The sequence below is a fragment of the uncultured Chloroflexus sp. genome (assembly GCF_938091255.1).
Lineage (GTDB): Bacteria > Chloroflexota > Chloroflexia > Chloroflexales > Chloroflexaceae > Chloroflexus.
This window is the reverse complement of sequence record NZ_CALLJH010000021.1, coordinates 1-57,671: the sequence shown is the minus strand read 5'-3', so window position 1 is coordinate 57,671 and position 57,671 is coordinate 1. Positions and strand designations below refer to the sequence as shown.

48 protein-coding genes and 1 pseudogene (1 of these 49 running past the window's edge) are annotated in these 57,671 nt (G+C 57.9%); 27 read left to right on the top strand and 22 right to left on the bottom strand.

Annotated elements, in window-relative coordinates; all coding sequences use genetic code 11:
* The 6 genes from Q1A00_RS08340 to Q1A00_RS08315 all read left to right on the top strand — a co-directional run.
* Positions 1-491, top strand: the final stretch of a protein-coding gene (locus tag Q1A00_RS08340; RefSeq protein WP_299756211.1) for a response regulator. 763 nt of this gene lie to the left of the window's left edge; 491 of the gene's 1,254 nt are visible here — the last part of the coding sequence; the start codon falls outside the window, past its left edge; it ends in the stop codon at positions 489-491.
* 51 nt (positions 492-542) lie between these two features.
* A complete protein-coding gene (locus tag Q1A00_RS08335; protein ID WP_298405584.1) occupies positions 543-1,937 on the top strand; it encodes a CpaF family protein in 1,395 nt (464 codons plus the stop codon).
* 42 nt (positions 1,938-1,979) lie between these two features.
* Positions 1,980-2,978, top strand: coding sequence for a type II secretion system F family protein (locus tag Q1A00_RS08330; RefSeq protein WP_299756209.1), 999 nt, complete (start codon positions 1,980-1,982; stop codon positions 2,976-2,978).
* A 9-nt stretch (positions 2,979-2,987) separates the two neighbouring features.
* Positions 2,988-3,923: a type II secretion system F family protein gene (locus Q1A00_RS08325; RefSeq protein WP_298490369.1), complete on the top strand. Its 936-nt coding sequence runs from the start codon at positions 2,988-2,990 to the stop codon at positions 3,921-3,923.
* Between the two features lie 6 nt (positions 3,924-3,929).
* A complete protein-coding gene (locus Q1A00_RS08320) occupies positions 3,930-4,283 on the top strand; it encodes a DUF192 domain-containing protein (protein ID WP_298490371.1) in 354 nt (117 codons plus the stop codon).
* 201 nt (positions 4,284-4,484) lie between these two features.
* Positions 4,485-6,467, top strand: a complete 1,983-nt coding sequence (locus Q1A00_RS08315; protein ID WP_299756206.1) for a glycosyltransferase family 39 protein — start codon at positions 4,485-4,487, stop codon at positions 6,465-6,467.
* Positions 6,468-6,504: 37 nt separating this feature from the next.
* On the opposite strand, the gene Q1A00_RS08310 is transcribed toward Q1A00_RS08315, so the two are convergent.
* From Q1A00_RS08310 to Q1A00_RS08300, 3 genes are read right to left on the bottom strand one after another with little or no spacing between them, the layout of a single operon-like run.
* On the bottom strand, positions 6,505-7,464 hold the full coding sequence (locus Q1A00_RS08310) for a stage II sporulation protein M (RefSeq protein ID WP_298405570.1): 960 nt from the start codon (positions 7,462-7,464) through the stop codon (positions 6,505-6,507).
* Positions 7,461-8,267 (bottom strand): isopentenyl phosphate kinase, encoded by an 807-nt coding sequence (locus Q1A00_RS08305; protein ID WP_298405567.1) that lies wholly within the window; start codon positions 8,265-8,267, stop codon positions 7,461-7,463. The genes Q1A00_RS08310 and Q1A00_RS08305 overlap by 4 nt, the downstream gene beginning before the upstream one ends.
* Before the next feature lie 5 nt (positions 8,268-8,272).
* Positions 8,273-9,226 carry a decaprenyl-phosphate phosphoribosyltransferase gene (locus tag Q1A00_RS08300; protein ID WP_298405563.1) on the bottom strand — a complete coding sequence of 318 codons (954 nt, stop codon included), beginning with the start codon at positions 9,224-9,226 and terminating at the stop codon, positions 8,273-8,275.
* 283 nt (positions 9,227-9,509) lie between these two features.
* Between Q1A00_RS08300 and rdgB the strand changes: the two genes are divergently transcribed.
* The 5 genes from rdgB (at position 9,510) to Q1A00_RS08275 (ending at position 13,330) form a co-directional block, all read left to right on the top strand.
* Positions 9,510-10,109, top strand: a complete 600-nt coding sequence (rdgB, locus tag Q1A00_RS08295; RefSeq protein ID WP_298405561.1) for an RdgB/HAM1 family non-canonical purine NTP pyrophosphatase — start codon at positions 9,510-9,512, stop codon at positions 10,107-10,109.
* Between the two features lie 84 nt (positions 10,110-10,193).
* Positions 10,194-11,027 carry an MBL fold metallo-hydrolase gene (locus tag Q1A00_RS08290; RefSeq protein WP_299756203.1) on the top strand — a complete coding sequence of 278 codons (834 nt, stop codon included), beginning with the start codon at positions 10,194-10,196 and terminating at the stop codon, positions 11,025-11,027.
* 31 nt (positions 11,028-11,058) lie between these two features.
* Complete coding sequence (locus Q1A00_RS08285) at positions 11,059-11,979, top strand: branched-chain amino acid transaminase (protein WP_298405556.1); 921 nt, start codon at positions 11,059-11,061, stop codon at positions 11,977-11,979.
* Positions 11,980-12,293: 314 nt separating this feature from the next.
* The gene (locus Q1A00_RS08280) at positions 12,294-13,001 is read left to right on the top strand and encodes an ABC transporter ATP-binding protein (RefSeq protein ID WP_366144856.1); all 708 of its coding nucleotides are present in this window, start codon (positions 12,294-12,296) and stop codon (positions 12,999-13,001) included.
* A gap of 131 nt (positions 13,002-13,132) precedes the next feature.
* On the top strand, positions 13,133-13,330 hold the full coding sequence (locus Q1A00_RS08275) for a hypothetical protein (protein ID WP_298405550.1): 198 nt from the start codon (positions 13,133-13,135) through the stop codon (positions 13,328-13,330).
* On the opposite strand, the gene pknB is transcribed toward Q1A00_RS08275, so the two are convergent.
* The gene (gene pknB / locus Q1A00_RS08270) at positions 13,321-15,123 is read right to left on the bottom strand and encodes a Stk1 family PASTA domain-containing Ser/Thr kinase (protein WP_299756198.1); all 1,803 of its coding nucleotides are present in this window, start codon (positions 15,121-15,123) and stop codon (positions 13,321-13,323) included. The two genes, Q1A00_RS08275 and pknB, sit on opposite strands and share 10 nt — an antisense overlap.
* Positions 15,124-15,163: 40 nt before the next feature.
* Positions 15,164-15,670: a ribonuclease H-like domain-containing protein gene (locus Q1A00_RS08265; RefSeq protein WP_298405545.1), complete on the bottom strand. Its 507-nt coding sequence runs from the start codon at positions 15,668-15,670 to the stop codon at positions 15,164-15,166.
* A gap of 129 nt (positions 15,671-15,799) precedes the next feature.
* On the opposite strand from Q1A00_RS08265, the gene Q1A00_RS08260 reads away from it, so the two are divergent.
* A complete protein-coding gene (locus Q1A00_RS08260) occupies positions 15,800-16,765 on the top strand; it encodes a nucleoside hydrolase (protein ID WP_298405542.1) in 966 nt (321 codons plus the stop codon).
* Between the two features lie 18 nt (positions 16,766-16,783).
* Here the strand turns inward: Q1A00_RS08260 and murJ are convergent, their stop codons facing one another.
* From murJ to Q1A00_RS08245, 3 genes are all read right to left on the bottom strand, one after another.
* On the bottom strand, positions 16,784-18,343 hold the full coding sequence (gene murJ, locus Q1A00_RS08255) for a murein biosynthesis integral membrane protein MurJ (RefSeq protein WP_299756193.1): 1,560 nt from the start codon (positions 18,341-18,343) through the stop codon (positions 16,784-16,786).
* 9 nt (positions 18,344-18,352) lie between these two features.
* Positions 18,353-19,474 (bottom strand): LCP family protein, encoded by a 1,122-nt coding sequence (locus tag Q1A00_RS08250; protein WP_298405536.1) that lies wholly within the window; start codon positions 19,472-19,474, stop codon positions 18,353-18,355.
* A 317-nt stretch (positions 19,475-19,791) separates the two neighbouring features.
* Positions 19,792-20,598: a biotin--[acetyl-CoA-carboxylase] ligase gene (locus Q1A00_RS08245; RefSeq protein ID WP_298405533.1), complete on the bottom strand. Its 807-nt coding sequence runs from the start codon at positions 20,596-20,598 to the stop codon at positions 19,792-19,794.
* A gap of 156 nt (positions 20,599-20,754) precedes the next feature.
* Here Q1A00_RS08245 and Q1A00_RS08240 point away from each other — a divergent pair, with 156 nt between their 5' ends.
* The 4 genes from Q1A00_RS08240 (at position 20,755) to Q1A00_RS08225 (ending at position 25,529) form a co-directional block, all read left to right on the top strand.
* Positions 20,755-20,889, top strand: coding sequence for a hypothetical protein (locus Q1A00_RS08240; protein WP_298405530.1), 135 nt, complete (start codon positions 20,755-20,757; stop codon positions 20,887-20,889).
* Positions 20,890-21,038: 149 nt separating this feature from the next.
* Positions 21,039-23,381 (top strand): hypothetical protein, encoded by a 2,343-nt coding sequence (locus Q1A00_RS08235; RefSeq protein WP_299756188.1) that lies wholly within the window; start codon positions 21,039-21,041, stop codon positions 23,379-23,381.
* Positions 23,378-24,340 (top strand): ABC transporter ATP-binding protein, encoded by a 963-nt coding sequence (locus Q1A00_RS08230; protein WP_298405524.1) that lies wholly within the window; start codon positions 23,378-23,380, stop codon positions 24,338-24,340. Before Q1A00_RS08235 ends, Q1A00_RS08230 begins: the two co-directional genes overlap by 4 nt.
* A 106-nt stretch (positions 24,341-24,446) precedes the next feature.
* Positions 24,447-25,529, top strand: a complete 1,083-nt coding sequence (locus Q1A00_RS08225; protein ID WP_298405521.1) for an ABC transporter permease subunit — start codon at positions 24,447-24,449, stop codon at positions 25,527-25,529.
* A 273-nt stretch (positions 25,530-25,802) separates the two neighbouring features.
* Here the strand turns inward: Q1A00_RS08225 and lexA are convergent, their stop codons facing one another.
* Positions 25,803-26,453, bottom strand: coding sequence for a transcriptional repressor LexA (lexA, locus tag Q1A00_RS08220; protein WP_366144857.1), 651 nt, complete (start codon positions 26,451-26,453; stop codon positions 25,803-25,805).
* Between the two features lie 195 nt (positions 26,454-26,648).
* Here lexA and Q1A00_RS08215 point away from each other — a divergent pair, with 195 nt between their 5' ends.
* The 8 genes from Q1A00_RS08215 to Q1A00_RS08180 all read left to right on the top strand — a co-directional run bounded on the left by Q1A00_RS08215 (position 26,649) and on the right by Q1A00_RS08180 (position 35,114).
* On the top strand, positions 26,649-28,046 hold the full coding sequence (locus Q1A00_RS08215; protein ID WP_298405516.1) for a hypothetical protein: 1,398 nt from the start codon (positions 26,649-26,651) through the stop codon (positions 28,044-28,046).
* 10 nt (positions 28,047-28,056) lie between these two features.
* Positions 28,057-28,470, top strand: a complete 414-nt coding sequence (gene acpS, locus Q1A00_RS08210) for a holo-ACP synthase (RefSeq protein WP_298405590.1) — start codon at positions 28,057-28,059, stop codon at positions 28,468-28,470.
* Positions 28,471-28,505: 35 nt separating this feature from the next.
* Complete coding sequence (locus Q1A00_RS08205) at positions 28,506-30,134, top strand: NAD(P)H-hydrate dehydratase (protein WP_298405513.1); 1,629 nt, start codon at positions 28,506-28,508, stop codon at positions 30,132-30,134.
* A gap of 33 nt (positions 30,135-30,167) precedes the next feature.
* Positions 30,168-31,472: a pyrimidine-nucleoside phosphorylase gene (locus tag Q1A00_RS08200; RefSeq protein WP_366917419.1), complete on the top strand. Its 1,305-nt coding sequence runs from the start codon at positions 30,168-30,170 to the stop codon at positions 31,470-31,472.
* 270 nt (positions 31,473-31,742) lie between these two features.
* Complete coding sequence (locus Q1A00_RS08195) at positions 31,743-32,126, top strand: zinc ribbon domain-containing protein (protein ID WP_298405508.1); 384 nt, start codon at positions 31,743-31,745, stop codon at positions 32,124-32,126.
* 71 nt (positions 32,127-32,197) lie between these two features.
* Positions 32,198-33,370 carry an ArsA family ATPase gene (locus tag Q1A00_RS08190; RefSeq protein ID WP_298405506.1) on the top strand — a complete coding sequence of 391 codons (1,173 nt, stop codon included), beginning with the start codon at positions 32,198-32,200 and terminating at the stop codon, positions 33,368-33,370.
* Between the two features lie 135 nt (positions 33,371-33,505).
* Positions 33,506-33,670, top strand: a complete 165-nt coding sequence (gene rpmG, locus Q1A00_RS08185) for a 50S ribosomal protein L33 (RefSeq protein WP_066788233.1) — start codon at positions 33,506-33,508, stop codon at positions 33,668-33,670.
* Positions 33,671-33,770: 100 nt separating this feature from the next.
* Entirely contained in the window at positions 33,771-35,114 is a 1,344-nt protein-coding gene (locus tag Q1A00_RS08180) for a DUF4129 domain-containing protein (protein ID WP_299756177.1), read from the top strand.
* A 34-nt stretch (positions 35,115-35,148) separates the two neighbouring features.
* Here Q1A00_RS08180 and glmS read toward each other — a convergent pair whose 3' ends face one another.
* On the bottom strand, positions 35,149-37,011 hold the full coding sequence (gene glmS / locus Q1A00_RS08175; RefSeq protein ID WP_298405498.1) for a glutamine--fructose-6-phosphate transaminase (isomerizing): 1,863 nt from the start codon (positions 37,009-37,011) through the stop codon (positions 35,149-35,151).
* A gap of 481 nt (positions 37,012-37,492) precedes the next feature.
* Positions 37,493-38,053, bottom strand: a complete 561-nt coding sequence (locus tag Q1A00_RS08170; RefSeq protein ID WP_298490378.1) for a disulfide oxidoreductase — start codon at positions 38,051-38,053, stop codon at positions 37,493-37,495.
* 148 nt (positions 38,054-38,201) lie between these two features.
* Here Q1A00_RS08170 and Q1A00_RS08165 point away from each other — a divergent pair, with 148 nt between their 5' ends.
* Positions 38,202-40,769 (top strand): GAF domain-containing protein, encoded by a 2,568-nt coding sequence (locus tag Q1A00_RS08165; RefSeq protein ID WP_299756173.1) that lies wholly within the window; start codon positions 38,202-38,204, stop codon positions 40,767-40,769.
* Positions 40,770-40,871: 102 nt separating this feature from the next.
* Positions 40,872-42,908 (top strand): peptidoglycan binding domain-containing protein, encoded by a 2,037-nt coding sequence (locus Q1A00_RS08160; RefSeq protein ID WP_299756170.1) that lies wholly within the window; start codon positions 40,872-40,874, stop codon positions 42,906-42,908.
* Between the two features lie 25 nt (positions 42,909-42,933).
* Here Q1A00_RS08160 and murI read toward each other — a convergent pair whose 3' ends face one another.
* The 9 genes from murI to radA all read right to left on the bottom strand — a co-directional run bounded on the left by murI (position 42,934) and on the right by radA (position 52,186).
* Complete coding sequence (gene murI / locus Q1A00_RS08155) at positions 42,934-43,704, bottom strand: glutamate racemase (protein WP_298407259.1); 771 nt, start codon at positions 43,702-43,704, stop codon at positions 42,934-42,936.
* Between the two features lie 139 nt (positions 43,705-43,843).
* The gene (locus tag Q1A00_RS08150) at positions 43,844-44,584 is read right to left on the bottom strand and encodes a gamma-glutamyl-gamma-aminobutyrate hydrolase family protein (protein ID WP_299756165.1); all 741 of its coding nucleotides are present in this window, start codon (positions 44,582-44,584) and stop codon (positions 43,844-43,846) included.
* A 23-nt stretch (positions 44,585-44,607) separates the two neighbouring features.
* Positions 44,608-45,360, bottom strand: coding sequence for a gamma-glutamyl-gamma-aminobutyrate hydrolase family protein (locus Q1A00_RS08145; protein ID WP_298407265.1), 753 nt, complete (start codon positions 45,358-45,360; stop codon positions 44,608-44,610).
* 142 nt (positions 45,361-45,502) lie between these two features.
* Positions 45,503-48,160, bottom strand: coding sequence for a GAF domain-containing protein (locus Q1A00_RS08140; RefSeq protein ID WP_298407268.1), 2,658 nt, complete (start codon positions 48,158-48,160; stop codon positions 45,503-45,505).
* Positions 48,161-48,181: 21 nt separating this feature from the next.
* Positions 48,182-48,760: a SpoIIE family protein phosphatase gene (locus tag Q1A00_RS08135; protein ID WP_298407271.1), complete on the bottom strand. Its 579-nt coding sequence runs from the start codon at positions 48,758-48,760 to the stop codon at positions 48,182-48,184.
* A gap of 9 nt (positions 48,761-48,769) precedes the next feature.
* Positions 48,770-49,180, bottom strand: a complete 411-nt coding sequence (locus Q1A00_RS08130; RefSeq protein WP_298407274.1) for an anti-sigma regulatory factor — start codon at positions 49,178-49,180, stop codon at positions 48,770-48,772.
* Between the two features lie 46 nt (positions 49,181-49,226).
* Entirely contained in the window at positions 49,227-49,694 is a 468-nt protein-coding gene (gene dtd, locus Q1A00_RS08125) for a D-aminoacyl-tRNA deacylase (RefSeq protein WP_298407276.1), read from the bottom strand.
* Positions 49,694-50,785: a PIN domain-containing protein gene (locus Q1A00_RS08120; RefSeq protein ID WP_298407280.1), complete on the bottom strand. Its 1,092-nt coding sequence runs from the start codon at positions 50,783-50,785 to the stop codon at positions 49,694-49,696. The genes dtd and Q1A00_RS08120 overlap by 1 nt, the downstream gene beginning before the upstream one ends.
* 9 nt (positions 50,786-50,794) lie before the next feature.
* Positions 50,795-52,186 carry a DNA repair protein RadA gene (gene radA, locus Q1A00_RS08115; RefSeq protein ID WP_298407283.1) on the bottom strand — a complete coding sequence of 464 codons (1,392 nt, stop codon included), beginning with the start codon at positions 52,184-52,186 and terminating at the stop codon, positions 50,795-50,797.
* 232 nt (positions 52,187-52,418) lie between these two features.
* Between radA and Q1A00_RS08110 the strand changes: the two are divergent.
* A pseudogene (locus Q1A00_RS08110) lies at positions 52,419-53,111 on the top strand (winged helix-turn-helix domain-containing protein); the annotation flags it as partial.
* A 90-nt stretch (positions 53,112-53,201) separates the two neighbouring features.
* Here the strand turns inward: Q1A00_RS08110 and Q1A00_RS08105 are convergent.
* Positions 53,202-56,249 (bottom strand): O-antigen ligase family protein, encoded by a 3,048-nt coding sequence (locus tag Q1A00_RS08105; protein ID WP_299756158.1) that lies wholly within the window; start codon positions 56,247-56,249, stop codon positions 53,202-53,204.
* Positions 56,250-56,469: 220 nt separating this feature from the next.
* On the bottom strand, positions 56,470-57,671 hold a 1,202-nt coding region (locus tag Q1A00_RS08100), incomplete at its 5' end, for an HNH endonuclease domain-containing protein (protein ID WP_299756156.1).

Here is a 57,671-nt window from a genome sequence, read left to right as displayed (position 1 = left end):
ATATCCGCGCTATTCTTGAGGTGTTGCGACAAGAGTACGATTATGTCGTAGTTGATACGCCAGCCTCGTTTCAAGACCGCTCACTGGCCGCGCTAGATTTGGCCCAACGTATCGTGACGCTGATGACGCTCGAGATGCACTGCATCCGCAATGTTAAGCTCTTCCTTGAAGTGGCTGATCTGCTGAATTATCCTGCCGAGAAGGTGATGTTGGTCTTGAACAAGGCGACCAATCGCACCGGGATTCGGGCTGATGAGGTAGAAAAACACTTGCAACGCAAGTTGGCATTGCAGATTGGCGATGCAGCGCAAGAAATGACACTGGCGATCAATCAGGGGGCGCCAATCGTGATGGCGAAACCGAACCATCAAGTGGCGAAAGATATCATGAATCTGGCGCGAGAATTGGTCGCGAAAGCGAATAAAGAGGCGACAGCCGAGAGTAGTGCGAAGTCGCGCAGTTTGTTCGGCGGTCTGATTCCCCGTCGCTAATGCGCGTGGCATTGACCGGTGTTTGCGGTACCAATAAGGGAGGTGAGCGCGATGTCGTTGCTGAAGCGAATTGGTGGGAACGTCCCTACACCGGTCGAACCGGCGGCGTCGCGTGCGCCGATCCGGCCTGAAACAACCAGCCGGTTGCCGGCGGTTGGTGCGCCAAGTACGGATGAGACGTTCCGTGAGCTGCGTTCTCGCGTGCAGGATCGCCTGATCAATGAACTGAATCCGCAGCTTGATCTGAACAATTCGGCCAAAGTGCGCAAACAGGTCGAAGAGATTTTTAACGCGATTCTCGATAGCGAGAGTATCGTATTGTCGCGTGCCGAGCGCCAGCGTCTGTTTGAGAGCATTACGGCTGATATCATCGGCTTGGGGCCGATCGAGCCGTTGCTGGCTGATGAAGATGTCAGTGAGATTATGGTCAACGGCCCAAAACAGGTCTACATCGAAAAGAAGGGCAAGTTGATCAAGACCGATATTACCTTCGCCGATGATGACCATGTGATGCGGATTATCGATCGAATCGTTGCGCCGCTGGGCCGGCGCGTTGATGAGTCATCGCCGATGGTCGATGCCCGTCTCAAAGATGGATCGCGTGTGAACGTGGTGATCCGCCCCTTGGCGTTGAATGGGCCAACGATCACAATCCGTAAGTTCCGCAAAGATAAGCTGACGGTGCAAGATTTGGTGCGCTTTGGCTCGATGTCGCAAGATATGGCCGATTTTCTGGCAGCATGCGTCAAAGCGCGTCTGAATATTGTGGTGGCTGGTGGTACCGGTTCGGGCAAGACGACATTGCTCAATGTGCTATCGTCGTTCATTCCAGAAGACGAGCGAATTATTACCGTCGAAAACGCTGCCGAGTTGCAATTGCGCCAAGATCACGTTGTGACCCTTGAATCACGTCCGCCAAATGTCGAAGGCAAAGGCGAGGTTACGATCCGTGATCTGGTGATTAACTGTCTCCGTATGCGCCCCGAACGGATTATTGTCGGTGAGTGCCGCGGCGGTGAGACGCTTGATATGTTGCAGGCGATGAATACCGGCCACGATGGTTCGATGACGACAATCCACGCCAATACGCCGCGTGATGCCATCAGTCGTATTGAAACGATGTGTTTGATGGCAGGTATGGATCTGCCCGCGCGTGCGATTCGTGAGCAAATTGCTTCCGCTATTCACGTCTTCGTCCAGCAGTCGCGGTTGAAAGACGGCTCGCGCAAAGTGACCCAAATTACCGAGGTTGCAGGAATGGAAGGCGACGTGGTTGTCTTGCAGGATATTTTCGTCTTTGAACAGACCGGTATTGATGAGAAGGGCAAGATCGTGGGCCAATTGCGCCCCACAGGGGTGCGACCGCGGTTCCTCGAGAAGTTCGAGGCGCTTAACATCTTCTTGCCGCCAACCATCTTTGGTTCGTCGGAGCGTTTCAGCTTCTAAGCATACCGCCCACCGCCGGCGCTAGAGGGAGGCGTCGATCCTATGGATGTCTTGTTATCACCGGAGATAATGCCGGTTACGTTAGGTATATTAGGTCTTTTGCTGATCGTGCTGCTGGCCGTGGTGGTGGCGTTGATGCGGCAGTCGGCCACGGTTGATGTGGCGCAGCGCCTTGAGACGTATGCCGGCGGCAAAGCGCAAGAACGGCCTAATGAGCCGGTTGCGCGCCAAGCGATCGAGCGCATTGATGCAGTTGTTTCACGCAGCAAGCGGGGCAGCTCGATCAAGAACGAGCTGGCACGCGCCGACCTGAAACTGACCGTGGCCGAGTTTATTGGTCTGAAGTTGGGTGCGGCCCTGCTCGGCGTGGTGTTTGGCTTTATTCTTGGCCGGGCTAATTTTCTCGCCCAAGTGGTGGCTGCTCTCGTGTTTGCGGTCATTTTTTCCTTTCTGCCCGACTTATATGTGAATCTTCGTGCCGCCCAGCGTGTGAAAGCCTTTAATAACCAATTGGGCGATGTGATTACAATGATGGCTAATGCGCTGCGCGGCGGTTATAGCTTCTTGCAGACGCTCGATATGGTCTCGCGTGAGGCGCCAGCTCCCGCTTCGGTCGAGTTTCGTCGGGTGGTGCAAGAAGTTGGTCTCGGTCGCTCAACCGAGGAGGCGTTGCAGAACCTGCTCCGGCGCGTTCCCTCTGATGACCTCGATCTCTTGATTACTGCCGTCAGTATTCAAATGGAGGTTGGTGGGAATCTGGCCCAAGTTCTTGATACGATCGGTCATACGATCCGTGAGCGTGTGCGGATCAAGGGTGAGATTTCCACCCTCACTGCGCAAGGCCGGATTTCGTCGTGGATTATTACCGGTCTGCCGATTGGCTTGGCGATGTTCATTACGGTCGTGAATCCTGATTATATGGCCCCCCTGTTCACGATCGGGATGCCGCCGCAGGCGTGGTGCTGTATGCCGGTGACGTCGTTGGTGATGATCGCAATGGGATATTTTGCGATCCAGAAAATTATCGATATCGAAGTGTGAGGTGCGGCCATGACCGATATATTGATTATCGGCGGAATTGTGATAGTTGGCGCTGCGCTTATCCTGATTGCAGTTCGGCAGATGAATCAGTCGCGAGCGATTAGCGAACGGCTGGATCAGTATACTGACGTGTCGTTGTCACTCGAAGAGCTTGAGTTACAGCAGCCGTTTCGCGAACGCGTACTTGTCCCGATGTTTCGTGCTCTGCTGAATACGCTTGGCCGGTTTGGCCTTAAGCAGAATCAGGAACGGTTGCGGACGAACCTGCAATTGGCCGGCAATCCCGGTAATATCTCACCCAATATGTTCATTGGCTTGCGCATGGCGCTGGCAATTGTGTTGATGGTGTTGATTGGGGTCTTGGTGATGAGCCGCCTGCCGTTGATGCAGGCTTTGATGGGGACGTTTATCGCAGCGGCGATCGGGTATATTTTACCCGGTATCTGGCTCGACCGGAAGATCAGAGAGCGCAAGAAGAATATTCTGAAGGCGCTGCCTGATGCGCTCGACCTGCTGTGCATCAGCGTCGAAGCTGGGTTGGCATTTGATTTGGCCTTGCAGCGGGTAGCGCAGAAGTGGGATAACGAATTGTCGCGCGAATTCCAGCGTGTACTGCAAGATATTCGTCTTGGTCGCACCCGCCGTGAAGCTCTGCGTGATCTGGCTGCCCGCACCGGTGTTGATGATGTGCAGACCTTCGTCTCGGCAGTGATCCAAGCCGATCAATTAGGTGTGTCGATGTCGAAGATTCTACGCATCCAGTCTGATCAGTTGCGGGTGCGCCGGCGCCAGCGTGCAGAAGAGGCAGCCCAGAAGGCACCAGTGAAGATGTTGATTCCGATGGTATTTTTGATCTTCCCCGCACTGTTCGTTGTGATCCTCGGCCCGGCCGTACCACGAATTATGTCGGCCTTGGGAGTGATGAATAGCGGGATGGGTAATTAGGCGGTGATGGTGCAGATCGTGAATCAATCTCGGCACGCTGTCCTTGCCCGCCAATGCGAAGTGGCGCGCACCTTTTTGAGCCGTGGCCGTGGTTTGCTCGGACGATCATCATTGCCAGAAGGCGGTGGATTGTTGATTGAGCCGTGCAGCAGCATTCATATGCTCTTCATGCGGTTTCCAATCGATGCCATTTTCGTTGATCGGCAAGGGCAGGTGGTCGCACTCTACCCGTCATTGCCGCCATGGCGGCTTTACGCTGGCCATCGCCGCGCGCGCTATGTGCTTGAGCTGCCGGCTGGGGTGATTGCTGCAACCCAAACCGCCATCGGTGATCAGATTGTGGTGCAGCCGGCAGAATGAAGGTTCTGCTGCTATAGCACAGGGTGGGTGTCTAGACGACCAATGCTGTGGCGGGGAACATGACCCTACTCGTTTGGACGGGCCTCTCTCGTTTATGGAGTGCGGCAGTACAACTGCCGCACTCTGCATATTCCAAATTCTGGCTTTGCTCATGATGATCGGTTGCTGGTATAGCGAAGTTAGCTCATTTGAACGTCGCCAATGAACGATTCCCAAGCCTATTCGCGCTGGCTGGCGTTGTTGCTGGGTGTCGCTTTTATTGCACTCTACCTGCTCACATTAACCAAGGTGCATACCTACGATGCCCTCTCGTACATCCTCGACGTTGATCGCAAGCCATGGCCAGAGTTGTTTCATCCCCATCACCTCCTCTACGGTCCGCTGGGGGCGTTGATCCGGTGGCTGGCAACCGGTTTGGGTTGGCAGGGTAGCGCCGAGCTGTGGCTGCAAGTAGTGAATGCTCTCGCCGGCGCGGTCGGCGTGGTGCTGATCTTTTTGCTGGGGCGCGCTGTGACTGGTTCGATGATGGCCGCTCTAGCGGCGGCGTTGAGCGTTGGCTGGAGTTATGCCTACTGGTATTACGCGGTTGAGGTAGAGGTCTACACCCTTGCTGCGGTTGCCCTGACCGTTGCGCTGTGGCTACTAGCCGCTATTGCGCGCCAGCCACGCTGGCAGACGGCCTTTTGGTTAGGGGTAGCGCATGGGGTAGCGGTGCTGGGTCACCAGACCAATGCTTTATTAGTGGTTCCGGCGCTGGTGACGCTTAGGTTGGCAGTGAGCAATGACCGTGACCGCCTACGCTTGAACATAGCCTATCTGCTGCCGCTGGGATGCGTGGTGGGTGGCGCGTATCTGGGGGTGGTGCTCGGTGTGAGCGGGATGCGCCGTTGGGATGAGGTGTGGGCGTGGTTGACCGGTTATGCCCGCACCGGGTTTTGGGGGGGCGCGATTGATGGCGCGAAATTGGTCGGTTTGGGGAAAGGTTGGAGTGAGACGCTGGCTATGAACGGCGGTGCGATCGTCGGTGTGCTAGCCTGCACGCTGCTGCTAGCTGGGTGGAGTGGGATTGCCCGGTTGCCGCGCTCGTTGCTGGCTGGATTGCTGAGCTGGCTGCTGGTGTATGGCTTGTTCTTCCTCTGGTGGGAACCGGATAATATCGAGTTCTGGATCGCTAGCCTGCCGCCGTTAGCGGTGCTGCTCAGTGCAGCGTTAGCTACCCGCCATCCGCTCGATCGTTGGCGCGCAGGGCTGGCAGGTGTAGCCGGTATTGCTCTGGCGGTGGTGTTGTTTGCGCTTAATCTGCCGGCGATCGTGGAACGGGGTGATGCCAATCGGGATTTGCAACGCCGGATTGCAGCAGCCCTAGCTGAGCTTAGCCAACCCGGTGATCTGATCATTGTGCCCGATGGCGTGCTCGAGCTTTATCTACCCCATTACTGGGGTCGTGATACCGTCTATGGCCTCAATCAGGCGATGATTGCGAGCGGCGGCGATTGGCTGGCGGCTTGTGCCCTGATCCAACAACGGATCGAGACCACCTTGGCCAGTGGTTATGCGGTGCTGATTGCCGATGAAGCACAGCGTCCGGCGCCTGCCCCACCCGGCCAACCGCCAACACCGGCTGAGCGATTTGGCTTGACCGCTGAGCATGTAGCAGCCTGCTACGACCCACTGCAGGCTAAGTTGCGACCGGTGGCGTTGGCCGCCGATCTGCCGTCGTATCGCATGATCCCGCGTGCGAATGCGTTATTGTGGGCAGATGGCTGGGATTTTCGCGCCGGACGTTGGGGTTGGCGCGCCACCGGAGTAGTGGCTGAAGCAATGACCGCTGCCGGTTGGCAATTGACGCCGGCATTCGATCCGGCGCTGATCAGTCCGCCGTTGCTGTTCTCGCTGGCTGATGTAACGGCGATAGAGGTGCGCTTAGCAACGACAACCAATGCGCGCGATGCCCAACTCTTTCTCCTTGATCCAGCCGGCCAGACCAGCGAAGCATATTCAATCCGCTTTACCATCACGCAGGGGAATACGGTAGCTACTTACCGGCTTGATGTAACCGCCCTAGCTGATCGGCTTGATCTCGTGGGTGGGTTGCGCTTCGATCCGGTCAGCGCCGGTGATGGCGGAACGGTGATCGTAGAATCAATCCGACTCGTGCGGCGACCGGTAGGAGGCGGTCAATGACGGGTACCCTCTTATCACCTTCTTGGCGCGTTGCTGCCTATTCCTTATCTTGACCGCTCAGTAGGAGATATGCGTAGAGGATGGCGCCTGAACTGATCGAGACGAACAGTTTCAGAGCAAGAGGGAAAGTAGTGGGTGAAATAAAGGCTTCGATCAGACCGGCAACGACCAAGATCAAGGCGCAACCGATCAGTAACACCACGGCGCGCCGGGCGGCCACGACTAAGGCACCACGCCGGCTCAGGGTGCCGGGCCGGAGTATTGCCCAACCCAATTGTAGACCGGCGCCGCCGGCGATAAAAATGGCGCTGAATTCGAGGGTGGCATGCGCGGCGACAAAGCCCCAGAGGTTAGCTGCAAAATCGAAGCGTTGGGCAATGCCGGCAATCGTCCCCAACAACAAACCGTTCATAAGTAACACGTAGAGGGTATACAGTCCTAATGTAACCCCGCCGGCAAACGCTCTGATCGCTACTGTGATATTGTTGGTCATTATCTCGGCTGAAGCGGCGGCGGGGCCTTCGTTGATCCGCAACCACCACTCTTCACCGTTGCGAATCTGATTGACGATGAAATCAACGCCGGGCACGAAGGCTTCGCTCAAGGCGGGATCGCGGAAAGCGGCGATAAATGAGGCGATAGCCGGTAACAGAAACACCAGCGCCGCGGTCAACGTCATCGGCCACGTGGCGCGGAAGGTGTGCGGCAAGGTGTAGCGGAAGAACGTGATCACCCGATTGGGTTCGGCGGCGCTGTAGCGGTAGATCACCCCGTGAGTGCGAGTCACGAGCTGGTTGAGATAATGGGTAAGGGTATGATCGGGATAATCGCGGCGGGCAATGGCGAGATCGGTGCAGACTTGCCGGTACAGTTGGCCCAGCTCGCGCAATTCGTCTGCCGGTAATTGGCTGATCCCGCCGTTAGCGAGTGTGATCAGCTCCTCAAGGCGTTGCCATGCCCTATGACGTTGGCGAATCTGGTGTTCAGGCGTAGTCATTGCCGAATACATGTGCCACTGGCGAGCGGTTGGCCAAGCAATGCCGCGGTCAACAAGGCGGGTTGCGGCCCGATGAGGTAGACTTCTAGGCCGGGCACGGTCTCGACCAAACGCCACATCACCTCAAGCTTGCTCCGCATACCGCCGGTAACATCGGCGGCACGCGATTCGCCGGCACCAGACAACACCTGCCCAATATTGGTACGATTGATCAACGGAATCGGCTGGGCCGACGGGTCACGGTGCGGATCGGCGGTGTAGACTGCTGCTTCGCCGACCAGCACGATCCGGCGCGGTTGCAGCGGGCTATGCAGCGCCAGAAAGCTCAGGAGTGCTTCAGTTGAGATGATAGCGGTGCCTTGAGCCGTGTCAAAGGCGACATCGCCGTGAATGACCGGTACCAACCGGCGCTTGAGCGCCTCGTTGATCGGCGTAGTTTCCCAATCGGTAATCTGGCCATTAGTGCTGAGCAGTGAAGCTGAAGGTTGCAAGCTGACTGCCGGCACGCCAGCGGCAAGCAAGGCGTCAACCACGATCCGGTTAAGACGCAGCGCCGCAGCAGCAGTAAGGGCAAAGCCGGTATGGTCAGCATCGAGCGGCGTCCCGCGATGGACGCCGTAGCGTGCCGCGTAGTGGTGACCAAACGAGCCGCTGCCATGGCCGAGCACTAACGCTAGCGCCGGATCGGCAGCGCGCGCCGCTGCCACTGCACCGGCCAGCGCCTCGATCACGGGCAAATCAGCCGCTTCACGCCCAGCCTTATCGGTAATGACCGAACCGCCAAATTTGACGAAGGTATACACGGCATTTACGACGGAAAAATGATCAAAACACCTAAAACGGTCAAACCCCACAAGATAATGCTCAGCGCCAACGGACAATCTTGCAATACTAATTCTTCGGGCGCGCCGCCGCCATCGCATTGATAGATCAGGTACAGATAGCGGAAAATGGCATAGACCACAAACGGGATCGTGATCATCAGCATTGGAAACGGCTCTTGGGGCGCAACCGGCGCCGAGAAGGCCGTCATACTGTACGCCATCACGATGCTAGCGGTAACGATCGCCTGCATCTGATCGAGCAAGGGGATCGAGTACTCTGCGAGGATGCGCCGGTGGTTGCCGGCTCCGCCTTCAAGCAGTTTCAACTCATGGCGGCGTTTGCCGATGCCAAGGAAGAGCGCCAACAACCCCATACAGACGATCAGCCACGGTGTGATCACAACATCGATCACCGCTGCGCCGGCGACGGCGCGCAAGATAAAACCAGCGGCAATAATGAGAATATCGAAGATTACGATATTCTTGAGCCAATAGCTGTAGAGGAACCCTTGCACCACTACGTAGATGGCCAGCACCAGCGCAAAGTCGAGATCACCGTCCAACCAGACTGCAAATGGAAAGACTGAAACGATCAAAATCGCTGCGGTTACGGCTGCGACAGTGGGGCTAAGTAACCCAGCAGCTAACGGACGATGCCGTTTTTTCGGATGCGCCCGATCTTTCTCAATATCAACCAGATCATTGATCAGATAGATAGCACTAGCTGCCATGCTAAATGCAACAAACGCCCCGATCACACGCAGGAGTTCGAGCGGTTCATAATACCAGAGACGACCTTCAGAAAAGGCGATTGCAGCAAAGACGAAAACATTTTTGATCCATTGCCGCGGGCGCATAGTGCGCACGAGCGCGTGCAACGAACGGGCGCTGAGTGGCGCGGCGCGTTCGATTGATTGGGTTCTGGGAAGATTGTTCATGCCTGCCTGTCAATGCCTTGGTACGATTCACTTGTCTTGATTGTACTCGACAGGGGCGACAATCGTCAACGAAAGCATGAGTAGGTTGATAGTATGCGTAATGCGGAATGATGAATGAGCATCTTAATCTTTCACTGCGAGTTTTGGCTTGGTTCAGCGGGTTATGGGTCTTCTCCCTATCTCCCTGATCCCAAATGCCTATTCCCGGTCGTGGTTGCCCGCGCCTCTACATTCGTGTACAATGGCTGCCAGCTTTATCGTAGGCATCCCGACAAAAAACGTTATGCACGAACTGCTGATCGCTACCCACAATCCGGGCAAATTGCGTGAATTTGCCGCGATCTTCGCCGATCTCAACCTGCGCCTTTATTCATTGGCCGATCTCGGAATCACGATGGTGTTGGCGGAGACTGGGCAAACTTTTGCCGAGAATGCACGACTGAAGGCCGAGGGGTACTGCGCGCTCAGCGGGTTGCCAACCTTGGCCGATGATAGCGGTTTAGAAGTAGCGGCGCTAGGTGGCGCGCCGGGGGTGCATTCGGCTCGGTACGGCGGCGTGAGTGGCCCGGCGCAGTTACAATACCTGCTCGACCAGATGCGTGATGTGCCGTGGCATCAACGACTGGCCCGCTTTGTATGCGTGATTGCGCTGGCGCATCCCAATCGTCCGACAGAACTGGTTGAAGGCACATTGCCCGGCGTGATCGAATTTGCCCCGCGCGGCAGCGGTGGGTTTGGCTATGACCCGCTCTTCTACGTGCTTGATGAAGATGCAACGCTGGCCGAGCTGAGCGCCGAGCGCAAAAATCAGATTAGCCATCGGGCGCAGGCAGCCCGGGCAGCGCGGGAGGTGTTGGCGCGCTGGCTGCATGCATCACTATAGTACGACCCTTCACTGCCCAGCGGAGGAAAGGATGAGGGTGATGCTGCCGGCGCATCGGCTTGAGAAAGCGGTTTGGAGGATTGTGTGTTCGTCGCGTCGTTAGCTTCAGGCAGCGCCGGCAATGCGCTGTTGATGCAAGCGGGTGATGAGGCGTTGCTAATCGATGCCGGTATCTCGCTGCGCTCACTCGAACGATTGCTTGCCGATCGTGGCGTTGTTCCTACCCAAGTGCGCGTAGTGCTGTTGACCCACGAGCACGACGATCATGCCCTGAGCGCAGTGGCGTTTGCGCGCCGGTATGGCATTCCGTTAGTAGCCAATGCGCCGACATTGGCGGCGCTCGGTGAAACAGCGACGGCGGCGCCAATCGCGGCTTTGCCCGTTGGTGAACGGGGCGCCATCGGCGCATTTAGCGTCGAGAGTTTTCGCGTCCCGCACGATGCTGCCGATCCGGTTGGATATCGTGTACAGGCGGCAGGGGTGACGGTTGCGGTAGCCATTGACTTGGGCAGTTGGGATGCGACGACAGTAACCGCGCTTAGTGCGGCAGATCTCATCGTGCTCGAAGCGAACCATGACCGCGAGTTATTGCCGTCTGCACCTTACCCACCGGCGGTACGCCGGCGAATCAGCGGGCCGCGCGGCCATCTTGATAACACGCAATGCGGCCAGTTGCTAGCCCATGTCGTTGCTACCGGCGCGCCGAGCGATATCTGGTTAGCCCACCTCTCGCGCCATGCCAATACGCCGCAAGCAGCAGTGGCCGGGGTGGGGCGGGCGTTACGGCAGTCTGGTGTGCAACGTATCCCGCGCTTACATCCCCTACCGGCGCGGGCGCAGCCGATACCGAGCGGCATTCCGATCTGGCGTGCTGACGAACGATGGCAGCAACCGCATCTGTTTGCGCTTGATGAATAATGAGCTTGAATGCCAGCAAAGGAGACGATCAATGCCGATCCAAAAAATGGATTACATCTGGTTCAATGGTGAGTTGGTGGAATGGGACAAAGCGACGATCCATGTGATGTCGCACGTCGTTCATTATGGCACCAGCTTCTTCGAGGGCATCCGCTGTTATGAGACGCCGCAAGGCCCGGCGATCTTTCGCTTGACCCCGCATATGCGACGCTTGATCGACTCGGCGAAGATTTATCGCACCACCATCCCCTACACCCTCGATCAATTGGTGGCGGCGGTCAAAGAGACGGTGCGTGCCAACCGGTTGCGTTCCGGCTACATTAGGCCGGTTGTCTTCCGCGGCTATGGCGAAATTGGCGTCAACCCGCAGAATAACCCGATCGAAGTGGCGATTGCCACGATCGAATGGGGCAAGTACCTTGGTGCCGAAGCGATGGAGCAAGGGGTTGATGTGTGCGTCTCGTCGTGGAATCGCTTCGCGCCGAATACAATGCCGGCGTTGGCTAAAGCGGGCGGCAATTACATGAACTCGCAGTTGATCAAGATGGAGGCGCTAGCAAACGGCTACGCCGAAGGCATTGCCCTCGACGCCGACGGCCATGTGAGCGAAGGCAGCGGCGAAAACCTGTTTTTGGTGCGCAATGGGGTGGTGTATACACCGCCATTGACTTCCTCGATCCTCAGCGGGATTACCCGCGATACGGTGATGACCCTCTTGCGTGAGATGGGGGTCGAGGTGCGCGAGCAGGTCTTACCGCGCGAGATGCTCTATATTGCCGATGAACTCTTCTTTACCGGTACTGCCGCTGAGGTGACGCCAATCCGCTCGGTCGATCGCATCCCGGTGGGCGCCGGTCGTCGTGGCCCGATCACGGCTGCTGTGCAAGAGGCCTTCTTTGGCATTGTGCAAGGCGAGCGGCCAGATCGCTATGGCTGGCTTGAATACGCCTAGGATGAGGCCGTGCTGGTAATGGATTGCGTTGGCACCAGCAGCGCATCGTTTGCCTAGCGTTGCGCGAGCTGGTTTGACCAATGTGTTACATTGCCCAAGCATCCCGTCTCTTCCGAGTACAAAGGTGATCGCTGTTGGCCTTGGCATACCGGTTGCGTTCACCCGATCCCTTATCCTGCCACCTACGGAGTGCGGTAGTTCCTCTGCCGCACTTCATCCTTCAGGCAGTGCAGCGCTATTACGCAATGCGTTGCGTGTTCCGGACAACATGCCGTATAATACTACAATACTTGTGCAAAACGTTGCGATAGGCAATGCAAATGTTTGACAAAACTGTCATCCGGTGCGAACGGGTCACGAAATCATACGTTGAGGGTGATCAACAGCGCACCGTGTTGCACGACATTACAATCACAGTAACTGCTGGCGAATTTGTGGTGTTGCTTGGCAAGAGCGGCAGTGGCAAGAGTACGTTACTCAATCTGGTCAGCGGGATTGACACGCCGAGTTCGGGCGCAATCTGGGTGGCTGGCCAGCGGCTTGACCAACTGAGCGAACGGGAACGCACGCTCTTTCGCCGCCGGTCAATCGGGTTTGTGTTCCAGTTCTACAACCTTGCGCCAACGTTGACGGCGCTAGAAAATGTGTTGTTGCCGCTCGAGTTAAACGGCCAACGCGGGCTGGCGGCGCGCACAACAGCGTTAGAGATGCTCGCTGCGGTAGGGTTAGCCGATCGTGCTAACACCTATCCTGATCGCCTCAGCGGCGGCGAACAGCAGCGAGTGGCGATTGCGCGCGCGCTGGTGCACAACCCTGATCTCGTGTTGGCCGATGAGCCGACCGGTAATCTTGATAGCGATACCGGTGCGCAGGTGCTTGATCTGCTCGACCGGCTCACCCGGCAGGTGGGCAAAACGTTGCTGATGGTGACGCATAGCCGCGAGATGATTGGAGTTGCCGATCGGGTTTTCCAATTGCGCAATGGCCGGATCAGCGAAGAAACCATGCCGGCAATGCGATGAGCAGGTTGTTAGCCGTGAGTGACGCTTTATTCAGCCGGTCGCAAGAACAAGGTGTTACGATTCATTTGTGACTGGCATCTGTAAGATAAAGAAGTTATGTCTTACTTGTTTAATGAGGAGGTGGACGAAGTATGATGCAACCCAATCACCATGCAACCCCAAAGGCGCCGCGCTGGATCAAGACTGCTGCTGGCCAGTGGGCGTGGGCCACGAATGAAGAGTGGCGCCGCTTTGCTGATCGGGCACTAAGCGTCAGTGAGCGCCAGCAGTTGTTGGCCGAAGCCGAACGGTTGCATTCTCAACACGCACCGACTGTTGACTACGCATAGACGGCGCGCACGCCTAACACGATGCTGCTGCCGCGAGGGATGTAGTCACCGTTATTGATCCCGATCACCTGATTGTTGCCTACGACCCGCGCAGCGCTGACCACTTCGTTGGGCGCGTAACGATCGAAATTGGGCAAACGGTCACGGCCTTGCACATCAACAAACACGAGCGTTAATCCCGTCGTATCAGCTAAGATGGCTTCGGCCTCGGCGCGGCTGCGCCCAATCACGTCAGGAAAGCGCACGACATCGCCCAGACTGACATAAATTGTCACCGTATCGCCTTGCGGAATGCGCAGAGTGGCGCTGGGCGATTGGCGGATTACAAAACCCTCATCAACCCGCTGGCTCGGCTCTTCCACCACATTCACCACCAGACCGGCGGCAGCCAGTTGGTTGCGGGCAATATCTTGGCGTGTACCAGTGACGTTTGGCACTTCCACCAATAATGGCCCTAAGCTGACGGTATATGAGACCGGGCTGTTCTCTTCGACGCTTGTGCCGGGCGGGATGGCCTGCGTGATGACTATCCCCTGCGGCACGTTGCGGTTATGCTCGCTGCTGGGCACGGGAATGAGCTTATTTTGCTGCAACAACGAGCGCGCTTCGCCATCGCTAAGGCCCACGAGTTCGGGCACCGTGACGGTTGCTACCTCAGTAGGTGATGGCACGACCTCGGTGTTCTGGCCATTTGGCGGTGGGGTGGTCGTTGGCCGTGAGAGATTACCGAAAAGATTGTTCAGCATCCCGCTGCTGACGACAAAAACGACCGCCAGTACGCCGGCCAGTGTGAGCATCCCCACCAGAAAGACGCCGCATCCCAAGCCTTCTTGCCGCGGGGCGCGGGCAGTAGTTGGGCGCGGGCTGGGAATGGCCGCCGGACGGCTTGCTGTGACTTGAGTGGGGCGCGGCGGCGCGGCAGGCCGTCCTTGCGCCGGCGGCTCGACGCCGGGGTTGATCACCGTGGCTTGCGTCACCAGTTGTTCATATGAACGCAACTCTTCGGCCAATTCAAGCGCGCTGCGCTGGCGTAGAGCCGGGTCTTTAGCTAGCGCGCGGAGGATAATGGCTTCAAGCGCTGCCGGAATCTGCGGATTGTACCGGCGCGGCGGCGGCGGTGGTTCGCTAATATGCTTCATCGCCACCGCGACTGGCGTATCGCCGGTGAAGGGCAGCCGGCCAGTGAGCATCTCGTACAATACGACCCCTAGTGCGTAGATATCGGATTGTGGTGTCGCCGGGCGGCCCTGTGCCTGTTCGGGGGCGATATAGTCAACTGTACCGAGCGTAATGCCGGTCTCGGTCATCGCGGTGGAAAGATGGCTCTTCGCAACGCCGAAATCGGTAATGCGCACCTGCCCGTCATCGGTGACAATAATATTTTGCGGCTTAATGTCGCGGTGGATCAACCCGGCGCGGTGGGCGGCGTGCAAGCCGCGCGCAATCTGCTCGCCGATCCGCACCGCGCGCGGGATGGCGAACGGTGCTTCGCGGTTGATCAATTGCTTGAGCGTTGACCCTGCGACATACTCCATCACAATATAATGCTGGTCGCCATCTTGACCGACATCGTAGACATCAACCAGATTGGGGTGGCTCACCATCGCCGCCGCGTGCGCTTCGTGGCGAAACCGGGCCAGAAAGTCGGGATCGGTCATCAGATGGGGATGGGGAATCTTAATCGCTACCGGGCGATTCAGCCGCAGATCACGTCCCAGATAGACGCGAGCCATACCGCCATCGCCGAGCAGTCGTTCAATTTGGTAGCGACCGTCAAGTAGTTGTGGTTGCATTGGTAAGCGATCTTGCACAGACATCCAAATCAGTGACAATTTACCGCAATTTCACCGTGCGGGCTGGATTGGTCAACAGCGGGCCATTTGCATCAAGAATGGCTTCCAGCAACGCCAAGTTCACTACATCATCGCGGTTATAATCCAGCAAGGTTTGCAGTGCGGCGTGATCGGCATACTGCTCATAGCGATCCCACAGCCGCAGTGCATCGCGCCCGTTGAGGCCGGCAGAGGCGCGGGCAATGCCAAGTTTCTCTTCAACGCCCTTCAGCCCGCCACGCAACCCACGTCGGCGACATTCATGCAACAAATCGCGATGGGCGAATTCGGCGCGTAGATCGGCATACAACTGGCGCTTGATCACCGGCAGATCAAAACTGCTGCCGTTAAAAGTGACAATGGTCGTTACACGTTCTAACGCATCATACAGTGCAATATCACTAATCCCGCCGCCAACCAACTGAATGATGCCCCGGTCTTGCCGGTAGATGCCCAGCACGCTAATGACGCCGTTGTAGGCCGTTTCGATATCGAGATAGGCGCGCATGCCAACTCCTCTTGCAGCCGTCTCGCGCTCATTATGGCACGCCCCTTGCATGGCGTCAATGTGCGCTACATCCTATGCTATAGTAATCAACGTTTCAATGATGCGATTTGTTTCTTATAAGGAGTCGCTATGAGTACCTCGCCTCACCGCATCATTCTTGATACCGATCCCGGTATTGATGATGCGTTAGCTATTTTACTAGCGCTCGCTTCACCCGAGATCGAACTGGCCGGCTTGAGTGTGGTGCATGGCAACTGCACCTTAGCCGAGGCGGTGGCGAATGGTTTAGCCGTGCTCGAATTGGGCGGCGGCCAGTCGGTTCCGTTGTTTGCCGGTTGCGACCGGCCACTGCTGCGACCTCTGACTACGGCGCACGACACCCACGGCCAGCGCGGATTAGGCTATGCGCGGTTGCCGGCAGCGCAGTTACAGCCGGCGCGTGAACATGCGGTCGATTTTATCATTCGCACCGTGATGGCTGCGCCCGGCGAAGTGACGTTAGTCGCCGTCGGGCCGCTGACCAATGTCGCGTTGGCGCTGCGCAAAGAGCCACAGCTAGCCGGTGCGTTGCGCGCGATTGTCATGATGGGTGGCGCGCTGCGCGCTGATGGCAATGTTACGCCGCGCGCCGAGTTCAATGTGTATGCCGATCCGCATGCGGCCCAGATTGTCTTCTCGTCGGGTGCGCCGCTGGTGATTATGCCGTGGGATATCACCCGGCTAGTGCGGCTGCACGACAGCGAGATCAACCGGTTGGCGCAGGCCGGCAAGCCAATTGGGCGCTTCATCGCTGATGCGACCCGTTTTTACATCGAGTTTCACCGCCGATACTTTGGGTATGACGGTTGCGCAATCAACGACCCGGCAGCGCTGGCGTTGGTCTTTCTACCCGATCTGGCTACCTATGCCGATGTGCATGTGACTGTCGAGACGTGCAGCCCACTGACGATGGGTTTTACCGTGGCCGATTTCATGCTCCAAGATGGCCGCCAACCGAATGCGCGGGCAGTGGTAGCGTTTGATACACCGCGCTTCCTGTCGCTCTTCGTCGAGCGGATGCAGGCGCTTGAGGAGCGGTTGTACGGGGCGTCGTAGCGACAGAGTGGTCGTGCCCTATGACGATGGCGTCCGCCCCAAACGCGTTCGGATAATGTTGAGTAAAAAAGTTGCTGCTTCCAGCCGGAGGGCAATAGCAAGGAGCGTATAGATCGCGATCCCGGTGCTGCCCGCCACCGCCACCTGCGCGAGTGGCGGCCAGCTCTGGCCCAGCGTGGCAATGCTGCTTACGGCCAGCGCCATGATACCGCTGGCGATCATGCCTTTCGCCGTTGCTTCACCCAGCCGCAAACCGCCCAACGGCAACGATCGCTGCAACAGCCATGCGGTAATGATCGCATGGCCGATCCATTGAGCCGAATTGCCCAAGACTAACCCCAAGAAGCCAAGCGACGTCCATTCAGCGAGCGGCACGGCAACTGCCAGATAGCAGAGAATGGCTGCACCTTGGATCAAGTTGGGGGTGAGGGTATTTTTGCGCGCGTAAAAGGCAAACAACAACATCTGATCGATCGCGGCTGCCGGCAATCCCGGCAGATAACCGAGGAGCGCGAGCGCAGTGATGGCCGTATCTTCGGCGCCAAACGCGCCGCGCTCAAAGAGGGTGGCGGTAATCGGTTGGCTCAACGCGGCCAGTCCGGCAGTGGCCGGCAGGATCAACAACAACACAATCTTGATCCCCATTGCCAGTGTGGCTCGAAACGCCGGTTCGTCACCGGCAGCGCTCTGGCGTGAAAGGGTCGGCAAGACGGCCAACGCCACCGCCGAAGCGACTAGCCCCAATGGAAACTGGATCAAAGTGGTGGCAAAACGCATGGTCGAAAGCGCCGCTAGGAACCCTGATGCCAGCCAGCGGTCGATCACTGCGCCGATCAATGAAAAACCGATTCCAAGCGTGACCGGCGCATAAAGGCGCAAAATGCGCCGCACAGCCGGATGGCGCAGATCGAACCGGATGCGCAATTTGGCGTCGCGCAAGCCCGGCAACTGGATAAGGAGTTGCGCGCTAGCTCCCAACAACGTGCCGGCAGCCAGACTCTTGATCCCCACCAGCGGCGCTAGCGTCACAATCCCGATAATCATTCCGGTGTTGAAAGCAGCCGCCACAAAAGCGGGCAGTAAAAACCGGCGCTGGGCATGCAGCACAGCGGTAACGATCCCCGAAAGACCCATGAGCGTCACCGCCGGCAGCAGCCAGCCGACTAAAGCCACCGCTTCAGCTTGCAACGCCGACTCGGTTGGGCGAGCAAGCAACGCCACTGCGAGTGGTGCCTGCCATGCCAGTAGTGCGCTAGCGATGACCAGCATCGTAAAAGCGAGGGTGATGACTGTGGAAACAACGTGCCAGAACTCGTCACGGTCACGTTCGGCATATTCGCTAAACACCGGCACCAGCGCCGCGCTGACCGCGCCGCTGATCAGCAGCTCGTAGAGCGCATTGGGTAGCGTCCATGCCAAGGTAAAGGCATCAACTTCCAAACCGCGGCTGAAATAGGCGGCGATAATGGGTTCACGCACCAAACCCAACACGCGGCTGGCGACGTTGCCTAGACTAATCAGCAACGCCGCCAGCGCAATGCTCCGAAAGACGCTCGTCGAAGAGGAAGTCTCGGTCACAGGAATGTACTACTCGCCGCCAGCCGTCGAAACGGCCTCACCGGTGAACTGGGCAACAATCCGCCGTAATGCTTGTGGTTGAACCCGGAAGGTTGCGCCGCCGCCAAGTTCGACAATCGATGACGAATCAATCGCGTAGCGCAAGATATTCTCGCTATCAATCGTGCGGGCAAAGCTGGCGAGTTCGAGCATCGTGCGACGGTTGAGATCAGTGGTGACGTAGCCGCGTAGTGCGCCGGTATAGTCATCGAGGCTGGTCAATTGCTGGAGCAGCCCCCGGTCGCGGATACGGTAGAAAATGGCCATCAACACCTGCTGCTGGCGCTGGTTGCGGCCAAAATCGCTATCGGCGTGGCGAGTGCGGGCATAAATCAGCGCGCGCTCGCTATCCATCCATTGGCGCCCGGCATTGAAAGAGACCTCGATGGTGCCGTAATCTTCGGTGGGGTAAGCCGGGTCATAGATGGGGCGGGGAACGTCAATCTCAATCCCGCCAATGAGATCGATGATCTTCTTAAACCCTTCAAAATTGATCAAGATGAAATGGTCAACTGGCAACCCCAACAGCTTGCTTACCGTCGATTTGGCAAGCGCCGCGCCGCCGCCGGGGCCGAAGCGATTCTCACCAATCGCATAGGCGGCGTTGATCCGGCCTTCGCCGCCGGTGGGATAACTCACCCAGAGATCGCGCGGAATCGACAGCATACTGACGCGCCCGGTATCGCGGGCGATATGAACTACCACGATCGCATCGGTGCGGGTGGGGCCGGCATCATCAGGCCGGGCGTCGGTACCCAACAAGAGAATGTTCATTTCGGGCCGACTGAGCCGCAGTGCTTCAGCGGTTGCCGTTGCTGCTGGCGGGTTGTCAACCGGTGGTGGTGGCACTAGGGTTGGCTGCGCTGCCGGAGGGGCTGGCGGCGGGCCATACAGCTCGTTGGTAGCAGTGATCGTTTGAGGGGTTGGCGCAACGCTTGCTTCAGTAGGCAACGTTACTGGCGTGACAATCATTGCGTCAATATCGGCCAGCGCCTGACGCCATTCAAAGGCAATCCGCAGCATCATGGCTACGGCAATCAGACTTATGATGAAAGCGGCGCTGGTTAGAATGCGCCTGCGCAAAGCCAACATAACCTCCTGCTCCGAATTTCAGATGCCGTTCGCTTTGGCTGTGCGACGTGACAACACCGAATCCACCTCGGTTTTTTGTCACTGTCGCGCATTGCGGCGATCGGACGCGGATCGGGCATCTTTGTGATAATCTTCCGCACCGATTGTTACTATACCATATCACGCTAAATACGTGAACATCAGGCACCATGATGGATAGCTGAAAAATGGCTGATGTGAGTGCGAATCGAGAGCAGTATTGCGTTTATTGCGGTTGCATTGCGGCTTTAGCCCGCCGGCTTCGTTTGAAGATGGCAGTTTGGCTGCCAATTGGGTTGCTAACTGCCGATCAAGCCCACATCGCCGCTCTCAATCACGCTCACTGCGCCGGAAGGTTCGCGCACGAGCAACGCACCGCTGCGCGTGACATCTATTGCTTCGCCGTGGATTGTTCCACTACCGGTCGTGATCGTGACCATCTGGCCAAGGGTAAGCAAACGGCTGCGCCACGCCTCCCACAACCGATCGCTATCACCATGCTGCAACTGGCGGAACCAGAAGTCATACTGGCGTAGCAATACCTGCAATAGCCTGAGCCGATCAATGTCCGGCGCACCGGCAATGGTCAAGGCTGTTGCGGGGTATAAAGTGGCTTGCGGATCAGGCGCGGCGCTCACATTGATCCCGCAGCCAATAATGGCCCACGCTAGCGTACCGTTATCCCAGCCGCCTTCGAGCAGGATGCCGGCGGTTTTAGCCCAGCCGGCGGGTGTCTGCACCAATACGTCATTTGGCCATTTCAACCCAGCGCGCAGCGGCGTTTCTGCTTCGATCGTTTCGAGCAACGCTACTGCCGCTAGCCAAATTAGGGCGGTGGGCGTTGTCGTGACGGCAGTTGGCGGGTGGAGGCCGAGCGAAAAGAGCAGCGCGCTGCCCGACGGTGCGACCCAACGCCGACCAAGCCGGCCCCGGCCCGCCGTTTGCTCTTCAGCAACAATCAATACCGGCAAGGCACTCGGTGGCAGGGTTGCGATGGCAGTACGCGCCAGATCCATCGTCGAGCCAACCTGTTCGTAACAGTGAATGGTGACTGGCAGGGTCGCGCCGGGTGCTAAACCGGCGCGAATAGCGTTAGCATCAAGCATACGTTTCTCTTGCCCGTGATGGCGAAAATGAAAAATCGCTAAAAATCCACCAAATGGTATGGACGCAGTAACAATTTTTCGTTATACTACTCACTACTGAAGCTATGCACGTACCCCTGCGGGTGCTCACCTCTTCGCAGCGGAAAGGATTCGCGTATGATCACATTTATCCTACTGGCGGCATTCATCCTCATTGCCGGAGGATTGTTCATTTCGCTGCGTCGGGTGCAGCCTGAGCCGATCCGGGTTCGGGTCCGCGATCGTAATTTGCCGCGCCGTCTGCGCCGCTAACTGTTCCCTATTGTACCGCAGCTTTGCGCGCCGCGCCTCCCCTCGCGTTGAGGGTTGGCGTGGTTGTGTTTTTAGGGAACTTTTTCCTTACTGGGAACGTCTCTTGAACCGGAATGTCAGTGCAGGTGTTGCCGGAGGGAGGATGCCGCATGCAGACAAGGCGTGCGTGGCGTTGGCTCGTGGTAGCGATGGTTTTAGTGGTGATAGGGCCGGCATGGCTGGCGCCAGCGGCTGCCCAGAATGCCGATGTAACGCTGACCGTGCGGCCCGCATTTCAAGGCTTTGCGCGCGCTAGCACATGGCTGCCGGTTGTGATCGAGGTGGCCAACAATGGGGTTGATCGCACGGCGGAAATAGTGGCCGGCACTCCGAATGGGCCGCTTCACAGCGCCATTATTGATTTACCCGGCGGGAGTCGCAAAGGCTTGACGCTCTATCTCCACATACAGGGTACGCCGCGCCAGTTGGGAGTGCGTGTATTGGTAAATGGCGAAGAGATCGCCACGGCGTCAGCGCGCTTGCAACCTGTCAGTGAAGGATTATTGGTAGGTGTCGTTGGTGAGCGGGGCGTGCGCCTTCCGGCCCAACTGGCGGATGGGATAAAAGTTACGAGTGTACCGTTAGCGCTGGCCGACATTCCGGCGGAGGGGTTAGGCTTATCGCCGTTTGATGCGCTGATCTTAACCGATGTCGCAGCCGCTGAATTGGCGCCGGCCCAGCGCAGCGCCTTGCAAGCATGGGTCTTACGCGGCGGGACATTGATTGTGAATGGTGATGCCGGTATCAGTCGCACATTAGCTTTATTGCCGGCTGAGCTAGTTCCGGTAATGCCGGGCAATCTCTTGCCGCCGATCAGCGATCCGCCGCTCACGCCAATGGCGCTAACGCCGCGAAAGGATGCGCAGCACCGCGTTTATCCGCTCACCCTGCCATTGCTTAATAGCCCAACGCCGCTAGCCTTTAACCAGTGGTACGGTGATGGTGCTGTCATTGTGCTCGCGTTCGATCTGGCGACACCGGAATTGAGCAATTGGCCCGGCTGGCGCGAGCTTTGGCAAACCCTCTTGCCGCCGCCGGCGTTCATTCCGTCAGGGATGGCGCTCGGTGCGAAGCTCTATGGGGCGTTTGTTGAAGAGAATCTGGCGAGCGCATTGACGAGCTTGCCGGCGCTTGATCTGCCTTCCATTAACCTGCTTGCCTTGCTGCTCGGCTGCTATCTCATCGTGGTAGGGCCGGTCACATACCTCGTTTTGCGCCGGCTCGATCGGCTAGCGCTCGGTTGGGTGGTGGTGCCGGCGATTACGGTAATCTTTGCAGTCATTGCCTATGGCGTCGGCTTCAACTTGCGCGGCGGCGATGTGATCGTCAGCCAGATCTCATTGATTGATGCCGCTGAGCCGGGGTTGGCGCGCGAACGAGATTTTATTGGTATCTTTTCGCCCGATCGCTCGACCTACCGGTTACGCGCGGTCGGTGAAACGCCGTTGGTGCGCCCGATCACCGTGCAGGGGCCGTGGAGTCCGGGGCCACCAGTTAATGGTCGCTATGTGCAGATAGCGCCTGATGGCCGGGTGGTGGAAGGGTTGAATGTGGCGCAATGGTCGTTGCAATCCGTGATACTTGATCGGATCGTGCCTTCACCCGGCCTTGAGGCGCAGATTACCGTCAATGGCGATCAGGTGCAGGGTGCTGTCATTAACCACAGCGACCACACGCTTGCAGATGTGGCCTTGGTGTATAACGATTATCTCTCGCTGATCGAGACGCTTGCACCGGGCGAACGACGCACGGTGCAGCTCGAGCGGCCTATGCATGCTTTTGAAGGCATCATGCTGAGCTATCTCATTTATGGCCCGAAATTTGACGAGCACGGGCGGGTGGGCCAACCGATACCGCCAGCGTTGCAACTGCGTAGCCGCATCCTTGATGCGTTGTACGGCTATGGCACGAATACGCGCGGCGCGCAGCCATTGGTGCTGGGTTGGTACAGCGACCAAGCAGTGCAACTCGAACCAGTTGATCGACGTGCAATGATGCAGCAGCTTGCCCTGATACGTGGCATTGCTCGGCTCACCATTTCGGGCGAGGTTATGCTGCGCAACAGCTTTGCCGCCTCGTTTGAGCAGTTGAGCAATATGAATAGTCCGTGCTATGCTGATAATAAAATCGGCATAGTGCCGGATGTGCAACCAGCAGTCATACGCTTTGTCTTGCCGCGATCGTTGAACGAGATACAGATCAATTGGTTGCAGTTCGATGTGCGTTCTGATGTCTTCTGGAATGGCCGGATCGAAGTCTACGATTGGAGTCAGGGCCAGTGGGAGGCGCTGTCGAGCGATCCGATAATTCAAAACCTATCCGTTAGTTTTGAACAACCAGCGCGCTTTCTAAACGGCAATGGTGTGATGCGGGTTCGTCTGCAACGGTTCGATCAAGTGCAGAGTTTTTCGTGTGTCTATGTGGATCCGGTCATACAGGGGCGAATGCCATGACGCTGGCGATCGAGACGATTGATCTCACTCACCGCTACAACAAAAAACTGGTTGCGCTTGACCAGCTCAATTTACGGGTGGAACAGGGCTGCATCTACGGCTTTATTGGTCCTAACGGCGCAGGCAAGACCACCACGCTGCGCATTTTGGCCGGCTTGTTGTCTCCTACCAAAGGCGAGGTGCGTCTGCTGGGCGAGCAGTTGACGACGCGCGCTGCGCAACGGCTGGTAGGCTATATGCCTGACTTCTTTGGAGTCTATGACGATCTGCGGGTGTGGGAATACCTCGACTTCTTTGCCCGTTGTTACGGGTTGCGCGGCGCGCGGCTGCGGCAAGTAGTTGATGAGTTGCTCGATTTAGTCGATCTGGCCGGTAAACGTGATGCCTTTGTGCAGACCCTATCGCGCGGGATGCAGCAGCGGCTCTGTCTGGCCCATGCGCTGGTGCATGATCCGCCCGTGTTGCTACTCGATGAACCGGCCAGCGGACTGGATCCGCGAGCGCGGGTGGAGTTGCGTGAACTGCTGCGCACGTTGCGCGATATGGGCAAGACGATTATGCTCAGCTCGCATATACTTAGCGAATTAGCCGAGGTATGCGATGCGATCGGGATTATCGATCACGGGCGGATGATCATTAGCGGGCCGCTGGCCGAGGTGCAGCAGCAGTTAGCGGCTAGCGCGCGGGCGCGGCTGCGTATTGCGCGCGAGCGTGACGTCGTCTTGGCGTTGGCGCTGCTGCAACGCCACCCGCTGGTGAGCGCCGCTAGCGCTGCCGCCGCCGATCCACGGGCGCTGATCATCGACTTCAGCGAGGCGCTTAATGAAGAGCAATGCGCCGCGATTCTCGCTGAATTGGTCAATGCCGGCGTTGCGGTCAGCGAATTCAGCGCGCGCAGCGAAAATCTGGAAGAACTCTTCCTGCGCTTGACGGCAAACACGGGCCAAGCCAATGGTTGAAGCGGGGGCAAACATGCCGGCAATGCCACTCTGTGCTGCTGGCGGACGGTAACACTATCGCTGCCCTTGGGTCGCTTGTCATAATAAGCTATCGGTGAGAATGCGTATGGCAACCCACATTCGTCGGCCACTGCTCAATCCGATACTGGTGCGTGAAGCGCGCACACGCATGCGCGGGTTTCGCCCGTATCTGATCCTGACCGTCTTTTTATTGCTACTGATCCTCAGTACGTTTGGCATTTATCAGTATATGGTGTTTCAGGCCCGCACCGGCATGGTGGTGCTCAGCTCGCATATTGGGCAGGCGCTCTTTAAGGGGTTAGCATTCACCGAGATGTTTTTTATCGTCTTGGTGGCACCGGTCCTCACCAGTGGCGCGATCAGCGGTGAGCGAGAACGGTTGACCTACGATATGTTGCTCGCCACTCCGCTCAAACCCGGCCAGATGCTGGCGGGCAAGCTCATCGGCGTGCTCAGCTATCTCTTGCTGTTGATTGTGGCGTCAATTCCGGTGTTCAGCACGGTGTTAATCTTCGGTGGGGTCGAGCTGCGCACGTTGATTTGGGTAGTTCTGCTGCTAGGCAGCGCCGCGCTCTTTTTTGGCACGATCGGGCTATTCTGTTCATCGCTGTTTGGCCGGACGACGCCGGCAACGATTGCTAGTTATACAATCGTGCTGCTCTTGAGTGGCGTGCCATTGCTGGTTGCGTCAATTTGGCCGCAGTTCAGCAACCCCATGGGGCAAAGCCCGCCGCCATGGCTGCTCTATCTCAATCCGTTTAGCGCGATTGTCGCGGTGACAACCGTCACTCCAACTGCTTTTCAACCCGACATGCCGTTTTTCGGTGTGAACGATCCCTTTATGCTTGTGCCCTTCTTATCGCAGTTTAGTGTCGGCATCGTCCGGTATGCGCCGGAGGGGCCAGTGCTCATGCCAGTCTATCGGGCCACCTTGTTAGGCTTCTGGCTGGGCACCTTTGTCTTGCTCTGGCTCAGCTCACACCTTGCCTTGCCAGCGCGGCGCTGGCGACCACGCTGGAGCGATTTGGGATTTGTGGCGGTGGTAGGTGCGATTGCGCTGTTGATGTGGGTGCGGATCGATTGGTGGTGGATTGTGCCACCGGTGGATCCGTGGCTGGTGCCGATGGAACCGATGCCAGTGCCGATCGATCCAGCGCCGGTGCCGTAGAGGATGTGGTCAAGGCGGAGGCATCTCAAGATTAGGATGACGTAAAGGCGGATGGTCAGGGCGGGTTTCAAACCCGCCCTGACCAGATCCGGCCCTGATCCGCGCTTGGATGTACCTTCAAGGTTGGACAGAACCTATAAGCGTAGGTATGGTTGATGGCTTTAAGATATGCTGGCTCATTCTCATCCTCCAGCCCCTCTCCCACTGGCGCGGGAGAGAGGTTGGAGGGTGAGGGTGTTGAGGCATCTCGCAGCGATCAGGGGGCGGGCGGTGCTACATCAGACTACGCAACACGCCAATCACGCGACCTTGGATGCGCACATTGTTGGGTGAAGTATAGATCGGCTGCATCGTCGAGTTGGCCGGTTGGAGGCGAATGCGGCCATCTTCGCGATAAAACTTCTTGAGCGTGACCGCGTTTTCGTCGATTAACCATGCCGCGACCATCTGGCCGTTCTCAGCCGTCTCTTGCCAGCGCAGCAACACAATATCGCCATCGTCGATCAGCGCATCGATCATTGATTGGCCGCGCACCTTCAGCGCATAGACCCCGTCGAGACGGGTGAGAGGCACCACATCGGCCGGGACCACGATTTGCTCGGCGCGGCTGTGGTCAATCTCTTCGGGGTCGGGCAGGGGCGAACCGGCGGTAATGGTGCCAAGTAAGGGCACGCGCCCGATCTCTTGGCTCAACAGCGCCGGCGACAAACCCGGAATGCTGATCCCGCGCGAAATCTTGTCGTTGCGGATGATCTTGCCCAACCGTTCGAGCACGTCGAGATTGTAGGAAACGACCGAGGTTGATGAGATGTTCAGATCGCGCTGAATATCGCGGATTGATGGCGAGATGCCGTGCGCTTTGATGTAGTTGACAATGTATTCGTAAATATCCGCTTGTCGATCAGACATCTCGCGTCTTCTCATGGCCGCTATCCTTTCATTAGGCCGCGGCCCCGGCGGACTGCGGCAGACAAAACTAGAACTGATGTCGCAATTATAGCTGCCGAACACTTGTTTTGTCAAGTACGTTTGTTCAAGTTTTTGTGATCGGCTAGTATGAGGAGGCTTGCCGGTAGGCAGGTTGCTTCGAGTATAATGCACGGTATGGGAACAATAGCTGTGCCAAATGATCGATTAGCTGCTCAACGTCGCACCCTCCGCATTGCGTGGCTGACGCTGTTTGCGTTTTTAGGGTTGTTTTTGGCCCTCGTCACGCTGGTAGCACTGAGTGCGCGGCAGTGGTATCTTGCCGCGACTGATACGCAGAAGGCGACATTGGTTGTGCGGAGTCTCAATGAGAGTATCGTCTGGCAGCCGGCAGGCCGGACGATCTTTCAGGGTACGCGCGATCAGCAAGAGCTGGGCGAAGGCGATGTGTTGCGCGCTTTGCCGAACGCTGGATATGGGCAAGTGGCCTCTTTGCGCCTTTTTGAAGGCAGCCAGCTCGATTTGTGGGCTGGCGCTGAATTGCGCTTGACCGAACTTCGCACCACCCGCTGGTATAGTGGCGCTTTGCAGGTCACACTGGAACAGACCAGCGGGTATGTGCGGTACGATTTACGCGCCGATCAGCCGTTTCAAACGGTGCGCTTTACCGTATTGGTTGGCGATGCGCGGGTCGAGTTTACTCCCGGCGGCAGTTATAGCATTGACCTGTACCCGCCTGAACGGCGCGTTATCCGCAGTGATGGCCGGCCAGCACTGATCGCCGATATTGCGGTGCGTGCCGGCAGTGCGATTGTGAATGGGGTCGTGGGCCAGCCGGTGCGATTGGCCGCCGGCCAGCGCGTTGAGGTGGATCCGGCCGGATTGCCCGGTCTGCCGGTGCCGGCACGCTGGGAGTTGATCCGTGATGGCGGGTTTTCCCTCTTTTCTGAGATGGAATATAACAATACCACCCGCGCCGATGATCCAACATTGCCGCGCGCGACAACATGGCAAGTCTCAGGGACGCCGAATTTGCCGCTGCCCGAACGGGGCTTCTTCCGATTGGCCATGATTTGCCGTCCGCCAAATCCAACACTGAGCTGCCCGCCGGAAGACCGGCGTACTGCGGCGTGGTTTTACCGAACGGGCGGGCAAGTCAACGGCTTTGTGACCAGTATTCGCCAGTTGTTAGGGGTGAATGGCGCCGGTGTTGATGTGTCCGAGTTCCGCTCGCTGGTCTTTTCACTCTGGGGTAGGATCGATTATCAGTCATTATTGGCCGCTGGCGATCGTGGCACTGAATGCCCGATTATGATCCGGATTGTGGCCCGCCGCAGTAGTCCCGCCGATCCTGACGAAGAGCGGGTGGTGTGTCTTTATACGGCAGCCAGCGATCAGGATTTGCGGGTGCGCGCCGATGGGATCTTTTATCAGCGGGTTGATCCAGAAACGTGGACGCGCTTTCAAGTTGATCTGCGCGATAAGGGGTGGTTGCCCGATTACCGCTATTTGCGCAGCGTTGAAATTTATGCCAATGGGCACGATTACGATGCGCGGGTAGTGGATGTGTCGTTGGTCGGGACGCAATAACGGCAAGATGATGCTCTATCATGGCGTTGATGTGGTTGAAGTGGCCCGAATCCGTCACACGGCGCTGCGCTATGGCCAGCGCTTTCTTGCTCGGGTCTATACTGCCGCCGAGCAGGCTGATTGCGTATCCGCTGACGGTATGCTGCGTTTCGAGGCGTTGGCGGCGCGGTGGGCAGCTAAGGAAGCGTGTGCCAAGGCCCTAGGAATCGGGTTGCGTGGCTTGGGCGCGCTAGCTGTTGCTGATCGTCCGCGCGCCGGGCTTCTTGAGATTGAGGTCGTGCGTGATGCGGCGGGCCGGCCTGTGTTGCGGCTGGCGGGGATCGCGGCGCAGACGGCGGCTGCCTTGCGGATTGAAACGCTGGCGGTGAGTCTGTCGCATACCGCTGATCTGGCGCTGGCTAGCGTCGTGGCATGGGGATTGTAGGTTCCTTTACCCAGATCTATGTGGTGGAGTGGCGCATGGAATCTGCTTTGCCGTTCGTGGTGACAGCGGCCCAGATGCGCGCCGCCGAAGAAGCGGCGGTGGCCGCCGGCAGCGATTGGGCCGTGTTAATGGAGCGCGCCGGTACTGGGGTGGCGCAAGCTGCGCTCGCTTATCTCACACCGTTGGCCGGGCGCACGGTGCTGGCGCTAGTTGGCCCCGGCAACAATGGTGGCGATGCGCTGGTCACTGCTCGCCATTTGGCCGATGCCGGTGCGCAGGTGACACTCTACTGCTGGCGGCGCAACCGGGTTGATGATAACTTGCTGGCATGCCGCGCGCGCGGCATCCGTGAATTGCACGCGGCTGATGATGTGGATGGGGCGCTGCTTACGGCTGCGCTCGCCGAAGCAACGTTAGTGGTTGATGGTCTGCTCGGCACCGGCGCCCGCCCGCCAGCATCTGATCTGGCTGCGATCATTACCGCTGTCAACGCTGCTCGCGCGCAGCGTGTCGATCTACGCGTTGTGGCGATCGATCTGCCGAGCGGCGTTGCGGCCGATGATGGTCAGGTGGCGACCGTTGCCATCCGTGCCGATCTGACGGTGGCGACCGGTTTGCTCAAGCGGGGGTTATTGCTCTGGCCCGGACGAGGCTATGCCGGTACGATAGTGGTAGCACCGATTGGTTTAGGCTTATTAGATGAGGCAGTGACAATGAGTGAATTGTTGACGGCAACCCAAGCCCGCTCATTTCTGCCGGCGCGTCCGGCCGATGCGCACAAGGGTGTATTTGGTAAGGTGCTGGTGCTAGCCGGTTCGATCAATTACCCCGGCGCCGCAGTGCTAGCGTGCGCCGGCGCACAACGTGCGGGCGCCGGTTTAGTCACCTTAGCGACTGGGCGTAATGTGTTGGCGCTGGCCAAGGTTCCGCCGGAAGTGACCTTGCTACCAGTGGCCGAAGGCGATTGGGGTGCGATCGGGCCGGTAGCGATTGATGAGCTAGCCGAAGATTTGCCTCGTTACCAAGCGTTGTTGATCGGGCCGGGGTTAGGCCAAGCTGAGGCGACCCGCCAATTGGTGCTGCGTTTATTTGGCCTTGATCAGGTGCGTAGCCGGGCGCGAGTGGGGTTTGTCGCGGTGGGGGAGTCGATAGCTCATTTGCCACAGAAAACGGTTGAATTGCCGCCCACGGTGATCGATGCCGATGGCCTCAATTTATTGGCGAGCGCCAGCGGCTGGTTCGAGCGGTTGTCACCCGAACGTTGTGTGTTGACGCCGCACCCCGGCGAGATGCGCCGTTTGCTCGGGGTGACCGAATTGCCGCCGGACGCGGTGGCGACGGCAGCGGAGGCGGCCCAGCGCTGGCGGCAGACGGTGGTGCTTAAGGGGGCGACGACGGTGATAGCAGCACCCGATGGCCACACCCTGATCCACGATGGCGCTAATCCGGCCTTGGCGACCGCCGGTTCGGGTGACGTGCTAGCCGGTATCATCGCCGGGTTGATGGCGCAAGGGTGCGCGCCGTTCGCCGCTGCGGCGTTAGGTGTCTACCTGCACGGCGCTGCCGGGGCCAAGGCTCGCGCAGCAATGGGTGATGCTGGCGTGGTGGCCGGCGATCTGTTACCATTCGTGCCACAAGCGATCCGTGAATTGCGCGCAGGCTGAAGCGCTGTGCAAGGTGGGAAAGGAATGGCCGTGATGCGCATGGTTGATATTATTGCCGCCAAACGTGACGGCAGAGCATTGACGACGGCTGAAATTGATTGGGTTGTCAAAGGATATGCTGCCGGTGAGATTCCCGACTATCAGATGGCGGCGCTAGCGATGGCGATTGTGCTGCGCGGCATGGACGATCGCGAGACGGCTGATCTAACCATGGCCATGGCCCGTAGCGGCGATATGCTCGATCTGCACGATATTGCTCCGCTGACCGTCGATAAGCATTCGACCGGCGGCGTCGGCGATAAGACTACGCTGGTGCTGGCGCCGTTGGTGTCGGCAGTTGGCTTGCCGATGGCCAAGATGAGCGGTCGCGGCCTAGGGTTTAGCGGCGGTACGATTGATAAACTGGAGAGCATTCCCGGTTTTCGCACCAACCTGAGCGCCGAAGAGTTTCGCCGCGCCGTGCGTGAGTTGGGTGTGGTCGTTGCTGCGCAGAGCGGCGATCTAGCACCGGCGGATAAAAAACTCTACGCTTTGCGCGACGTGACTGCCACGGTTGAGTCGATCCCGCTGATTGCTGCTAGCGTGATGAGCAAGAAGCTGGCGGCGGGGGCTGATTGTATCGTGCTTGACGTTAAATACGGGCAAGGCGCATTTATGCGCACGATCGACGATGCGCGCCGGCTGGCCCGAACGATGGTGGCGATTGGCCGCCACGCTGGGCGCAAGGTGGCCGCTGTGCTCAGCAGTATGCAGCAACCGCTCGGCTTCGCGATCGGCAATGCGCTCGAAGTGCGCGAAGCCGTCGCGGCCCTGCGCGGGACGGGGCCGGACGATTTGGTCGAGTTGTGTCTGGTATTGGGCAGTGAGCTGGTGCGAATGGCTGGGGTGCGGGCCGATGCCGATTCAGCGCGGCCAATGCTCGTCGAAGCGTTGCGCAGTGGCGCGGCGTGGGCGAAGTTTCGGGCTATGGTCGTCAATCAGGGTGGCGATCCGGCAGTGATTGACGAACCGGAGCGGTTGCCTGCGGCGCCGGTGCAGGTCGAGCTGCCGGCGCCACGGACCGGATTCGTTACCGCGATTGATGGGCAGGCGTTGGGTTTGGCAGTGAATGCGCTTGGCGGTGGCCGGTCACGAAAAGAAGACACGATTGATCACGCGGTTGGGTTGGTCTTGCGGGCGAAGGTTGGGATGCGCGTTGCTGCCGGCGATCCGCTCCTCACCATCCATGCGGCGCGCCAGAGCGATGTTGAGGCAGTTGCCGAGCAGTTGCGCACCGCCTATACTATTCATGACGCGCTGCCACCGCCGCTGCCGTTGGTTGAAGAGATTATTCGCTAAGGTGATGGCTTAGCAACAGATGTTTGGAACCAGTACAGGGTATAATTCTAGCAGTTTGTCGAGCAACGTTTCGGTGAGCAATGATCTTTGATGTCATTGTGGGGGCGCCACCCGACAGCAATCTTCCGCTCAGGCGGGAGGCTATCTCGCTGGTGCGGGAAATTGCGTCGCTGCGCAGGCAATGCACCACATTGCCTCTACGCGCGGCTTGCAATGACAGGCGGAAAGCGGTGCGCAATCACGTAGAAATCATCGATCGTGAGGCTAGCTATGCCGATCTACGAATACTTCTGTCCTGCTTGCAACGGCCAATTCCAAAAGTTAGTGCGCGGGTTTAGCGATCCGCCCGGTTTGGCTTGCCCACGTTGCGGCAATACCGAGGTTCGCCGCGCCATTTCGCGCTTTGCTACCCTGAAGTCGGAAGATGACCGGATTGAGTCGTTAGCCGATCCATCCAACTTTATGGGGCTAGACGAGAGCGATCCCCGTTCGATTGCCCGCTGGGCCAAGCGTTTGGGTAAAGAGTTAGGCGAAGACGCTGGCGAAGATTGGGATGAGATGGTCGATCAGATGCTCGAAGAGGAGCTGAGCGGCAAACAGGACGATGAGGAAGGCAGCTCGTCGGCCAAGCCCGATAATCTCGGTTGGGCGTGACCGTCTATTTGCATAAAAGACAATCTAACGGTATTATAAAGCAAAGTCGCTTCTAGAATGAACGGTCGAGTATGCGCATCCTCTTCTACACCGGCAAGGGCGGCGTCGGTAAAACCAGTGTGGCAGCGGCTAGCGCTCTCCGCTGCGCCCAACTTGGGTATCGGACTATCGTGCTCTCGACCGATGCGGCCCACTCGCTGGGCGATTCGCTCGGCGTAGATTTGCGCGCCGAACCGATCCAAGTGGTGCCGAATCTGTGGGCGCAAGAGATTAACGCCCTCCACGAGCTTGAGTCGAGCTGGGGGGTGGTATCACGTTATTTAGCCGATCTGTTGGCGTGGCAAGGGGTTGAAACGATCGCCCAAGGTGAGCTGTCGGTCATTCCCGGCACCGAAGAACTCTTCAGCCTGCTCCAGATCAAGCGCCATTACGACGAAGGCAAGTATGACGTGATTGTGGTTGATGCCGCTCCCACCGGCGAGACGCTGCGCTTGCTGTCATTGCCCGATGTGATGCGGTGGTGGATTGCCCGCCTCTTCCCGATTGCGCGGACTTTGTTGCGGGTGGTGCGTCCGGTGGCGCGGCGGGTGACTGATATGCCGATCGCCGATGACGATGTGCTGGCGTCGGCGCAGCAGGCGATCGATGCGTTGATCGATGTGCGCCAGTTGTTGACCGACCACCAGATTTGTACGGCGCGGATCGTGATGAACCTCGAGAAGATGGTGATCCGCGAGGCGCAACGTTCGCTGACCTATCTTAGTCTGTTCGGCTACGCAGTTGATGCGATCATCGTCAACCGGATTCTGCCGCCCGAAGTTGACGCTCACTTTGGCCAATGGCGGGCAATGCAGCAGCGATATGCGCCGATGGTCGAGGAGATGTTTGAGCCGTTGCCGATTTTGCGCGTGCCCCACTTCTCGCAAGAGATTGTCGGGGTCGAGTTGCTTTCCCAATTGGCCGACCATCTCTTCGGCAAACACGATCCGGCGGCTTTCCTCTATCAAGGCCCAACCCAACGGCTGGAAAAGACTCCCGATGGCTACGATTTGATTGTACCGTTACCGTTTGCCTCTGAGGATCAAGTTCATCTGGCGCAGAGCGATGACGAGCTGCTGATTTCGGTCGGCTGGCACCGCCATCGCATTGTGTTGCCGCAATCGTTGGCTCGTTTGCGTGCCCAAGATGCCTTCTTCGAGGATTCATCGCTACGGGTGATCTTCCGGCGCGAAGCGGCTGCATAGGAGGGGCAGCAACGCTCTGCTCTTCTTATGTTGCCGCAATGGGCAAGTTGCTCTCGTTCCGTTGGTATGGTATACTAGCCGTCAGTGCGCCCCAAGGGCGCAATTTCGTGTGTAGTTCTGGGAAGAGGGATCGCTATGGCCAGCAAAAAGGGTAACCGCATCGTGATCAAGCTGAAGAGCACCGAGAGCGGCCATACCTATACTACCGAGAAGAACCGGCGCAACGATCCGAGCCGCCTCGAGTTGCGCAAGTATGATCCGATTGTCCGCCGTCACGTGGTGTACCGCGAGACCAAGTAGGGGCAGAGCAGCGTTCTGCCAACAGCATGGGCAGAGCAGCGCTCTTCCAACAGCATGGGCAGAGCAGCGCTCTGCCCATACACATTTAAGTTTAAGTATAATGATCCGCTTGTTGCGCATTGTGCTCCTTGCCGCCTTTGAAACGACACTGGTTGCGCTGCCGTTGCTAGCGCTCGCAGCGATAGCGTTGCCGTGGCCGGGATTGTTTGGCGCAGTGCTGCTCGGTTGGCTGGCCGATGGCGCGGCGCGTCGTCTGTGCCATCCATTCCACTATTTGCCGCTGGTGTTGGCGCCGCTGCTTGCCGCCACCGGCTTGCTGTGGCTAGCGATTGGTGGTGATCCGCTGGCGTTGTGGCCAGCCTTGTTGCCGGGCCAACCCCAAAGTGGTCTCGCATACGTGGCAGCGCTGGTTGCGTTTTTTCTGACGTGGCGGGGGGCTGGGTTAGAGAGCCACGATAGTGCGACTATACTCACTTTTGCCGGCAGAGGGATGATTGCCGCGATCGCGTCGCTGCTAGTTGGGCCGTTGGTGCGCGCTGGCGCTGCTGTACCCGCCGATGCGCTGCTGACGTATGTAGCGGTAGCGATTGGCACTGGTCTTGGTTCGTTGGCGCTATCGCATGTGATCGAAACTTCTGCCAATCGGACGGTGGACGGGCGCTGGAGCCTTCTCTTGCTAGGAGTAGTTGGCAGCGTGTTGGCGATCGGTGCCGCGTTGACGGCGCTGCTCAGCGGTGAGGCGGCGCTCGACGGCGTAGTCAACCTGCTGCGTTTTATGCTCTTGCCATTGGCGCTGATTGGGGCGGTGCTAGTCTATCTGTTCACCGTGATCTTTGGTGATCTGATTCGCGCCCTCGTGGCGTTGTTGGGGCAGGCGCTGGCCCAGATGAACCTCCGCCCTGAACCGCCGCCGGTGACCGATACGGCGCCGATCGACGATGCCGCCATCGAGACGGTGATCGCCTTGGCGCAACAAGCAACCTTCTGGCTAGCGTTGATCCCGCTAGCGGTGTTGCTGGTCTTGCTGATCTGGTGGCGGCGGCGCGCGCGCCGGGTTGAAACTGATGAAGAGCGCGAGTCGCTCGATGTCGGCCAAAGTCTGCTGGCCGATGTGCGCGATCTACTTGGGGCGCTGCGCAATCCGTTTCAGCGCCGGTTGAGCGGGTTGCAAGCGGCACTGGCAGCTTTGCGTGGCGCTGATCCGGTGACGCGGGTGCGCCGTGCCTATATTCAGGTGCTGCTGGCGTTAGAGGAGCGCGGCTTACGCCGGCCACCAGCGCAGACGCCATCTGAGTGGTATACAACAGTAGCGCCAACCTTGCCCGATCCCGCGCCGCTCGCTGAGCTTACCGCCATCTACGAGCGGGCGCGTTACCAACCTAGCGGCGTCGCACCAGCCGATGCCGCTATCGCCGAGCAAGCCTCCCAGACGGTACGCCAGTAGGGGCGCCCAGCCGAGCGCCCCCGCTTCAGCGTCTTTACTCCACCGTCACGCTTTTAGCGAGGTTACGCGGTTGATCGACATCGCACCCGCGCAACACTGCGACGTGATAGGCGAAGATTTGCAATGGGATCACGTTCAGCACCGGCTGCAAGAGCGGCAAAGTTGCAGGGATACCGATCATGTGATTGGCCTTTTCGGCCAGCAGCGCATCGCCGGCGTGACCAATCGCGATCACCTGCCCGTGGCGGGCACGCACCTGCTCGACGTTGCTGATCATCTTTTCGTAGATGTGGTCACGCGGCGCAATGCAGATCACCGGCATATTCTCGTCGATCAGCGCGATCGGGCCATGCTTCATCTCGCCCGCCGGGTAGCCCTCGGCGTGAATGTAGCTAATCTCTTTCAGCTTGAGCGCGCCCTCAAGTGCGATTGGATAGTTGATCTGGCGGCCAAGGAAGAGCGCGTTGCTCACCCGGTGGTAGCGTTCAGCCAGCTCGATGCAGATCGGCGTCGCCAGCTCGATCGTCTGCGCCGCCTTACCGGGCAGCTCGATCAACGCCTGAATATGCTCGCGGATCTGGGCCGGTGTGAGGGTGCCTCGCGCTTGCGCCAGCCGCAGTGCGAACAGGTAAGCGACCACCAGCATCGAGGTAAAGGCTTTGGTCGAAGCGACCCCGATCTCAGGGCCAGCATGCAGATAGATCGGGCCGCCGTCGGCCACGCGGGCCGCTTGGCTACCGATCGCGTTGACAATCGCCACGCTTGGCGCGCCCTGCGCGCGCGCCTCTTCCATCGCCGCCAGCGTATCAACCGTCTCGCCGCTTTGGGTGAACGCCAGCAATAAGGTATCGCGCTCACCATCACTCTGCAAGATTGGCCCGCGATACCGGAACTCGCTGGCGTAATCGACTTCAACCCGCACCCCGGCAAGACGCTCAATCAAAAATTTCGCCACCAGCGCCGCATGCCACGCCGTACCGCACGCGGTAGCGTAAACCCGGCGCACCCGGCGTAGATCGTCATCGCTCAGACGCAGATCCGCTAGCTCGATCCGTCCGCGCTCTTGGTCGATCCGGCCCCGTAGCGCATCCATCAGCGCGCGCGGCTGCTCGGCAATCTCCTTCTGCATAAAGTGGCGATAATCGCCTTTGGCCGCCGCTACCGGATCCCACGCAATCGTGTGGGTGGGCCGCTCGACCGGGGTGCCGTCAAGGCGGGTGATAGTGACACTGTGGCGGCGCACGACGGCAACATCGCGATCTTCGAGGAAGATCAAGGTACGGGTGTAGTCAAGGATGGCCGGAATATCCGAGGCGATAAACTGTTCGTCCTCGCCGAGACCGATCGCCACGCCGCCGGCATTGCCGAGTCGCGCCGCCACCAGCGTATCGGGTTCGTGGATCGAGAAGGCCACAATCGCGTTGCCGCCGCGCAGCTCGCTAAGAGTCTGGCGTACCGCAGTGACCAGATCGTGGCTATCGCGGTAGTAATGACCGATCAGTTTCGCGATCACCTCGGTGTCGGTTTGCGACTCAAACTGGTAGCCGAGTTCGAGCAACCGTCCTTTAAGACTGAGATAATTCTCGACAATGCCATTTTGAATCACCACAATCGTGCCACTGGCGTCGCGGTGCGGATGGGCATTGATCTCGGTCACACTACCATGGGTTGCCCAACGGGTATGGCCGATCCCGATCTGGCCGTGGGTTGGTTGGGCGACCAGCCGCTGTTGCAAATTGCTCAGTTTGCCAACACTGCGGCGCAATTGCAAACCGAGGTCGGGATCGTAGATCGCGATGCCAGCGGAGTCGTAGCCGCGATATTCGAGCCGTTGCAAGCCATTAATTACGACGGTAGTCGCCTCGCGTGGTCCAACATACCCAACAATACCGCACATAGTTCGAACTCCTACATAAATTCATGGCAGCATCAACCGGCAGGCGTAGACAATCCACTGCACCTCATGCAGCAGAACGCAGCAAACCAAGCCTGCGGTGACACAGCTTACCCGGATAGACAGATTGGGATGGGGGAAATGCTATGTGGCGGGTCGCTGCCGATGGCTCTGCCCTAGCCCGTCACCGGGAGGTGTTACCCCATCAGCTTGCCGGTGGCACCCTGCACCGGGGAGGCTTCCGCTGATCACTCGATGTTCCGGGCGGCTGGCGCCCGTTAGCTCCGGCTCGCGCCGGGAACCTCCATCCTCGTCAACTTCGCCGGTAGGCGAAGCCCATGCGCTTCATTGTCTAAAGACGTGTTATTGCTCTACCCTCCCGGCTGCGCCCCCGCACAGCCCTAGCCAGCCAATCTTGATGCCCGGAGTATATCACACTCCGGGCGGTCGGGTAATGACAGTTTGCTTATGTAGGGGCTAACGGTTAAATCATCATCCCCAAGCCAATAAAGAGTGCGGCGGTGCCAATGACGATCACCGTCGCCATGATACGGGCAGGGCGACCACAGGCTGGCGGCGTTTCGGCCAGCGCCAGATTGGCCATCATCACGCTAATGATGCTAAAGGCTACCAGCGCCAGAAACGGAATCTTCACAAAGCTCAGCGCGCCGGGAATATTGATGTAATCGAACGCGCAGGGCACCACGCCGGCGCAAGGGGCAGGCGGAATAATCAGCATCACCATCAGATAATGGTAGAGCGAAACGGCGATGCCGGCCAGCGCCAGCGGTAGCGCATAGAGGTAAACCTTGCGATCATCACGCCAAATTCCGACAAAGAGAATAAGCACCAACGGATACATCAAAATCCGCTGATACCAACACAATTCGCAGGGAATCCAGCGCAAGACTTCGCTAAAAAACAGGCTGCCGGCAGTCGCGATCATCGCAGCGAGCAAGGCGATATGCCGGCAGCTCAGGCTCAGCCAATCAAGCAAGCTGAACTTGGTTGCGGTGGTAATAGTCATTGATTGAGCGCGATCCATAGAGTACTCCGCTTGGATTGATACAACGCGTTTGCATTGTATCATGGGATATTGCTTGAAGTGGCATCTAAGCAAGTGTATACTAGAAGGTAATATTGCGATATGGCGGGCGGGTGGTTTCCTTTTCGATACCTCTCGGCGTAGTCACATGGATGAACGCTGGAACGCCGCACAAACCCGTTTGCTCGCCGACGTAGGCGTCTTGTTCATCTCACTTAACCAACTCGAGGCGTTTCAGCACGTTGCCCGCCGTTTAGTGCCATTATTGGGCGATTGGTGCGCGATCATCATTCGCGACGAACATCAGCAGGCGCGCCGAGTTGCGATGGCATGCGCCGATCCCCGCCAACAGCCGCTAGCCGATCAGCTTGTCCAAGCCGATCCATTGGTGGATCCTGCCTCTGCCCCGGCCCAAGTGCTGCGGAGCGGGCAACTTGTGTTGCTGGCCGATCTTCCCGACAACTACAGCGAACAACCAGCGTTTTCGCTGGCGTACCGCGCAATTATGCTGCAAGTCCGGCCCCGCCACCTGCTCTGCGTGCCAATGCGCGCTCGCGATCAGGTCAATGGAGTGTTGGTCTTGAATTTCACCGATGCTTCGGGCCGCCGCTTTACGCAAAACGATATTGACTTTGCGACGGAACTGGCTCAACGCATGGCGCTGGCGGTAGAAAATGTCATTCTGTATCGCTCAATGCAACGCCGGCTCAACCAGTTGTTGTTGGTGCAGCGGGTGGCCGGGTTGGTCAATTCGGCGTTACAAACCGAAATGCTCTGCCAACTCGTGGTGCGCCAATTACATTCAGTGTTCGGCTATCAGTTGGTCAGCATTTATTTATTGCATGATGGCGCATTGCGTTTGCAAGCAGTCGTTGGTTATGATCAAGTATTGCCGGTCATACAATTGGACGAAGGCGTATCCGGGAGAGTTATGCGCACCGGCAAGGCCGAGTTTGTGCGCGATGCCAGCCTTGATCCCGATTTCATCGAGGTGCGGCCGGGCACGACCCAGTGCATTGTTGTGCCCCTCCGTTACGCTGAAGGCACGCCGGCTGGCGTGATTATTGTTGAGTCAACCGGCAATCCTCCGCTTGACGATGAAGATTTCTTTTTGTTATCGCTACTCGCCGATCAAGTTAGTGTCGCATTATTAAACTCGTTTCTCTTTGCCCGCATGCTGGAAACCTTCGAGCGGTTTCGTTCATTGATCGAATTGGCCGGCAACGTGATTATCTGTCTCACTCCCAACTTGCGCATCACCGAATTCAACCGCATGGCCGAACAGGTCTTTGGCCGCACTCGCGGTGAGATGATCGGAGCTGATTATCCGTCTGCGTTGCTATCAGAAGCGGAACAGCCATTGTTTGCGGCACTCGTGCGCGAGGTGATGAGCAGCGGCAATAGCCGTTCGTTTGAAACGACGTCGGTGATGCAGGGGCATAAGCGCTGGTTATTCTGGACGATCACGTGCCGGCGGCAGTTGAATGGCGACGTTGCCGAACTGTTGCTGGTTTGTCAAGATCTGACCGAACAGCGCGAAAAGTCGTTGGAGTTACTGAACTACGAGCGGCGGTTACAAGCGCTCGAACGGTTAGAGAGTATGGGGGTGATGGCGGGCGGGATTGCCCACGATTTTAACAATCTGATCAACATTATTATTGGTAATGCTCATCTGTTGCAGACGGCATCCACGATCGAACCGTTCGCCCAGCAGAGTCTGCGCCATCTGTTAAGCGCTGCCCATCAAGCCGGTGATCTAGCGCATCAACTGCTGAATTTTGCCGGAGAAGATTGCCTACAGGTAGAGCGTTTGCAACTCAATCAATTGATTGACGAAACCTTGCCAATGTTGCAGTTGTCACTAGGATCACAGGTAGACGTGCGGCTTGATCTGGCACCGGAGTTGCCGGAAGTCATAGCTGATCCAGTGCAACTCCGGCAGGTGTTGATGAATCTGGTGATCAATGCCTACGAAGCATTGCCGGAGCGCAGCGGCTGCATTAGTATTCAGACTCGCCAGCGCATCCTCGACACCGATACGTTACATCGCTTACTGCCGCCGCACCAGTTATTGCCCGGCGAGTATGTGGTGATGTCGGTACGTGATAACGGGATTGGCATTGATCCAGCGATTCGCCAGCGCATTTTTGACCCCTTCTTCACCACCAAAACGCATGGCCATGGCCTCGGCCTAGCGGGTGTGCTCAACATTGTCCGCCGGCACGGCGGTGCATTAGAAGTTGAAAGCCAGCTCGGCAGCGGTAGCGTCTTTACCGTTTGGCTTGCGCCACAGCCGGCTGCGGCAAGAGAACGCTCTCCGTTCCCTGCCGAAAGCGACGCCGGGCCGTTGGTGCTGGTGATTGATGACAACGATGAAGTGCGCTCGTTGATCGAACGGATGCTAATCCACGCCGGGTATCGGGTGAAAGCGGTGGCCAGCGGCGGTGAAGCGCTCGAACTCGTGGATCCCGATAGCGAGATTGCATGCGCGCTGGTTGATCTTACGCTGGCCGATACCAATGGGTATGACATCTGTCGCCGGATCGCCGCGCGTGATGGACGTGTTCCACTAGCCCTGATCAGCGGCTACCCAGTTGATGCGAGCCATTTAGGAGATGGGCCGGTGGTGGCCACACTGCAAAAGCCTTTCCGAGCCGAGGCGCTGCTCGAGTTGGTACAACGGCTGATCCGAATGCGTGAGACGTCGTTGTCTTGAATCAAACGCCAGCTATTTGTCAGCTTTCATTTATTGACATGCCTTGCCGGCAACGGTATAGTAAATTGTCAGACAAAATTATGTGATGGTGAGGAGGTTCTGGTGTCGGCCCAGCATTCGCAGCCTTTCAATCCAGCTCACGATCGCCCGGTAGATGATACATTTACGCCGTCGTTACCCGGCGCAGTTGATTGGCCAGATCAAACTGGGCCACAGCCAGCAGCGCAGCGTAGTTCGGTTCGGCGAGCACGGCGCAGGTCGCGGCTTGGATGGTGGTGGCTATTGGTGATGCTGCTTACCAGCGTTGGTCTGGTTGCCGGCGCGCTCGTCTATCTGGAACAGAGCTATGCGGGCCGTATTTTGCCCAATGTCAGCGTGCGCGGCGTGCCCGTTGGCAATCTGACCCGTGACGATGCCCGCGCTGCGATCGAGGCGACGTTTGCCCCCTTTCTGGCCCAACCGGTGGTCTTGACGTACAGTGGTCGTTCGTGGACGCCGACCCTTGCTGAGTTGGGGGTGACGCTCGAGATTGACGAAGCGCTGGATGCCGCGTTGACTGTTGGCCGGGGCAATGATCTCTTTACCAATTTGCAACAGATCGGGGCCGTTTGGCAGTATGGGGTTGAGTTGCCGCTCAGGCTTTCGATTGATCAAGAGGCCATGCAGCGTTACTTGCTGGCGCGGGTGGCCGAAGTCGAGCGGCCAGCGGTTGACGCTCGGCTAGTGCTGAATGGCACCACGGTGCAGGTTGAACCAAGCGCGGCTGGCCGCCAGGTGTTGGTGATTGAAACGCTCCACGAGATTCTGGCCGCGATTCAAGATTTAAACCCGGATACGGTAGCCTTGCGCACGCGCGCGCTCGAACCGGCGCTACGCGATGATGCGGCGTTTGTGGCCCAAGATCAAATCGCAGCAATGCTGGCCGGGCCGATTACCCTACTGGTTGATAACCGGTCATTTGTGTGGTCGCTTGATGAATTGGCCCGCATGATCCGGGTCGAGCGAGTGGCCGATCCGGCTGGTGACCGGTTGGTGGTGAGCATCGATCGCGAGATGGTCATGGACAAATTGATCGCGCTCGGTGACTCAACCGAGGTGAAAGGCACCTATCCGCGCTTGAATTGGAATGATGGCCGACTGGAAATTTTCCAAGAGGGCAAACCGGGGCGACGGATTGATGAAGCGCAGGCGCTTGCTGAGGTGTTGGCAGCCTTGACCAAACCGGCTGACCAGCGGACTATAGCAGTCAGCTTCCGCGAGATTCCGCCGCCGATCAGTGCAGCGAACCTCGACCAATTGGGCATTACGACCCTAATCGGGGTTGGGCGGAGCGACTTTACCGGCTCGGCGCCATACCGTGTGACTAATATTCAAGCTGGCATGCGCTTGCTGCACGGTGTGCTTATCGCGCCCGGCGAAGAGTTTTCCTTCAATCAGACCATTGGCCGGATTGATGGCTCAAACGGCTTCGTTGAGGGATACGCGATCATTCAGAATCGCACCCAGTTGGAGTGGGGCGGCGGTATTTGTCAAGATAGCACAACGGTTTTCCGTGCTGCGTTCTGGGCTGGCTTGCCGATCACCGAACGCTGGGGGCATTCGTTTTACATTAACTGGTACGATCGTTACGGCTTTGGTCCTTATGGCGACGGGCCGGGGATGGATGCAACGATCTTTACCGGCGGTCCTGATTTGAAATTCCTCAACGATACCGGTGGCTGGATTTTGATGCAGACGTTGGTGGATACCCAGCGTAATTTGGCTGAAGTCCGGCTTTACGGCCCCGATACCGGCCGGAAGGTGTTGTTGGAAGGGCCAGTGATCACCAACCGCACGCCAGCCCCGACCGAGCCGGTCTATGTGGCAGTGCCTGATCGGCCCGTTGGCCAGCCGCGCCAGAGCGATAAGGCTCGTGGCGGGATGGATATTCTCTTTACCCGGATTGTGCTAGGCCCTGATGGAAAAGAGATCGAACGGCGCGAGTTTGTCACGCGCTTCAAGCCATGGCCTGATATCTTTGAGTATAATCCGGCTGACCTCGGTCCCGATGGCAAGCCGCTGCCAACGCCCACGCCGCCGGCTGAACCGGCACCGGCTGAACCGGCACCGGCTGAACCGGTGCAGGATGCGACGGGGTAAGGTAAGGGCGACGTTGGGGTTGCCCTTACGAAGGGAGATCAATCCCAATCAACGGCAAGACCTCTCCCCATATATTGGCAAAGGCGGGCGCAACGGCTTGCGGCTCGCCAGTGGTATAGCAGCGGAGCATACCACTCCCCTTCGGCAACCCGATTCGTTCGGCGATGCGCGCAGTTTGGGCCGCAACCGCCGGCCCGGTATCGATAATTGTCACTTCTGGCCCGGCGCAGGCGCTGATGAGCGGGGTGAGGGGCGGAAAATGGGTACATCCAAGCACAATCACATCGGCATCGGGTACGGCGGCGAGATGGCCGGCAATAAGTGTACGGGTTTGCTCATCACTGGTGGCGCCGGCTTCCACTTGCTCGACTAAATCGGGGCAAGCTAACGCATAAACTTCAACATCAGCGGCGTAGGCAGTAACGAGTGCGCGGAAGCGATCGCTCGCGAGTGTACCGCTGGTCGCCATCACTGCCACTTTACCGCGGCGAGTAGCTGCTACCGCCGGCTTCACCCCCGGTTCCATGCCCACGACCGGTACCGGCAATTCATGGCGCAGCAATTCAATCGCGGCAGCCGTCGCGGTGTTGCACGCGACCACGACGATGCGCACGCCTTGATCAACCAGCCAACGCCCGCAGGCCAATGCGCGCGCGCGGATCTCGTCAACCGGTCGCGGGCCGTAAGGGCAATAGGCGCTATCAGCAAGGTAGACCAGATCAGCGTGGGGCATACGGTCACGGATGGCGCGCGTGACTGTCAGACCGCCCAATCCGGAATCGAAAATGCCAATCATAACAAGGTTGGGTTATCTGTGTAATAGCGAACAATGTCACCGCAAACAGTTGGTACAGGAATCGCATGGCAGGCGCAGAGCGCCGCTCTGTCCGCTCTGTAGAGAGAGGAGCGACAGGCAGAGCGCCGCTCTGCTCCTGCTATGGCCGGCACGCGGCAATAAAATCGGCGAACAGCGCCTGCCAGCGCGGTTCGCTGCTATCCCAGAGATGTTCGGGGTGGCATTGCACGGCCAACAGGTAGTGATCGCCGGTTGTCTCAACCGCCTCGATAATACCATCGGGAGCGTAAGCTACTGGGCGCAGGCCGGGGGCGAGCGTTTTAATCGCCTGATGGTGCATCGTGTTGCACCCGATCTGTTCAACCGACAAGACCGTCGCTAACCTTGAACCGGTGGTGATTGTCAGCGGATGGGTCAGGTCCGTCCAAGCGCGGGTGCGGGTATTGGCGCGATGGTCAATAGTCGTCTCGAATTGGGCAGGAATATCCTGATAGAGCGACCCGCCAAGGGCGACGTTTATCACCTGCAACCCGCGACAAATACCGAGCAGCGGTTTGCCATCAGCGGCAGCCCAGCGTGCTAATGCTATCTCAACTGCATCGCGTTGCGGATCGACCGGGCCGAGCTGTGGATGCGGCGCTTCGCCGTAATAGGCTGGATCGACATCACCACCACCGGGCAAGAGGATACCGGCGCACAGGTCATACAGCACGCGCACGGCGCTGAGATCATCGGTCAAGGAGATGATCAGCGGGATACCGCCGGCAGCTTCGATGGCGCGCAGGTAGGTAGGCCGCACTGCTTGCAATTTGCGGCCATCGGCGCTGGCGCCGCTGTGCATAACCGTGATACCGATTAGGGGACGAGCGTGATCAGTCATAGTAGGTTCAATATTACGGTAGGCTAAGCGGCACGGCTCTGGCGGCGTGTGTCGCGGCAACTCTGGATAAACGCGGCAAAAAGACCTTGCCAACGAGGATCGGCTACCTCCTGCAACGCTTCAGGATGGCATTGGACGCCCACAATAAAGGTGTGATCCTCGCTTTCGAGCGCTTCGATCACGCCATCGGGCGCCCATGCCACGGCGCGCAAGCCGGGAGCCACGCGGCGTACCGCTTGGTGATGCAACGAATTGATCATGAGGTCAGTCGTGCCAAGGGAGCGGGCCAAGCGCGAGTCGGGCGCGATGGTGATCGGATGGGCAAGGAACGTCCAATCTTCGCGAGCATAAGAAGCGTTATGATCGATCGGCGAGCCAAGCTGAGAGGGAATATCTTGGTAAAGCGAGCCGCCGAGAGCGACATTAATCATCTGCACGCCGCGGCAAATGCCGAGCAGCGGTTTGCCGTCGGCGGCAGCCCAGCGGGCAAGGCGCAATTCGGCCATATCGCGCGGCGGGTCAATCATGCCAAGGCGCTCGTGGGGTTGATCGCCGTAGTGGCTGGGTGAAATATCGCCGCCGCCGGCGAGCACTAAGCCGTCGAGCTGGTCGTAAATCGCGCGCAGCGCAGGAGCGTCGAGCAGGGGCGGGATCAGCAGCGGCGCGCCGCCGGCCCGCAGCACAGCGTCAACATAAGTTTGGCGATGGCCATATGAAGGCGGACACCAATCGCGGTCGCGGAAGGTGCCGCAGGAGATTCCGATCAGAGGCGTCATGCGCGCTTCCTCCATGGTCGGTAATGCCGATATTATGAGTGCGCATTATAACATACTATCCTAGCGAATCATCAGTCGCGGGAATGATTGCACGGGAGTACTTAGCGTCGTGAGGCGGTGTACCCGTATGTTATGCTAAAGGTTATCCGCGTTCGGTCGCAACTGGCAGGGCGATGGAGAAGGTACTGCCTTCGCCGACGATGCTATCAACCCAGATTCGCCCGCCGAGCAATTCGACCAGCGGCTTCACGATCGACAAACCGAGGCCGGTGCCGCCCGCTTCAACCTTGAGCGGATTATCGGTGCGGAAGAAGCGGTCGAAGATGCGGGGCAAATCTTCGGGCCGAATACCAACGCCGGTATCGCTTATGCTGAGCAGCAGATAGCGGCGACTATCGCTCAACGTGCTGCGCACCGGTTCGGGCAGATCGACATTGAGGGTCTCGCGAGCGGCAATCGTAATTTTGCCGCCGGGCGGAGTATACTTAATCGCGTTGAGCAGCACGTGATAGAGGATCTGGTGCAAGCGCATCGCATCAGCCCGGATCAACGGCAGGCCGGGCGGGATCGAGATCGTCAATTGATGCCGGCGTTGAGCGATTTGTGGTTGCAGTTCGGCGATCACGCCGCTGAGGGCCTCGGCGAGATGGAGCGAGCGCCATTCGAGATCAATGCTGCCTGACTCGATCTTGGTAATTTCGAGCACATCGTTAATGAGATTAATCATGCGCTCAGTATTGCTGTAGATGGTATTGACGAACTCACGCTGGGTATCGTTCAATTGCCCCAACCCCCCCATCGCCAGCAATTGGGTAAAACCCTTGATCGCAGTCATCGGGGTACGCAACTCATGCGACATGGTGCCGATAAACTCATTCTTCATGCGATCGGCTTCCACTTCGCGGGTAATATCGCGCAACACCAACAAGGCACCGAGCAATTCACCGTCGTCTTCGTTGACATCTTCTTTGAGCACAGGGCTAAGAGAAACATTGATCGTGCGACCACTGATCACGGCTGTGGTCGAAAATGTACGTGCTTCACCGGTAACGCTAAGCGGACGGCGGAGTAGATCATCGAGCGGCAATTCGGCAGCATGGTTGCTCAGATGCCGCTGAATGATATCGTGGAGATTCCAGAGTACGAGTTCTTCGGCAGGGCGGTGCAAAATGCGGCTTGCGGCCTGATTGACGCTCAACACACTACCGTAGAGATCGCAAACGATCACACCGTCAAGCAGACTTTGCAAAATGGCAGCAATTTGGCTCGTCTCTTTCTGTTGGCGATCGAGCAATTCGTAGCGCCGTTCGGCTTCAGCGCTAATCATGCGGAACAGATTCGCATTATTGATGCCAATCGCGATTGCACCGGCACAGGCATTGAGCAGGCGGACATGGCCTTCGTGGAAGAAATGGGTGCGCGAATGCGAAAGGGTCATGACCCCGATCACCTCGCCTTGCACAAAGAGCGGCACCGAGATCATCGAACCTTCGCGCTTGCGGGTGCTGCCGGGGATCGACACCCAACGCTCATCTTGCGCAACATCATTGACCAACACGGTTTGGCCGTGCTGGGCCGCCCAACCGGCGATGCCTTGGCCAATTGCAAAGCGGATCATATTTTCAGGCGTGACCTTCTTGCCTAAAATCGCTCGGGTCACGAGGAGACTAGGGTTATCTTCCTCGGCGAGCAAGATTGAGGCATGCTCAGCTTGAATAATCCGCGCCAGCATCTCAAGCGAGTTGTTAAGAATCTGATCGAGATCAAGCGTCTGATTGACCTGTGAGGCGATGGCATGCAGGGTGGCGAGCCGATCTTTCTCTTCTTCCAACTCGCGGGTGCGTTCAATCACCCGTTGTTCGAGTTCTGCGTTAAGGGAACGAATCGTATGATACAGGTCTGCATTTTGCAAAGCAATCGTCGCTTGGCTGACGATGCTCTGGGCTAGATCTTGCATAAAGCGAAGATCGAGCGGATTATTGCGCTCTTGCAGCGTCACGGCGCCAATCAGACGTTCACCGCCGATCATAGGGATGATCATCACGCTGCACCCGGCAATCAGCCAGTCGTGGTCGGGATCAACCGGAGCTACCGGCCAAAAGGTGCCGCCAGCGCAGGTAAATGCCGTCTGAATAACAGGGTTCGTAGGCGGCAAGCGATAACCGGACGATGGGCCGTCGACACTGCCCCGGCTGGCGGTGACGCGAAGCTGGTGGTTGGAATCTGTCAACCAGACCGCAACGTGGTGGGTGTCGGTAAGGCGATGCAAACTATCAATCACAATTTCCAGCAGCTCATTGCGGTCGAGGGTTGCTGAAAGGCGTTGCGAAATATCATTGAGCGCCTTCAGTTGCAGCGCGCGTTGATCGGCTGCTGCCGAGGCGGCATCAAGACTAGCAGCAATAAATTCGCGCTCGTGGATCAACTGGTTGGTGTGTTCGGCCCAAATATCAACTAACGTCGCAATAACCTGATCGAACAATTCAGCCAACGTATCGATCAGGGCGACATCAGGTGTATCGTGGAGCAAAGCAGCGCGGGTTGCGCGATGCATCTGATTGATATTGCGCACCAGTGCGGGCAGATCGGCGCCGGATTCAGCAGTGGCCAATTCGCTTAACAGCTCACGTAGCGGTTGATCGTCACCGTTAGCCGCAGCAGCTAGTGCGAGCGCGAAGCGTTGCAGATCGAGCTGAGCTTGGGTCGCCACCGATCCCGTGGTTGTGTCGCGCAAATCATTCCACTGTTGCAGCAGGGTGGCCTGCTGGGTTTGCAGCCAATGGCTCAACACAGGCTTCATACAGGCGATCGGCGGCTTTCTTTATTCACTACGCACGACTACGACCGTCGCGTCATCGTTATCTTTGCCGAAGCGAGCTAAAATCTCATCAGCAATCTGCTGGGGCGAACGGCGCAGATCGGGCGGCGGTTCAGTCGTGAACCGGCTCGAAATACCGTCACTGTATAAAACGAAGGTATCGCCAGAATTGTAGGTATAGGCAAGGCGCAAGAGTTGCGGTAACCGATACCCGACGATGCCATTTTTCGAGATCGGTTTGATGAGCAGATCGCTATACACTTGCGCGCCGATATTGCCAACGCCGACGAACTCAGCAGTGCGTGCCCGGGCATCAAGGCGAAGCAAGGCCATCACTGCGCCGCGGCTGCCGACGAGCGCGCGGTCGGCGCGGCGCATCAAGTCTGTCAGATCGGCAGCCGGATCGCTTTCGAGGATGGCAACCGCACGGCGGGCGGCTTCGGCTGCGGCATCACCACCGCCGAGACCATCAATCACCGCGGCCAACAAATGATCATCATCGTATGGCAATGCTAGGTAGGCATCACCACTGACACTCTGGCCAAACTTGGGCCGTAGCGCCGCTCCCCACACAAGCTTCATACTGCCTCGTTATCTGCGGATAGTACGCCACTTCACGGCGCGCACCGTCGTTCCCACGCCGGGGATGGAATGAATATGGAACTCATCCATCAGCCGGCGCACACCGGGTAAACCGGCGCCAAGCGAATGAGTTGTGCTGTACCCATCGCGCAGAGCTAATTCGACATCAGGAATGCCGGGGCCACAATCGCGGGCTTCAATAGCCAAACCAGCCATGCCCTCTGGATGATGAACGGGGCTAATTTCGATCTCGCCACCACCCGCATGCCGGATCAGATTATGGCCCAATTCAAGGATACAGATCTCAATGCGCGTGCGATCCGTTTCAGCAAACTGCAATTCACCGGCCAACCGGCGACCGGTGCTAAGAGCGACATAAATATCGGCTTCACGCTGAATGCGTACAATGGTCGCTTCCATACCTTGTATTATACCTGAAGGGGATTAGCGAAGTGCGACCGTTCGGCTAGTTTGAACGGCGCGGCAAGCGCAATTCAGCGCTATCAATTACGATTGTCACCGGGCCATCATTAATCAGCGCCACATGCATCATTGCGCCAAAGACGCCGGTGGCGACGGGGATGGCACGGGCACGGAGCGCATCGGCGAAGGCGTCAACCAGCGGCTCAGCGATCTCAGGGCGCGCGGCGGCAGTAAAGCTAGGGCGGCGGCCTTTGCGGGTGTCAGCATAGAGCGTAAATTGCGAGACCACCAACGCAGCGCCGCCAACGTCGATCAATGAGAGGTTGAATTTGCCTTCGTGGTCGCCGAAAATGCGGAGGTGGGCGATCTTCTCGGCCAGCAGATCAACATCGGCAAGAGTGTCGGTTTGGGTAACACCAAGCAAAATCAACAAGCCGTGGCCAATGGCGCCAACGACCGACCCGTTGACGGTGACGGACGCTTCGCTGACACGCTGAATCACTGCTCGCATTACGCCTCCTCGACTGGAATGGCAAAGATCAAGCGACCGGTTTGGGTCTGGTGAATGCGAGTCACGACTACTTCAATGGTTTGCCCGATGAGATGGCGGGCGTTCTCGACGATCACTGGCGTGCCGTCATCGAGATACCCCACGCCTTGTTGGCGGGTATTCCCTTCGTTGCGGATCAAAATGTGCAACCGCTGATCCTGCATTACCGGCGGGCGCAGGGCATCGCTGAGCTGATTGATGCTGAGCACGGTAATGCCCTGTAACCCAGCGACCCGATTGAGATTGTAATCATTGGTAATGATCGGGCAATGATGCTGGCGAGCTAGTTCGATCAGTTTATCATCAACCCGCAACACATCCGGTAGATCGTGATTGAGAATCTCGATCGGTAACGGTGACGACTGTTGCATCTGATTGAGCAGTTCGAGGCCGCGCCGGCCCTTTTGGCGGCGCAAATCATCGTTTGAATCGGCCAGCATTTGCAATTCAGCCAGCACAAAGGAAGGGATAAGCAGTGTTCCTTCCATAAAACCGGTGCGGACAACAGCCGCGATCCGGCCATCGATAATGGCGCTCGTATCGATCAAATAGCGGCGACCGCTTGCAGGCGCGGGGGATGACTCGCCGGTTGGCGGAGAAGGTTGTGCAAGTTGCGCGCGTTGTTGGCGCCACAGGTTAATCAATTCGATCAGATCGCGTTTACGCAGATACAAGATCGATGCGCTAAAGTAGACCAAAATAGCCGTCGCAATAATTGGGAGCAGATTGCCGTAGGGCGCCGGCAGCATCGCTAGCGGCACCGTGAGCAGCACGCCGGCAACGAGACCGATGAGGATCCCAATTGCCGCTAACATCACATCGCTGAGCGGGATGATCCGTGCCTGCCGAAAGAGCGAGTGTAACGGATCGACAATCAAGCGTGGTGCAAGGATGAGACCGAGGCCGCCGCCAGCGAGCATGAGTAACGCTGTGGCAAGGACTTGATCAGGCGTCGGATTTGGCCCTGATAGGGAACGACCTAGCCATAAGCCGAGATAAGCCATCCAGCCAAAGCCGATGAGGCGCACGATAAAATCGAGACCTAGTCTCATGTCTCACCCTTATTCGATGTCAGACGGTGATGATCGCACATTGCGGGTGAGGAGTTCAACTGCTTCCGCCAGCGAACGCACCGGCGTAACGGTCAAGTTGGGTGGCGTTTCGGGGGTCGTATGGGCCGGGATCACCGCTTGGCGAAATCCCAACTTTGCCGCTTCGCTCAAGCGCCGGTCGAGCTGGCTTACGCTGCGCAATTCGCCCGACAGGCCAATTTCGCCGAGGCAGACCACATCAGGCGCGATGCGCTGATTGCGGTAGGATGAAGCAATAGCTAGTGCGACGGCCAGATCAACGGCCGGCTCGCCGATGCGCAACCCGCCTACGATATTAACGTACAAGTCTTGATTAAACAGGGGCAATCCAACCCGTTTCGACAGCACCGCGGTCAGCATCAACAACCGGTTGAGGTCAAACCCGTTGGTGGTGCGGCGCGGTTGGGCGTTACCGGTATGCGAAGTGAGGGCCTGCACTTCAACCAGCAGTGGGCGGGTGCCTTCGAGAGTCACGGCGACGGTCGAACCGGGGCTGTGGGTGTTGCGTTCGGCAAGGAAGACCTGTGACGGATTCCGCACTTCACGCAACCCGTCGCCAGCCATTTCAAACACGCCGACTTCGTTAGTGCTGCCGAAGCGGTTTTTCACCCCGCGCAGCAGGCGAAACTGGTGAAAGCGGTCACCCTCGAGGTAAAGCACCACATCGACAATATGTTCGAGCACACGGGGGCCAGCGATAGCGCCTTCTTTGGTGACGTGACCGACCAGCACGATCGGGATAGCCGTTTCTTTGGCCAATTGCATTAGCCGGAGCGCACCCTCGCGCACTTGAGAGACGCTGCCGGCGGCGCTGGTTAATTCGGGCAGATAGACCGTCTGGATCGAATCGACGATGACCAAACGCGGGTGCAGGTGGCGAATGTGCTCGATAATCAGGTCAAGCGATGTTTCAGCGAGCACAAACAGATCATCAGCGGTGAGGCCAAGCCGTTCGGCGCGCAAACGGATCTGTTGGGCCGACTCTTCGGCGCTGACGTAGAGGGCCGGGCCAACGCTAGCGGCAAAATGAGCTGCCACTTGGCCGAGCAACGTTGATTTGCCGACGCCGGGATCGCCGCCGATCAGTACCACGGAACCGGGGACGAGGCCGCCGCCAAGCACGCGGGAAAATTCCTCGGCATAGACCGGCAGCCGCTGGAAATCGGCCAGCGGCACATCGCGCAAGCGGACTGGCTGGTTTGGGCTGAGCGCGGCAGGCCGGCTGGCGCTGGAGGTGCGGGCAGGAGCAATGAGTTGCTCGACTAAACTATCCCATGCACCACACTCAGGACATTTCCCCATCCAGCGGCTCTGTTGGGCGCCACATTGTTGGCAGACGAAAAGAGTGCGTGTTTTTGCCATAGCTGCATTATACCACTGCCACCGTAGCCGATGAATTGTGGAGTCTTTGAAAGAATAATTGTTAACTAAAATTGATAGTAGGTATATGGTAATATAAACACTATCTGATAATCTATAAACGAGTAGGTAAACAGTACTAATGGCGTCTAGGAAGTGCTGGCAGTTGCAAAGCCGAATTGCAGCCTTCTATACTCGCCGTACATTTTCTTGATTCATTGCGAAGGTTTTAGTCATGGTAGCCGGTATTGCTTTACTTGTAGAAGGTAATCCATATCGTCGTAGTGTGTTGATGAGAGCATTGAATGCCTATCATTGGGCAGTTATCGCTGTCGGTGATATGAGCGCCGCCTATAACTGTCGCGCACAGGCGGTCTTTGATGTGTTGATATTAAGCTTTGACTTTTTATTCTTGTTCAATACTGGTACAGTGGTTGATATTTTGATGCAGAATGTAAACTCTTTAGTGGTTTTATACGGTGCAAATTTTAATGTTTTAACTGTTCATTCGGGCGCTGCTGAAAATAACACGCGGTTACGGGCATTATTAAGCGTCCAGCATGCGCTTCATCAGGCGAGGAGGCGTTATCGACGAGTGCCATTCGTAATCAACCGCCGGCGCATACGGAAGCCAACAACGCTTGTATCACCGGTTTCACCATCAATACTGGTTGATACAAATCACCGTCAAGTCATTATCGAAGGACGGTTGATCAAATTGAGTGTAGGTGAAATGAAGTTATTGCAGCATCTTATTCAATCGCCGCAACAGATGGCTTCATTCAAAGAGTTAGCAGGCGCGCTCTACGAACAAGATTTCTCTCAGGCAGAGGCGCGTGAATTACTCAAAATGCGGATTCACCGGCTACGCCAGAAGATTGAACGAGAACTAGACTTACCGAGGATTATTTGTAGTATCCGTGGATATGGCTTTATGCTCTGTTCCGCAGTGACGCTCATCCAAGAAACGAATGCCCAGATGATCCCCGCTGTGGCTTTACCAATAGGCGGCGAGCAACTATTGGGGCTGGCCATTGGGCAGGCGGTAGCCGGCACATGCTGCCAACAACCAGAATGCGATGGCTATGTCGGGCCAAAAGTAGAAGGCGTCGACCAATCCATGTATCAGCGCACCGGCTATCGTAGCAGCAGCGCCGATCGCCACGGCAGACGTTGGTTGCGCCGATGGCGTGCGCACGATGCGCCATGTTACCCAGCCCAAGCCGAGCAGCAACAATGGCCCGCCGCGTAGCCACAGATCGAGGATCACGTTGTGGGGATGGGCCGTGTAGATTTCATTGGTGTCGCGGAGTGCCGGATCGATATACCGCTGATAGACAATCAGAAACTGATCGAGGCCGATACCGAGCGGGTGATCGACGAGCATCGCTAGCGCTGCGCGCCACGTCGCTACTCTGATGGCACTGCTCCCGGTGAGTAAGCTCAGCCGCTCGATGCCGAGCACAGTGATTGCGATGGCGATCAACGTCACAGCCACGCCGCCACCGATGAGTAGTAGTCGGCGATAGCGGGGAGTGACGGTGAAGAAGAGCAAAACGCCAGCGGCGGCTAGCGCGCCGAGGTATGCTCCGCGCGAAAATGAGACTCCTAAGGCTGCTAATGCCAACCCTGCACACACCGCAAACGCAAGAGCGATGCTACGGCGTTGTGCTTGCCACGCGGCCCAAGCCAGCGCTGCTGCCAACGGCCAGACCCGCCCCATCGCTAGCCCTAGATTGTTAGGATGGCCGTAGACGCCGGTTACTCGCACGACGCCTTCCGTTACGACTAAATCTTCACCATGCCCGCTCTTAACGCCAAACAGCGGCACGAGGTTGAAGCCGCCAGCTTGAGCTAACGCCACGATGGCCGAGACAGCGCCAGCAACCAACCAACCGATCAGCGTTGGCATCAGCGTGGGGCGACCTTGCCGCTCGTGCCACCACAGGAGAGCAGCGAACAGCAGCGGCTCGACGATCATCCAGCGTAGCTCACGCAAGGCCGGGCCACGCGCTTCGGCGATCAATACGCCCCAGATGCCGCCAAGCAAAACCAATGCAGGGGGGGCGAGGGCGATCACTGTCGAGGCGTGCAAGCGCAACGATTGCGGTAGCCATCGCCAGTCACGGATCAGAGTTGCGCAGGCGGCAATCAGCAACACTACCTCGTGCAATGGTAGGTAAATGCCGCTCTCGCGAATGCCGAAGCGAGCATCGAACAAGCCTTTGGGTAAAAAATAGAGCGGCACAGTAATCGCAACCAAACGGACAGCGAGATCAGGCCGGGCGATGGCAAGGCCGATAAAGGGCAACAGCCCGAACAGTGTCAGCGGCAGTTGGGCCGAGGCGCGATAGGCGATAGCAAGTGTGATGCCTTGGAGAGTGAAGATGACCCACTCGCGAGAACGAGCATCCCATTGGTACCAACGTTGCAGCAGATAATCGAGCAACGACAGCGCGGTACGCATCGTCAAGGCGCCGACTGCTGCTAGTAAAATCACAAGCGCTAATGGCCCATAATCACCGAGCGTCCGCCATGGCAAACGACGCGCCACCACAAATTCAGATGGTGGCACACCGCCGTGTAGGTCGAGGGTATGCACGGCATCAGGCAGACCGCGCAGCGCGTTGTCGTTCAGCGTCACAGGTGCGCCATCGAGCAACGCAGTCGCCGGTGTGCCGCCGCGCAACACGATCTCGGTACCGGCAAACCGCACTTGCCAACCATCGGCCGTGCTCATTACGGCAGGGTGATCCCAGCGATGCACGCCGACGTGGGCAATTGGCGGAGATGTGACATAATCGCGTAGAATGTCATACGAAGGCAACGGCTGCCAATCGCGACCGACCAGCGCAAAGTACGGGGTGGGATCATCAGGATGTGGCTCGGCATAGCCACCGTAGCGCAGCATCCACACATTCATCACGCCCATCCATGGCCACTCGTGGCGGGCGCGCTCGATCTGCGCTGCCAAATACGTCCCCTTGGTCACTTCATCGACTGGCGGCCCCCAAACGAATCGGCGTTCAGGCGGGATGGTATCCGGTGCAGCATTGTAGCCAAACTCAGTCACCCAGACCGGCGTCGCCAGATCGCCGTGGCGCTCCATCACCTCGCGCAGCAGCACCACCCGACTCACATCGTTGCGAGTATCGATTGGCCGATCCCAACGCCAATTATCGCGCCCGCGCAAAAAGACGTAGCGATGCTCGGTGGGCGGCTGGCCGAGGCCGTAGTTCTGGGCCGACATAATATCGAAATAGGCAGCACCGCCGAGGGAGTACATCGCATCGAGAAACTCCAGCTCGGTCATCGGCGCACGCGGATCAAGACCATCGGTCGGCGCCAAGCCGGGGAAGAGCACCACCGCATCGGGATTAGCCCGCTTCACCGCTTCATAGCCCACGCGCAGCAAGGCGAGAAAATCGGCCGGCTTCGGGTCTTGCCATCCCCATTCATTCTTTAGGTTCGGTTCGTTCCAAATCTGGAAAAAGCGCACCTGACCGCGATAGCGTTCAGCTAATACGGCGAGAAAACGGCCATAATCGGCCAAATCATCGGGCGGCGCCATCGAATTGCCATCAATCGCCAAGCCGGCCTGAAATTCCGGTGTCGTACAGCCACGTTCGCACGCCCACAGCGGTGGTCGGTCAACCCGCATAATCAATTCAATTCCATGCGCTACTGCCGCAGCGACGATGCGGTCATATTTTGCCCAACTCGAAATCTCGCCAATCGTTGCGACATTTCGCCGGTCGCGAAAATCACCCCGGCCGTGGATCTCGATGTCATCCCATGGCACTTGCATGCGAGCGTAACGCGCGCCGAGATCGCGGGCAAGCGCGAAGGTACGGTCAACCGCGTCTGGGTCAGGCTCGAGATGGAGATTGAACACATTGACGCCAAGCGCCGGACCATCACTGTAAGGGAAGGGCTGATTAATCGGCGAGCGCTCGGCTATGCCACGGAAAGCGGCGTTGTCGAGCCAGACCGCAACGCCAAGCGTGGCGATTAGCAGCGCATTGAGGAAGGCGAGCGATAGCAAGCGGATCAGCGTATTGCGCATAACGCTGAGAGTATAGACCGGTGGCGTGGTGGTGTCAAGGGAGGCTGCTGTTCCTGCTTCTCTGCTGAGGGGGTGACGTTGCGCTGAAGGGGGAGATTGCTTCGGTCGGGTGGCACCAGCTCCGCTGGATGCCGCCACTCCCTCGCAATGACGTAGGGGCTGTGCATTCAGCAAATAAGGTTCGTGAGAAGCACTACATCTTTAGAGGAAAGACGCTCTCTTACGGCGACCACCTTGGCAAGCCGCGGGTAGTGGCGGTACGTTCGATGATTTCTTCGAGGCCGGCGAAAGCGAGATACGGCCAATCTGGACGATTGGGGTCACAGTTTAAAGCGCGGCGAATCTGGATCGCGAAGCGTGGCTGGAACTCACTGATCTGTGCGTAGTGCTGCCAGTAATCGATAATCACATCTTTTCGTTTGATAAGGAGCGAGCGAGCTGGAAGCGCATTGCTCTTTGCCAGATTCACTTGCGGGAGGGCAGGGAGCAGATTCCACAGGTCGTTATTTCCCCAAACGGCATACGGAATCATATGATCGATGGCATAATCATGTCGCAACGGCTTGCCTGTCCAGACGCATTGTAAGTTTTGGCTGTTGTTTAATGCCTGCCGCACTTCAGATGTATCACGTTCATCTTGGGGTGATGCCATCAAAAGAGCAAGATAACGTCCGGGGTTGGCAGTGCGATTGATTTCATCGGTGAGCCGTGCCCAGCGCACAATGATGCTATCTTCAATCCAGTGTTCAAACCGGCAAATATCGAGCCAGATATCGGTGGGAACGCCTACCCAGCCGAAAGTTTCGCGATTGCCGGGGCGATAGGTGAAAAGAGGAGCGTTAATACTACCAGCATGAACCACCGGGCCTTTGCGAATGGTTTGAGCAATCAACTTGAGCACACTATCGTATCGGTGCGGATTCTCTTCGAGATCACGCAAGATATTGTAGAGGCTACTTGGGCCACCGGCGTCTTTTGCTAATTTAGCGATGGCTGACCGAAAGGCGATAGTGATTGGTTTCGGCGTGTTCGAATACTCACCGCGAATCTGGGCAATATGTTCGGAGGCGGTCACAATCGGCCAATAGAAGATAAGCCATTGGATTGCAATTGCGCGCAGGGGAACGTAAACCCGATCAGCACCCCATTCAACCGGATTGACCGCGTTGCGGGCAATCGCGCAAAGAGCGCGCAGCAGAGCGAGCTTGTAGGTGGCCGTCTTGCGATCATGGGCGAGAACGGCCTCAATGCGTTCGAGACCACGAGCGGTATCGCGTTCGCTCCTCTCCCCCACCACATTCACCCACCGAATGCCCGGTCGGGTCTGATCGGGTATCTCTGCTACCAACAACACCCGGATACCGACCGACTCGAGCAGCAAGGTGAGGCGAGCCGATGGGATGGCGGTGTAGAGCCGGCCAT

Bases quoted from the DNA above. Each gene is read 5' to 3' on its own strand.
- Q1A00_RS08335 (WP_298405584.1), top strand. From the start codon at position 543: ATGTCGTTGCTGAAGCGAATTGGTGGGAACGTCCCTACACCGGTCGAA.
- Q1A00_RS08330 (WP_299756209.1), top strand. From the start codon at position 1,980: ATGGATGTCTTGTTATCACCGGAGATAATGCCGGTTACGTTAGGTATA.
- Q1A00_RS08325 (WP_298490369.1), top strand. From the start codon at position 2,988: ATGACCGATATATTGATTATCGGCGGAATTGTGATAGTTGGCGCTGCG.
- Q1A00_RS08320 (WP_298490371.1), top strand. From the start codon at position 3,930: ATGGTGCAGATCGTGAATCAATCTCGGCACGCTGTCCTTGCCCGCCAA.
- Q1A00_RS08315 (WP_299756206.1), top strand. From the start codon at position 4,485: ATGAACGATTCCCAAGCCTATTCGCGCTGGCTGGCGTTGTTGCTGGGT.
- Q1A00_RS08310 (WP_298405570.1), bottom strand. From the start codon at position 7,464: ATGACTACGCCTGAACACCAGATTCGCCAACGTCATAGGGCATGGCAA.
- Q1A00_RS08300 (WP_298405563.1), bottom strand. From the start codon at position 9,226: ATGAACAATCTTCCCAGAACCCAATCAATCGAACGCGCCGCGCCACTC.
- rdgB (WP_298405561.1), top strand. From the start codon at position 9,510: ATGCACGAACTGCTGATCGCTACCCACAATCCGGGCAAATTGCGTGAA.
- Q1A00_RS08285 (WP_298405556.1), top strand. From the start codon at position 11,059: ATGCCGATCCAAAAAATGGATTACATCTGGTTCAATGGTGAGTTGGTG.
- Q1A00_RS08280 (WP_366144856.1), top strand. From the start codon at position 12,294: ATGCAAATGTTTGACAAAACTGTCATCCGGTGCGAACGGGTCACGAAA.
- Q1A00_RS08275 (WP_298405550.1), top strand. From the start codon at position 13,133: ATGATGCAACCCAATCACCATGCAACCCCAAAGGCGCCGCGCTGGATC.
- pknB (WP_299756198.1), bottom strand. From the start codon at position 15,123: ATGCAACCACAACTACTTGACGGTCGCTACCAAATTGAACGACTGCTC.
- Q1A00_RS08265 (WP_298405545.1), bottom strand. From the start codon at position 15,670: ATGCGCGCCTATCTCGATATCGAAACGGCCTACAACGGCGTCATTAGC.
- Q1A00_RS08260 (WP_298405542.1), top strand. From the start codon at position 15,800: ATGAGTACCTCGCCTCACCGCATCATTCTTGATACCGATCCCGGTATT.
- Q1A00_RS08250 (WP_298405536.1), bottom strand. From the start codon at position 19,474: ATGTTGGCTTTGCGCAGGCGCATTCTAACCAGCGCCGCTTTCATCATA.
- Q1A00_RS08245 (WP_298405533.1), bottom strand. From the start codon at position 20,598: ATGCTTGATGCTAACGCTATTCGCGCCGGTTTAGCACCCGGCGCGACC.
- Q1A00_RS08240 (WP_298405530.1), top strand. From the start codon at position 20,755: ATGATCACATTTATCCTACTGGCGGCATTCATCCTCATTGCCGGAGGA.
- Q1A00_RS08235 (WP_299756188.1), top strand. From the start codon at position 21,039: ATGCAGACAAGGCGTGCGTGGCGTTGGCTCGTGGTAGCGATGGTTTTA.
- Q1A00_RS08230 (WP_298405524.1), top strand. From the start codon at position 23,378: ATGACGCTGGCGATCGAGACGATTGATCTCACTCACCGCTACAACAAA.
- Q1A00_RS08225 (WP_298405521.1), top strand. From the start codon at position 24,447: ATGGCAACCCACATTCGTCGGCCACTGCTCAATCCGATACTGGTGCGT.
- lexA (WP_366144857.1), bottom strand. From the start codon at position 26,453: ATGAGAAGACGCGAGATGTCTGATCGACAAGCGGATATTTACGAATAC.
- acpS (WP_298405590.1), top strand. From the start codon at position 28,057: ATGCTCTATCATGGCGTTGATGTGGTTGAAGTGGCCCGAATCCGTCAC.
- Q1A00_RS08205 (WP_298405513.1), top strand. From the start codon at position 28,506: ATGGAATCTGCTTTGCCGTTCGTGGTGACAGCGGCCCAGATGCGCGCC.
- Q1A00_RS08200 (WP_366917419.1), top strand. From the start codon at position 30,168: ATGCGCATGGTTGATATTATTGCCGCCAAACGTGACGGCAGAGCATTG.
- Q1A00_RS08195 (WP_298405508.1), top strand. From the start codon at position 31,743: ATGCCGATCTACGAATACTTCTGTCCTGCTTGCAACGGCCAATTCCAA.
- Q1A00_RS08190 (WP_298405506.1), top strand. From the start codon at position 32,198: ATGCGCATCCTCTTCTACACCGGCAAGGGCGGCGTCGGTAAAACCAGT.
- rpmG (WP_066788233.1), top strand. From the start codon at position 33,506: ATGGCCAGCAAAAAGGGTAACCGCATCGTGATCAAGCTGAAGAGCACC.
- Q1A00_RS08180 (WP_299756177.1), top strand. From the start codon at position 33,771: ATGATCCGCTTGTTGCGCATTGTGCTCCTTGCCGCCTTTGAAACGACA.
- glmS (WP_298405498.1), bottom strand. From the start codon at position 37,011: ATGTGCGGTATTGTTGGGTATGTTGGACCACGCGAGGCGACTACCGTC.
- Q1A00_RS08170 (WP_298490378.1), bottom strand. From the start codon at position 38,053: ATGGATCGCGCTCAATCAATGACTATTACCACCGCAACCAAGTTCAGC.
- Q1A00_RS08165 (WP_299756173.1), top strand. From the start codon at position 38,202: ATGGATGAACGCTGGAACGCCGCACAAACCCGTTTGCTCGCCGACGTA.
- murI (WP_298407259.1), bottom strand. From the start codon at position 43,704: ATGATTGGCATTTTCGATTCCGGATTGGGCGGTCTGACAGTCACGCGC.
- Q1A00_RS08150 (WP_299756165.1), bottom strand. From the start codon at position 44,584: ATGACTGATCACGCTCGTCCCCTAATCGGTATCACGGTTATGCACAGC.
- Q1A00_RS08145 (WP_298407265.1), bottom strand. From the start codon at position 45,360: ATGACGCCTCTGATCGGAATCTCCTGCGGCACCTTCCGCGACCGCGAT.
- Q1A00_RS08140 (WP_298407268.1), bottom strand. From the start codon at position 48,160: ATGAAGCCTGTGTTGAGCCATTGGCTGCAAACCCAGCAGGCCACCCTG.
- Q1A00_RS08135 (WP_298407271.1), bottom strand. From the start codon at position 48,760: ATGAAGCTTGTGTGGGGAGCGGCGCTACGGCCCAAGTTTGGCCAGAGT.
- Q1A00_RS08130 (WP_298407274.1), bottom strand. From the start codon at position 49,180: ATGGAAGCGACCATTGTACGCATTCAGCGTGAAGCCGATATTTATGTC.
- dtd (WP_298407276.1), bottom strand. From the start codon at position 49,694: ATGCGAGCAGTGATTCAGCGTGTCAGCGAAGCGTCCGTCACCGTCAAC.
- Q1A00_RS08120 (WP_298407280.1), bottom strand. From the start codon at position 50,785: ATGAGACTAGGTCTCGATTTTATCGTGCGCCTCATCGGCTTTGGCTGG.
- radA (WP_298407283.1), bottom strand. From the start codon at position 52,186: ATGGCAAAAACACGCACTCTTTTCGTCTGCCAACAATGTGGCGCCCAA.
- Q1A00_RS08105 (WP_299756158.1), bottom strand. From the start codon at position 56,249: ATGCGCAATACGCTGATCCGCTTGCTATCGCTCGCCTTCCTCAATGCG.